This is a genomic window from Marinobacter sp. NFXS9, assembly GCF_040148665.1.
Lineage (GTDB): Bacteria > Pseudomonadota > Gammaproteobacteria > Pseudomonadales > Oleiphilaceae > Marinobacter_A > Marinobacter_A mangrovi.
In genome coordinates this window covers 338,541-395,489 of the sequence record NZ_JAGDDW010000003.1, presented here as the reverse complement: position 1 = coordinate 395,489, position 56,949 = coordinate 338,541, and the positions used below count along the sequence as shown (strand labels likewise).

Annotated in this window: 56 protein-coding genes (2 of these 56 running past the window's edge); 19 read left to right on the top strand and 37 right to left on the bottom strand. The window is 61.5% G+C overall.

The features are described 5' to 3' along the window. From J3364_RS07830 to J3364_RS07810, 5 genes are all read right to left on the bottom strand, one after another. Positions 1-381 carry the beginning of an MBL fold metallo-hydrolase gene (locus tag J3364_RS07830; RefSeq protein WP_349557808.1) on the bottom strand. 591 nt of this gene lie to the left of the window's left edge, so the window shows 381 of its 972 coding nt (coding positions 1-381); its start codon is at positions 379-381; its stop codon lies off the left edge, out of view. A gap of 115 nt (positions 382-496) precedes the next feature. Continuing rightward, positions 497-694: a hypothetical protein gene (locus tag J3364_RS07825; RefSeq protein ID WP_123632975.1), complete on the bottom strand. Its 198-nt coding sequence runs from the start codon at positions 692-694 to the stop codon at positions 497-499. Positions 695-719: 25 nt separating this feature from the next. Further along, positions 720-1,013, bottom strand: a complete 294-nt coding sequence (locus tag J3364_RS07820; RefSeq protein WP_349557807.1) for a hypothetical protein — start codon at positions 1,011-1,013, stop codon at positions 720-722. Between the two features lie 217 nt (positions 1,014-1,230). Then, positions 1,231-1,737: a DUF2244 domain-containing protein gene (locus J3364_RS07815; RefSeq protein ID WP_349557806.1), complete on the bottom strand. Its 507-nt coding sequence runs from the start codon at positions 1,735-1,737 to the stop codon at positions 1,231-1,233. Between the two features lie 135 nt (positions 1,738-1,872). Then, positions 1,873-2,328 carry an aminoacyl-tRNA deacylase gene (locus J3364_RS07810; protein WP_349557805.1) on the bottom strand — a complete coding sequence of 152 codons (456 nt, stop codon included), beginning with the start codon at positions 2,326-2,328 and terminating at the stop codon, positions 1,873-1,875. A gap of 258 nt (positions 2,329-2,586) precedes the next feature. On the opposite strand from J3364_RS07810, the gene J3364_RS07805 reads away from it, so the two are divergent. The 3 genes from J3364_RS07805 (at position 2,587) to J3364_RS07795 (ending at position 5,921) form a co-directional block, all read left to right on the top strand. Continuing rightward, positions 2,587-3,474 (top strand): chemotaxis protein, encoded by an 888-nt coding sequence (locus J3364_RS07805; RefSeq protein WP_349557804.1) that lies wholly within the window; start codon positions 2,587-2,589, stop codon positions 3,472-3,474. 133 nt (positions 3,475-3,607) lie between these two features. Further along, positions 3,608-4,672: a hypothetical protein gene (locus tag J3364_RS07800; protein WP_349557803.1), complete on the top strand. Its 1,065-nt coding sequence runs from the start codon at positions 3,608-3,610 to the stop codon at positions 4,670-4,672. Between the two features lie 184 nt (positions 4,673-4,856). Further along, entirely contained in the window at positions 4,857-5,921 is a 1,065-nt protein-coding gene (locus J3364_RS07795) for a hypothetical protein (RefSeq protein WP_349557801.1), read from the top strand. Positions 5,922-5,964: 43 nt separating this feature from the next. On the opposite strand, the gene J3364_RS07790 is transcribed toward J3364_RS07795, so the two are convergent. Both J3364_RS07790 and J3364_RS07785 read right to left on the bottom strand, forming a co-directional pair. Beyond that, on the bottom strand, positions 5,965-6,255 hold the full coding sequence (locus J3364_RS07790) for a DUF6482 family protein (protein ID WP_349557800.1): 291 nt from the start codon (positions 6,253-6,255) through the stop codon (positions 5,965-5,967). Positions 6,256-6,400: 145 nt separating this feature from the next. Further along, complete coding sequence (locus J3364_RS07785) at positions 6,401-7,018, bottom strand: LysE family translocator (protein WP_349557799.1); 618 nt, start codon at positions 7,016-7,018, stop codon at positions 6,401-6,403. A gap of 146 nt (positions 7,019-7,164) precedes the next feature. Here J3364_RS07785 and J3364_RS07780 point away from each other — a divergent pair, with 146 nt between their 5' ends. Continuing rightward, a complete protein-coding gene (locus J3364_RS07780; RefSeq protein WP_123632960.1) occupies positions 7,165-8,289 on the top strand; it encodes a patatin-like phospholipase family protein in 1,125 nt (374 codons plus the stop codon). Positions 8,290-8,292: 3 nt separating this feature from the next. On the opposite strand, the gene J3364_RS07775 is transcribed toward J3364_RS07780, so the two are convergent. Both J3364_RS07775 and J3364_RS07770 read right to left on the bottom strand, forming a co-directional pair. After that, positions 8,293-8,922: a LysE family translocator gene (locus J3364_RS07775; protein WP_349557797.1), complete on the bottom strand. Its 630-nt coding sequence runs from the start codon at positions 8,920-8,922 to the stop codon at positions 8,293-8,295. Positions 8,923-9,011: 89 nt separating this feature from the next. Then, the gene (locus J3364_RS07770) at positions 9,012-10,301 is read right to left on the bottom strand and encodes an MFS transporter (protein WP_349557796.1); all 1,290 of its coding nucleotides are present in this window, start codon (positions 10,299-10,301) and stop codon (positions 9,012-9,014) included. A gap of 116 nt (positions 10,302-10,417) precedes the next feature. Here J3364_RS07770 and J3364_RS07765 point away from each other — a divergent pair, with 116 nt between their 5' ends. Then, positions 10,418-10,900, top strand: coding sequence for a sll1863 family stress response protein (locus J3364_RS07765; protein ID WP_349557795.1), 483 nt, complete (start codon positions 10,418-10,420; stop codon positions 10,898-10,900). On the opposite strand, the gene J3364_RS07760 is transcribed toward J3364_RS07765, so the two are convergent. The 3 genes from J3364_RS07760 to J3364_RS07750 form a co-directional block, all read right to left on the bottom strand. Next, entirely contained in the window at positions 10,889-11,653 is a 765-nt protein-coding gene (locus J3364_RS07760) for a carbon-nitrogen hydrolase family protein (protein ID WP_349557794.1), read from the bottom strand. The genes J3364_RS07765 and J3364_RS07760 overlap by 12 nt on opposite strands. A gap of 78 nt (positions 11,654-11,731) precedes the next feature. Next, the gene (locus J3364_RS07755; protein ID WP_349557793.1) at positions 11,732-12,241 is read right to left on the bottom strand and encodes a GNAT family N-acetyltransferase; all 510 of its coding nucleotides are present in this window, start codon (positions 12,239-12,241) and stop codon (positions 11,732-11,734) included. Positions 12,242-12,285: 44 nt separating this feature from the next. Then, positions 12,286-12,651: a cupin domain-containing protein gene (locus tag J3364_RS07750; RefSeq protein ID WP_349557792.1), complete on the bottom strand. Its 366-nt coding sequence runs from the start codon at positions 12,649-12,651 to the stop codon at positions 12,286-12,288. 187 nt (positions 12,652-12,838) lie between these two features. Between J3364_RS07750 and J3364_RS07745 the strand changes: the two genes are divergently transcribed. After that, entirely contained in the window at positions 12,839-13,789 is a 951-nt protein-coding gene (locus tag J3364_RS07745; protein WP_349557791.1) for a 1-phosphofructokinase family hexose kinase, read from the top strand. Positions 13,790-13,943: 154 nt separating this feature from the next. Here J3364_RS07745 and J3364_RS07740 read toward each other — a convergent pair whose 3' ends face one another. From J3364_RS07740 to J3364_RS07725, 4 genes are all read right to left on the bottom strand, one after another. Next, positions 13,944-14,291 carry an avidin-fold protein gene (locus J3364_RS07740; protein WP_502882485.1) on the bottom strand — a complete coding sequence of 116 codons (348 nt, stop codon included), beginning with the start codon at positions 14,289-14,291 and terminating at the stop codon, positions 13,944-13,946. 47 nt (positions 14,292-14,338) lie between these two features. Then, positions 14,339-14,662: a hypothetical protein gene (locus J3364_RS07735; RefSeq protein ID WP_349557789.1), complete on the bottom strand. Its 324-nt coding sequence runs from the start codon at positions 14,660-14,662 to the stop codon at positions 14,339-14,341. 115 nt (positions 14,663-14,777) lie between these two features. Next, entirely contained in the window at positions 14,778-15,080 is a 303-nt protein-coding gene (locus tag J3364_RS07730) for a type II toxin-antitoxin system RelE/ParE family toxin (protein WP_123632950.1), read from the bottom strand. Further along, a complete protein-coding gene (locus J3364_RS07725) occupies positions 15,068-15,325 on the bottom strand; it encodes a type II toxin-antitoxin system Phd/YefM family antitoxin (protein WP_123632948.1) in 258 nt (85 codons plus the stop codon). The genes J3364_RS07730 and J3364_RS07725 overlap by 13 nt, the downstream gene beginning before the upstream one ends. Before the next feature lie 244 nt (positions 15,326-15,569). Here J3364_RS07725 and J3364_RS07720 point away from each other — a divergent pair, with 244 nt between their 5' ends. The 5 genes from J3364_RS07720 to J3364_RS07700 all read left to right on the top strand — a co-directional run bounded on the left by J3364_RS07720 (position 15,570) and on the right by J3364_RS07700 (position 26,795). After that, positions 15,570-16,346, top strand: coding sequence for a CLCA_X family protein (locus tag J3364_RS07720; RefSeq protein WP_349557788.1), 777 nt, complete (start codon positions 15,570-15,572; stop codon positions 16,344-16,346). A 351-nt stretch (positions 16,347-16,697) separates the two neighbouring features. Then, positions 16,698-20,024, top strand: coding sequence for an alkaline phosphatase family protein (locus tag J3364_RS07715; protein WP_349557787.1), 3,327 nt, complete (start codon positions 16,698-16,700; stop codon positions 20,022-20,024). Between the two features lie 117 nt (positions 20,025-20,141). Beyond that, on the top strand, positions 20,142-20,954 hold the full coding sequence (locus J3364_RS07710; protein ID WP_349557785.1) for a gamma-glutamylcyclotransferase family protein: 813 nt from the start codon (positions 20,142-20,144) through the stop codon (positions 20,952-20,954). A gap of 49 nt (positions 20,955-21,003) precedes the next feature. Further along, a complete protein-coding gene (locus J3364_RS07705; RefSeq protein ID WP_349557784.1) occupies positions 21,004-21,717 on the top strand; it encodes a hypothetical protein in 714 nt (237 codons plus the stop codon). Positions 21,718-21,749: 32 nt separating this feature from the next. Next, positions 21,750-26,795, top strand: a complete 5,046-nt coding sequence (locus J3364_RS07700; protein WP_349557783.1) for a diguanylate cyclase — start codon at positions 21,750-21,752, stop codon at positions 26,793-26,795. Between the two features lie 29 nt (positions 26,796-26,824). Here the strand turns inward: J3364_RS07700 and J3364_RS07695 are convergent, their stop codons facing one another. Next, the gene (locus J3364_RS07695) at positions 26,825-27,319 is read right to left on the bottom strand and encodes a MarR family winged helix-turn-helix transcriptional regulator (RefSeq protein ID WP_349557781.1); all 495 of its coding nucleotides are present in this window, start codon (positions 27,317-27,319) and stop codon (positions 26,825-26,827) included. A 261-nt stretch (positions 27,320-27,580) separates the two neighbouring features. On the opposite strand from J3364_RS07695, the gene J3364_RS07690 reads away from it, so the two are divergent. Genes J3364_RS07690 through J3364_RS07680 form a run of 3 tightly spaced genes read left to right on the top strand, consistent with a single transcriptional unit; the run spans position 27,581 to position 30,890 of the window. Continuing rightward, on the top strand, positions 27,581-29,146 hold the full coding sequence (locus tag J3364_RS07690) for a DHA2 family efflux MFS transporter permease subunit (RefSeq protein ID WP_349557780.1): 1,566 nt from the start codon (positions 27,581-27,583) through the stop codon (positions 29,144-29,146). 47 nt (positions 29,147-29,193) lie between these two features. Then, complete coding sequence (locus tag J3364_RS07685) at positions 29,194-30,399, top strand: HlyD family secretion protein (RefSeq protein WP_349557779.1); 1,206 nt, start codon at positions 29,194-29,196, stop codon at positions 30,397-30,399. Between the two features lie 56 nt (positions 30,400-30,455). Then, entirely contained in the window at positions 30,456-30,890 is a 435-nt protein-coding gene (locus J3364_RS07680; protein WP_123632933.1) for a universal stress protein, read from the top strand. Between the two features lie 35 nt (positions 30,891-30,925). Here the strand turns inward: J3364_RS07680 and J3364_RS07675 are convergent, their stop codons facing one another. Further along, entirely contained in the window at positions 30,926-32,137 is a 1,212-nt protein-coding gene (locus J3364_RS07675; RefSeq protein ID WP_349557778.1) for an MFS transporter, read from the bottom strand. A gap of 176 nt (positions 32,138-32,313) precedes the next feature. Next, on the bottom strand, positions 32,314-34,749 hold the full coding sequence (locus J3364_RS07670; RefSeq protein WP_349557776.1) for a response regulator: 2,436 nt from the start codon (positions 34,747-34,749) through the stop codon (positions 32,314-32,316). 276 nt (positions 34,750-35,025) lie between these two features. Here J3364_RS07670 and J3364_RS07665 point away from each other — a divergent pair, with 276 nt between their 5' ends. After that, positions 35,026-36,132, top strand: a complete 1,107-nt coding sequence (locus J3364_RS07665; protein ID WP_349557775.1) for a mandelate racemase/muconate lactonizing enzyme family protein — start codon at positions 35,026-35,028, stop codon at positions 36,130-36,132. Between the two features lie 6 nt (positions 36,133-36,138). Here the strand turns inward: J3364_RS07665 and J3364_RS07660 are convergent, their stop codons facing one another. Further along, on the bottom strand, positions 36,139-36,924 hold the full coding sequence (locus tag J3364_RS07660; protein ID WP_349557774.1) for a ZIP family metal transporter: 786 nt from the start codon (positions 36,922-36,924) through the stop codon (positions 36,139-36,141). 289 nt (positions 36,925-37,213) lie between these two features. Between J3364_RS07660 and J3364_RS07655 the strand changes: the two genes are divergently transcribed. Beyond that, complete coding sequence (locus J3364_RS07655; RefSeq protein ID WP_349557772.1) at positions 37,214-37,879, top strand: AbiTii domain-containing protein; 666 nt, start codon at positions 37,214-37,216, stop codon at positions 37,877-37,879. Positions 37,880-37,929: 50 nt separating this feature from the next. On the opposite strand, the gene J3364_RS07650 is transcribed toward J3364_RS07655, so the two are convergent. From J3364_RS07650 to J3364_RS07620, 7 genes are all read right to left on the bottom strand, one after another. Further along, the gene (locus tag J3364_RS07650) at positions 37,930-39,438 is read right to left on the bottom strand and encodes a LamG-like jellyroll fold domain-containing protein (RefSeq protein ID WP_349557771.1); all 1,509 of its coding nucleotides are present in this window, start codon (positions 39,436-39,438) and stop codon (positions 37,930-37,932) included. Positions 39,439-39,463: 25 nt separating this feature from the next. Further along, the gene (locus J3364_RS07645) at positions 39,464-40,252 is read right to left on the bottom strand and encodes an HAD-IIB family hydrolase (RefSeq protein ID WP_349557770.1); all 789 of its coding nucleotides are present in this window, start codon (positions 40,250-40,252) and stop codon (positions 39,464-39,466) included. A gap of 37 nt (positions 40,253-40,289) precedes the next feature. Beyond that, entirely contained in the window at positions 40,290-41,099 is an 810-nt protein-coding gene (locus tag J3364_RS07640; protein WP_349557769.1) for a carbohydrate ABC transporter permease, read from the bottom strand. Between the two features lie 10 nt (positions 41,100-41,109). Continuing rightward, complete coding sequence (locus tag J3364_RS07635) at positions 41,110-41,976, bottom strand: carbohydrate ABC transporter permease (RefSeq protein WP_349557768.1); 867 nt, start codon at positions 41,974-41,976, stop codon at positions 41,110-41,112. A 90-nt stretch (positions 41,977-42,066) separates the two neighbouring features. Continuing rightward, positions 42,067-43,347 (bottom strand): ABC transporter substrate-binding protein, encoded by a 1,281-nt coding sequence (locus tag J3364_RS07630; RefSeq protein WP_349557767.1) that lies wholly within the window; start codon positions 43,345-43,347, stop codon positions 42,067-42,069. Beyond that, entirely contained in the window at positions 43,323-44,378 is a 1,056-nt protein-coding gene (locus J3364_RS07625; protein WP_349557766.1) for an ABC transporter ATP-binding protein, read from the bottom strand. Before J3364_RS07625 ends, J3364_RS07630 begins: the two co-directional genes overlap by 25 nt. Further along, positions 44,375-45,154 carry a DeoR/GlpR family DNA-binding transcription regulator gene (locus J3364_RS07620; RefSeq protein WP_349557765.1) on the bottom strand — a complete coding sequence of 260 codons (780 nt, stop codon included), beginning with the start codon at positions 45,152-45,154 and terminating at the stop codon, positions 44,375-44,377. Before J3364_RS07620 ends, J3364_RS07625 begins: the two co-directional genes overlap by 4 nt. 201 nt (positions 45,155-45,355) lie before the next feature. Here J3364_RS07620 and J3364_RS07615 point away from each other — a divergent pair, with 201 nt between their 5' ends. Beyond that, positions 45,356-46,015 (top strand): DUF2238 domain-containing protein, encoded by a 660-nt coding sequence (locus J3364_RS07615; RefSeq protein WP_349557764.1) that lies wholly within the window; start codon positions 45,356-45,358, stop codon positions 46,013-46,015. Between the two features lie 6 nt (positions 46,016-46,021). On the opposite strand, the gene J3364_RS07610 is transcribed toward J3364_RS07615, so the two are convergent. The 3 genes from J3364_RS07610 to J3364_RS07600 all read right to left on the bottom strand — a co-directional run bounded on the left by J3364_RS07610 (position 46,022) and on the right by J3364_RS07600 (position 48,309). Beyond that, the gene (locus J3364_RS07610) at positions 46,022-46,840 is read right to left on the bottom strand and encodes an ATP-grasp domain-containing protein (protein WP_349557763.1); all 819 of its coding nucleotides are present in this window, start codon (positions 46,838-46,840) and stop codon (positions 46,022-46,024) included. Between the two features lie 83 nt (positions 46,841-46,923). Then, positions 46,924-47,334, bottom strand: a complete 411-nt coding sequence (locus J3364_RS07605; RefSeq protein WP_349557762.1) for a DUF2721 domain-containing protein — start codon at positions 47,332-47,334, stop codon at positions 46,924-46,926. A gap of 75 nt (positions 47,335-47,409) precedes the next feature. Further along, on the bottom strand, positions 47,410-48,309 hold the full coding sequence (locus tag J3364_RS07600; protein WP_349557760.1) for a metal-dependent hydrolase: 900 nt from the start codon (positions 48,307-48,309) through the stop codon (positions 47,410-47,412). Between the two features lie 138 nt (positions 48,310-48,447). Here J3364_RS07600 and J3364_RS07595 point away from each other — a divergent pair, with 138 nt between their 5' ends. Then, positions 48,448-48,912: an anthrone oxygenase family protein gene (locus tag J3364_RS07595; RefSeq protein WP_349557759.1), complete on the top strand. Its 465-nt coding sequence runs from the start codon at positions 48,448-48,450 to the stop codon at positions 48,910-48,912. A 117-nt stretch (positions 48,913-49,029) separates the two neighbouring features. Here the strand turns inward: J3364_RS07595 and J3364_RS07590 are convergent, their stop codons facing one another. The 5 genes from J3364_RS07590 to J3364_RS07570 form a co-directional block, all read right to left on the bottom strand. Beyond that, entirely contained in the window at positions 49,030-49,824 is a 795-nt protein-coding gene (locus J3364_RS07590; protein ID WP_349557758.1) for an SDR family NAD(P)-dependent oxidoreductase, read from the bottom strand. Positions 49,825-49,848: 24 nt separating this feature from the next. Next, the gene (locus tag J3364_RS07585) at positions 49,849-50,076 is read right to left on the bottom strand and encodes a hypothetical protein (RefSeq protein WP_349557757.1); all 228 of its coding nucleotides are present in this window, start codon (positions 50,074-50,076) and stop codon (positions 49,849-49,851) included. Positions 50,077-50,141: 65 nt separating this feature from the next. Then, on the bottom strand, positions 50,142-51,230 hold the full coding sequence (gene alr, locus J3364_RS07580; protein WP_349557756.1) for an alanine racemase: 1,089 nt from the start codon (positions 51,228-51,230) through the stop codon (positions 50,142-50,144). Positions 51,231-51,272: 42 nt separating this feature from the next. Further along, the gene (locus J3364_RS07575; RefSeq protein ID WP_349557755.1) at positions 51,273-52,532 is read right to left on the bottom strand and encodes a D-amino acid dehydrogenase; all 1,260 of its coding nucleotides are present in this window, start codon (positions 52,530-52,532) and stop codon (positions 51,273-51,275) included. Positions 52,533-52,772: 240 nt separating this feature from the next. After that, positions 52,773-53,129, bottom strand: coding sequence for a RidA family protein (locus J3364_RS07570; RefSeq protein WP_349557754.1), 357 nt, complete (start codon positions 53,127-53,129; stop codon positions 52,773-52,775). A gap of 186 nt (positions 53,130-53,315) precedes the next feature. Here J3364_RS07570 and J3364_RS07565 point away from each other — a divergent pair, with 186 nt between their 5' ends. After that, entirely contained in the window at positions 53,316-53,804 is a 489-nt protein-coding gene (locus tag J3364_RS07565) for an Lrp/AsnC ligand binding domain-containing protein (RefSeq protein ID WP_349557753.1), read from the top strand. A gap of 18 nt (positions 53,805-53,822) precedes the next feature. Here J3364_RS07565 and J3364_RS07560 read toward each other — a convergent pair whose 3' ends face one another. Continuing rightward, complete coding sequence (locus J3364_RS07560) at positions 53,823-54,866, bottom strand: MBL fold metallo-hydrolase (RefSeq protein ID WP_349557752.1); 1,044 nt, start codon at positions 54,864-54,866, stop codon at positions 53,823-53,825. 104 nt (positions 54,867-54,970) lie between these two features. After that, positions 54,971-56,949, bottom strand: the 3' portion of a protein-coding gene (locus J3364_RS07555) for a glycoside hydrolase family 15 protein (RefSeq protein WP_349557750.1). It continues 271 nt past the right edge of the window; only the last 1,979 of its 2,250 coding nucleotides appear in the window; its start codon lies off the right edge, out of view — the gene reads right to left on this strand; the stop codon is at positions 54,971-54,973.

Genomic DNA, 56,949 nt, shown 5'->3' with positions numbered 1-56,949 from the left:
ATCCGGCGTGTAACCCGCGGCTTCCAGGTTGCTTTCCAGTTTGCCCAGCGTCGGGCCGAACAGACTGCCGGCGCCGGTATCGATCAGAACCAACTTGTCGCCCGCGTTGATCAGGTAGCCGTTGACGGACGTTTCCAGCGGTGCGGACAGGAAATGTGCTTTCAGCACGTCGCGCACATGCGCTTCGTTGGTATTCAGCAGCAGCTTGTCGACCGGCAGTTGGACTGTGCCGTCAGACAGTGCGGTGATTTCGAAGTCGCCGAGCATCGTGCGGTAGTAGCCCGGCGCCTGGGTCTTCACCATGGGCGCGTCTGCCTGGACGGAGCCGGCGGCAAAAAGCGATGCGGCCAAGGCGATAGCGGTGTTCCGGTATCGGTTCATGCAATATCCCTCCAACATTTTTCTTTTACCAACGTTGCTGCTGGCTTCACATAAGTCCACGGCATCTACGTTGGATCGTGCAGGAATGGATCAGGGCTCGGCACCCGCCGGTTCTCTAGAGAACGGCAAAGCCGGGGTTGCGCTTGCGCAAGGCGGCAATCACAACGTCACGGGGGGTATCGCTGGCAAATGCGGTTGGCAGAACGTTACTACCAAACAGGCTGACAATCTCTTCCGTGTGCGGCCCGGTGTGCTTGGCCATCCAAAGTCCCTTGGCTGGCTTGATCTTGATCATCGATTGCGAAGTATCCAAAAGATCTCCTCTGGTTGATTGAACGTCAATGAACCTCATGATCGGAGGTTCGCAGATGCCCCATGGTCCAGATCGAGCTGGCAAACAGGACAACGATGCTGGTCGGTAGCAGCCACAGCTTGTGTTCATAAGGCAGCGGCTGACCGAGATGCTGTGCCAGACCCGGCATGATGTCCTGCAGGTTGAGCATGACGAGCACGGCAGCCGACAGGCAGGCTGTGGTGATACCCGTGGCTATCGCCAGATTGTCTGGATAGACGGGGCGGGAGGGGGAGGCTGGGAAATAGTCCTCCGCATCCGCGGCTTCGAAACGTTCCATGATTTCATCCTCTTCCGTGAGTTTTTGGTGTACACAAAAAATCAGGTACAGAATGCTCTTGAAACCCATGCGGTTCTGAGGCGTCGACCGCATTGTTTCTTGATATGGGGACGAACTGAGCAAATTCAACCGTTTCCCCACTCTGAAATGGTTGCGCTCTATTGGTACGCAACCCTATGGGAGCTGGATCACTGCATCGTTAGCATCGACACCCGTCTCAGAACCACACGCCCTGATCCGGCTGCCGCCGTTCGACGCAGAGCCCCTGGCCTTCCAGGATGTCCACCAGAAGTCGGGTGTCATCCATATTCAGGAAAGGCGCCAGTGCAATTTCCAGCTCCTGGTGCAACAGGAACAACCGGGGCGGCGTCCAGGGGTGCCGGGCCGCCACCAGGTGAATGCGGGTGGCACGACGAGGCAGGGTCCACTCCGTCTCCTTGTGGAAAATGCCTTTCTCCAGCCGCAACAGTTCCGGTGCGATCAACAACAGCTCCTGACGCCGACACTGGCGGGCGGTCAGGTAGAACCCGATGGCCAGGGCCGCCAGTTCCAGTCCGGCAAACGGCAGGATGACCCAGGCGCCGGCGAGCCACATGCCGGTGTTGATGCCGGCCATAATGATCAGCAACCCCAGCCAGACATGGATATTGCCACGCCAGCTCAGGGAACGGTTGGGCGTCAGCCGCAGCTGGTCGCCCTGGTCATTCACGAGGTGTTCCACCATGGCCATGGTCGGATGCGAGAGCTGTCAGGATTGAGTATAGATCATCCGTCAATGTGGCAAGTGGCTGCGGTGGTAGCGCATAGGGGATGGAAAGGAGGGCCGGTGCTGCAACCGGGCACCGGCCCGGACAGTGCATCAGAAGTGCAGGACCTGAGGCCGAACAAGCCGGTCGTAGTCCTGATAGCTCATATGCATGACCTCGTCATGGCTGCCGGCATTGAAGGCGATGTGATCGTCTTCCCGCAGGTGCTCACTGACAAAGACATCCATATCGTAGAGATTCCCGAAAGGCGGCATGGCGCCCAGTTCGCAATCCGGGAAGGCTTGGGTGATGTCGTCTTCGCTGGCCAGCTCCATGTCCAGGGTGCCCATGGCCTGTTTCAGCTGATCCAGGTGGACCTGGTCGGTGGACGGCAGAACCGTCATGAACAGGCGGCCACCGGATTTGATGACGACGGTCTTGGCGAATTCCCGGCCGCGGATGTGCGCCGATTGGGCCGTACGGGACGAACCGATGGTCGGTTCGTGCAACTGGGTGCGGTAGTGCACTGAATTGCTTTCAAGATAGTTGCGGAGTTTGTCACTGATCATGGCGTTAACCTCCTTCACCGAAGTGAACGTTCCATGATGCTCCCGATCGGGAGACCCGGTGTTCGGCGGAGGCCGTTCCGGGCAGTGCTATTTTACCACGGACGTTGATTCAGGAGACGACGAGACACAAACGGAAATTGAACCATTCGGCCGGGCGGTTTAAGTTCAACGGTATCCATTAACGATAGGTTGACCGGTTGCCGACGGCCCACGCCGTCCACAGCCGGGCTACGCGCTGACCAGGGATCGCTGAAGACGATGTCCAATCCAAGCCATCAAGCCCAGAAACTGTTGTTGTTCGGCCTTTCCGGCCAGAAATCGTTTGCCATCGGTACCCTGAAGATCCGGGAAATCATGCCGTTGCCGCAGCTCACCAAGCTGCCTCACAGTCATCCGTCGGTGATCGGCACCACCACGTTTCGCGGGTCCGCCGTCCCGGTCATCGATATGGGTGCGGCGGTGGGCTATCCACCCCTGACTCGCGAGGAGCTACAGCAGAGTTCCGTGATCGTGACCGATATCCAGCGCAAGGAAATGGGCTTCGTGGTGCGCAGCGTGCGCAAGATCATCGAAGCGGACTGGAAACAGGTGAAGACCCCGCCCACCGCCCTGGGCAAGCGGGCGTTCGTCACGGGGCTGCTGGACATCGAGGGCGAGGTCATCCAGTTGATGGATGTGGAGCTGCTGCTGTCGATGGTCTATCCCAGCGCGGTGGAAGCGGATGAGGTCGTGTTGACCGACGTCCAGCGGGAAACCCTGAAGTCCCTCAACATCCTGCTGGTGGACGATTCCCAGGTGGCGCGCAAACAGCTGTCCGATGTGCTCGACAGCAAGGACATTCCCTATTTCGTGACCACCAACGGCAACGAGGCGCTGCAGATCCTCCTCAACGCCGGTACTGAAGGGCGGCCCATCGACATCTTGGTGAGCGACATCGAGATGCCCGGGCTGGACGGCTACGAACTGGCATTCCAGGTCCGTGACAACGGTTCCCTCAGGCAGCCCTACATTATTCTCCACACGTCGCTGAACAGCGAAATGAGCGTCAGCTACGCCAACCAGGTGGGCGCCAACGAGGCCCTGACCAAGTTCGATGCCGAAGAGCTGCTGCAGGCAATGCTGCGGGGTGCTGAACAGAGTCAGTGAATGTGACGGCCGTCACAGGCAATTCGACAACTGGGGCCGCAAATTGAAAAGTAACGGTTTGTAAGCCAATCCGTGGGTGTGTACGTTTTAACCAATAACAACAAGACAACGAGACACATCAACGGAGTGGTCAATGCACTGGCGTGGCCCGCTTTTTATCCTGGCTTGTGTCGGCACTGCGGCCGGCATTGGTTATGCCTTGTCACAGGTCCCCGATGACGGTGGCTCGAGGAGTCCTGCGGCCGTAACTGCGCCGTCGAAAGCCACGCCCCGGACGCAGGCCATTAGCCAGGCGGCGCCGGCGCAACCCTCAACGCCCAAGCCTCCCAAGGACGACGGCCCCATCCGCTTCATGCTGGCGCAGGTGGCCGATCAGTACGAGGCGGCATCGCGCTATCCCGCCTATTCCGTACCCATCTCGCCCGATCAGGCTAAAGCCTATGCCGGCAATCAATACACGGCGGTCACCCTGCCGTTGGCCGACGACGGACGCTTCACCGTTAACCTGGAAAAGTACCGCTTCACCCGGGGTGAGACGATCCTGGTGGTCGCCAGCCTGGAAGGGCCGATGGTGGTCGGCCAGCGAGTCGAAGCCAGTCTGGAACCGACGGGGGAGCAATCGGGCGCCCAGGCCAGCACCACGCTGACCCGAACCCCGGAAGGGATCTACCAGGGCGAGTTGGACAGCGATCGCGAGCCCGGCGAATACCGGCTGATCGTGTCCGCCCGGGTGGACGGTCAGACCGTGCGCCACGTCTCGACCCTCTCGATCGAACCCCATCTGGGCGATTTCAGTGGCGTGGGCACGACCCGCATCGAGAACAACAACCTGGTGATCCCGGTCGAGTTCGAGCCGGACGACGCCGGCTTCTATGCCCTGAGCGCCAATCTCTACGTCAATGGCCAGCCGGTAGCGCACCTGAGCCACGAGCAGCGCCTGGATGGTTCCAAAGCCGATATTGAGCTGCGGGCACACGGCTCCGTGATGGCCGGCCGCAGCGGCAAGCTCCAGCTCAGGGGCCTGCAGATCCGACGCTTGCCCGCGCGGCCGGGTGACCGGACCGATTACGCCTTCGGTCCCGAGGACGGCTTCGACGTCGACGCTTCGGGACTCGATCAGCTGGAAGACATTCCCGCAAGGGATCCCGAATCAGAGCAACGGGCCGCAATATTGAGAAAGATGGCAACCGGAGCCTGATCGACCGTCGAGTCCGCCCTGAGGTCGCACCGCCTGAAGGTGCAGTGGCGCAGGAACCCGCCGGACGAGGCCGGGCACAACCCGGCCCTGAATACCTTCCCGTGTCAGAGGCCGTCATGCCTGAAGGCGGTTCGGGAAGGCGCAGTGAGGAAAAACAACAACATCGACTCACACGGAGCACATCATGAAGAAAACAACAATAGCGGTCGCCCTGATGGCCGCGACCTGTTCGACAGGTGCGCTGGCGCAGCTGGCCGGACACAACGTCATTCTGGTTCACGGCTTCCAGCAGGAAGACCTGGCGTCGCCACCGGCGGACATGGATGCGGTCAAAGCCAACGGCGAGGACTACTGGCGCACCTTCTGGCTGTCCCGGTCCGAAGCCCGGATCGACTGGGCCAGTGACGGCCGCGTCGAAGGCAAGATCGCCCAGCAGGCCTACCAGCAGGTGAAGGCGATTGCCCAGGAAGGGCTGTGCAGCGATTACTGCATCGTCGTCTCCCATTCCACCGGCGACCTGGTGACCCGTTACCTGTTGGATAACCAGGCCCGCTGGCTCGCAGCGGACGGCCTGCCGCCGCTGAAAATCCTGGCTTCGCTGGACTTCTCCGGCGCCGGTGGCGGCACGGACCTGGCGGATCTCGCCGTAAGCGTGGCCTACAACGACAGCTGGTATCTGGCGCCGGTCAAGGCGGCGGTGAAGCTGTTTACCGGCATTGATCCGCAGCCCGGCAAGCTGGGTGTGGTGAACGACCTGCAAACCAACGCGGCGCGCAATCTGGCCGTCAGCCCCAACAGCATTCCCAGGCTGCGATTCGTGGCGGGCGGTGCCTCCTACGGCGGCGTCACCAAACCGTTTATCGACGGCACCGACGATGGAGTGGTGCCGACCCATTCGTCCTGCGGTTCGGCGTCGTCCAATGCCATCGACTCCTGCGTCTCGAACCTGAGCCTGGCGGGTAAAGTCTCCAGTCAGGATGCGCCGTCGAGTCTCTATTACAACCACTACCCGATCCTGATGAACGAGGGCGTCACTCACAGTGGCGTACTGGGTAGCGAAGTGGGGAACATCTCGGTGCCCGTGGTGAATAACACGGCGCTCAACGGCCTGCAGGTGGACTTCGCCAGCCGCACCTACAACAAGCGCGCGTGGTGGCAGCTGTGGGGCAGTGGAGACCGGTACATTGAGGTGCCGGGCTCTGACAGTACCGACATGTCCACACTCGTCTACACCACCCTCAACGACTGACCGCCCGGGCCCCGGCCATCCGTCGGGGCCCATCCCTCACCGTCTAAAACCGTACCCGCATTTCCGTCACCGAATCGCTGGTCATGCCGACCATTTCGTCAGTTCCAGAAGGCGGGATGATCTCGATCTGATGGATGTGGAAGTGGTGGAATGCGTCCCGGGCGTCACACGTGCTGGTGAAGAGCACCGGTCGTTGCTCCCGATTGACGAGAATGAAGGCGTCATCGCCAATATAAAAGCGCGCCATGTAGTAGCGCCCTTCCATGGAAACGAGTTCGAGCAGGTCGATGTGGGTTTCCGGTCTGAGACGGGCCTCGGTCATGGTGATGTTCATTGCCGTTCTCCAGTGAGGATCACGAAAATGGATACGATCGCACGGGTATTGGGGATTCTTTTTTTGTCGATCCTTGCAGCAGCATAGGCGGGATCGGTCGTCAAAGGAAAGGTGTGTGAGGTAATCAGAATCTTCCGGGGCGATGTCAGTGGCGCAGGATGCCCAGGACCAGCCGACCGGCCAGCCCCACCAGGATGGCGCCGAACAGACGTTCGAACCAGACGGTGTGGCGCTGCAACCGGGACAGCCAGCGCGGGTTGGAAAACATCCAGGCGACGATCAGGTACCAGCCACCGTCGATCACCAGGGCGGTGGCGGCGTAACCGAGTTTGGCCACGAAGGACGTGTCCACGCCCACCACCTGACTGAACAGGGCGATAAAGAACACCGCAATCTTGGGGTTCAGGAACACCACCAGAAAGCCATCCCGCGCGGCACTGGAGGTGGTTGGAACCTCCGGCAGGTTGCCATTCTCCCGACGTTTCGAGGTAAGGCCCTTCATCCCCAACCAGGCCAAGTAGAGTGCGCCACCCCACTGCAGCAGCCCGAACGCCACCGGCGACGCCTTGATCACCGCTGCCAGGCCGATGATGCTCAGCAGCGCATACAACCCCACACCCAGACCGTGCAGCAGAGCCGCGGCCACACCATTGCGACGGCCACCGGCCAGGGTCTGCTTGAGCACCACCGCCAGAGAGGGCCCCGGCGACATGGCGCCCAGAACACAGATGGTGACAACCGTTAGCCAGGTGGCGAGCGTCATGGTGAATTCCCGGAATCAATAGGATGAGCAGAGGCGCTCCAGTTTAGCGTCGAAGGTGGCCTGAGTCATCCGGTCGGCGGAACCGCGAAGAGCTTCGGCTATCCTATGGGAACGGTTAACCGATTCAGGCGGAACAGGAGTAGGCGATGCAGACGGGCGTGGTCCTCACCGGTGGCGGCGCGAGGGCGGCCTATCAGGTCGGCGTGCTGAAGGCGATATCCGAGATGTATCCGGACTGGGCGCACCCATTCCGGGTCATTACCGGCACGTCGGCCGGCGCTATCAATGCGGTGGCCATTGCCAGCGGTGGCGGCGTGTTCCGGCATAACATCGCGCGTCTGGAAGGCATCTGGTCCGAGTTGACGATCGACCAGATCTATAAGAGCCACAGCTACGACATCCTGCGCAACGTCAGCGACGTCGCCCGTCGGCTGATCACGGACAGCACCGGTGAAAAACCCATGTCATTGCTCAACAACAGCCCGCTGCGTGCGCTGTTGGAAAAGGAAGTGGATTTCGGCGCCCTGAAAACGGCGATCGACGAGGATCGACTCAGTGCGGTGGGCATCAACGCCTGCGGCTATACGACCGGGCAGAACGTGTGTTTTTTCCAGGCGGGCAAGGACAAGGCCAATTGGACCACAGGGCAGCGGGCCGGAGCGCGGACCAATCTGACGCTGGACCACATCATGGCGTCATCGGCGATTCCTACCGTGTTTCGCCCCGTGAAGATCAACCGCGAGTATTTCGGCGACGGCGTCACCCGGCAGATGGCTCACATCAGCCCGGCGTTGCGACTGGGGGCCGAGCGGGTGATTGTGGTGGGTGTCAGCGCCAATCACGTGTGTTTCCCCGGTCGCCCCAAGCAGCCACCGATGCCGGGATTCAGCCAGGTGCTGGCCCACGTTTTCAACGGGATGTTTCTGGATACCCTGGACTACGACATCGACCGCCTGCGGCTGATCAACCAACTGCTGGAACTGGTGCCGAAGAAAAAACTGGAAGAGTCCGGACTGGACCTGCGCCCGGTGCATTTGCTGGAAATCTCCCCCAGCGAGGACATTGGCGAAATCGCCACCCGTCACCTGGACAACATGCCGCTGGTGTTGCGGAAATTGGCGGGCGCGAGCAGCGAGGCGTACACGCCCGGCTCCAGTCTGGCGAGTTACCTGATGTTCGATCACCGCTTCTGCCGGGAACTGATTAGCCTGGGCTACAAGGACGCACAGACCCAGGCCAGACAGATCGAACAATTCTTTCGGGAGGCATGACGATCAGCCCAGTGCCAGCCAGGCGGCCACGCCCATCATCAGGGTGCCCGCCACGCGATTAACCGTGCGGACGCCGCCACCGCGACGCAGCGCCTGGCTCAGCTTGCGACCGCCGTGGGCGTAGATCTGAAGGCAGATGAATTCCAGACCCAGGATAATCAGGATCAGCGTCGTCAGCTGCGGTGCCATGGGCAACTTGCTGTCGATAAACGGGGGCAGCAGGGCAATAAAGAACGCCCAGCCCTTGGGATTGGCAATCGCCGTCACGAAACCCTGCGTCGCCAGTTGCCAGGGGGAAGCCGCCGGGGCCGGCTCATCCTGATCCCCGAGCGCCAGCTTGCCGCGGGAACGCCACATCTGGATGCCCAGCCAGGCCAGGTAGACGCCCCCCGCGTACTTGAACAGGGCAAACGCGGTCGGGTACTCGAGCATAAATGTCGCCACACCCACCGCAGCCGCCGTCGCCACCAGACCCACGCCCAGCAGCTCGCCCACCATCATCCACATCGCACGGCGCACGCCGATGGTAATCCCCAATGACAGGGACAACGTCATGCACATTCCCGGCGTCAGCGACACCAGGAAGAAGGTGGGAATGAAGGCGGACAGCAGATGCAGGTTCAGTGAAGCCACGGTACACGTCTCACGGTATTCGTACGGAACCGATCATCATAGAACTGCCTCTACGCGCTGAACACCCATGGCGTGGTCCGTATATACACCTAACGCGAGACGGCTTCCACTTCGGCCGGCTCCTCTTTCATCTCAGCCGGATGCTCCTCGAAATCCGGATTTCGCGGATCCAGGTCGGCCATCGCGATGGCCACCTCAGGCGTGGTCATGTAGTAATCTTCCTGCTCCTCAACACTCGGATGCTTGCGGCGTCCGGGGCCGACCACCATGAACAGCATCAGCAGGCCCAGGATGGTGGCGTTGCTGACAAACAGCCCCGCCGGGCCCATCAGTTCCATCGCTGCGGCGCTGACTACCGGGCCGATGCAGCTGCCGATCCCGTAGCTGAGGAGCAGGGCGGTGCTGGCGGCGGTGATCTGATGGCTGTCCATCAGGTCGTTGCTGATGGCCACGGCGATCGGGTAGAGCGTCGCACTGATGCCCATGTACAGTCCCACGAAAAGCACCAGCACCCAGGCGCTCATGCCGCCAATAAACGCCGCTGCCAGACTGCAGCCGGCGGCGATCAGCGCCGTCACCACCATCACGCGATAGCGGTCGAACCGGTCGCACAAACGGCCCACCGGCCACGCCATGACCATCGCGGCGATGATGGCCGAGGCCATGAAGTTGGAGACCTGGCCCACATCCAGTCCAATGCGATTGGCATACACTGGCCCCATGGCATAGAAGGCGCTGATCAACAGCCCGGCCACCAGTGAGCCCAGGGTGCCGACCGGCGATTTGCCATACAGGCGGCGCAACGACATGCGTTCGCCCTGGACGATGGTGGGGGATTCCCGGCGTGTCAGCGACAGTGGCACCACCGCAAGCGCCACCAGGATGGCCGCCAGGGAAAACGGAATGTACCCGGCCGGGTCCCCCAGGCGGATCAGCACCTGACCGCCAGCCGTTGATAGGAAAAACACGATCTGGTAGATCGCGAACAGACTGGCCCGGTTCTGGTTGTCCGCCTTACTGCTGAACCAGCTCTCCATGACGATCATCAGACCGGCCATCACAAAGCCACCGACGGCGCGCAATCCACCCCACAGGCCGGCCTGCACCGCCATCGGATAGATCAGGATGGACGCCGCCAGGATGGCCGCGAACACGGCAAACGCACGGATGTGCCCAACCCGCTCGATGATGCGCCCGGCGAAGAGCGTCCCGGCGACAAAGCCGAACGAGTAAAACACCAGGATCCAGCCGATGACGCCCGGGCTGACGCCCTCGATACTCAGTCGCAGGCCCAGTAGAGTCATCAGGAAGGCATTGCCGCCGATCAGCAGGATGATGCTGAAAATGAGCGAAGACAGCGTCTTTGCAGTTCGGGTCATGAGCGTCCCCCGGCCAGATTCGATGAGTGTCCTCTTTCAATGATTCCAGTATGGTAAAGACTTAACGCCCTGCCACAGCAATCCGCAATAACTGGTATATCGACACGGAGACATTAATGACGATCGCACGCACGACTTCCAAAACGACCCGTTTGCGGCACCTGATGCTGGTTGCCTTATTGGGCTTCGTACCCGTGGCAGCAAGCGCCGATGAGGCCCAGCAGCCACCCACCATGGAAGAGCTGAAACACGACACCGAGAACCTGATCGACAAGCTGGGCAACTACTCTGCCGAGCAACGGGACGAAGCTGCCGCATCGATCAAGGAATCGCTGGACGAGCTCGATCAGCGCATCGACGTGCTGGAAAAGCGCCTGGACGAGAACTGGGACGACATGAGTGAAGCCAGCCGCGAGAAAACCCAGCAAAGCCTGGACGCCCTACGCGCCCAGCGTGAAAAGGTCGGGGACTGGTACGAGCGCCTCAAGGGCAGTTCAGCCAACGCATGGGAGGATGTGAAAGACGGCTTCACCCGAGCCTATGACAATCTCTCCGATGCCTGGAAGGACACCGAGGAGTCGATGTCATCAGGAAATTAATCTGGCGCCTGATGACAACGCCACAACCTCAGACCGCCAATGGCCATCGATCTGCTGCGAAATCACCAGAGCTTTGGCGCTCTCGCTGGCAACGGCAAGGCAGCCGCCGTGGTCCCAGGCAGCGCTTTTGCCAACTGGCTTCCAGTTGCCCGTTGGTTGGTTATGGTTAGCCATGGTTACGAGCATCTTGTGCTCCCTGGCATAGCTGGAGAGTTTTTCGGTATCCGCCACGTAGCCATCGCCGCCGATTAAAGCGCCGGCAACATAGACTGAGGCACCTTTGTCGGCGCACGCACGGGCATGCAACGGTGAGTTGGTGTCAGCACAAATCGCTAACGCGACGCTCTGGTTTTGAATGTCCAGTAGTTTGAGTGCATTTCCAGGCCTGAAATAGAATTCCTCGCCGGGATGAAGGTGCATCTTTGCATAGCTGTCTGTTTTTCCATTGGGGTAAAAGATGATGGCTCCAATTTCAGGCCGATCGTCGGTTTTCAGAGGGGCGCCGATAACCACGCAGAGACGGTGCTGGATGGCCAGATCACGAAACGGCTGCAGTCTTGCATCACCTACCGTTATTGCCAATCTGTCGGCCAGCTGGGGCTCGTAACCGGTGAGGGAAAGCTCCGGGAAAACGATCATGGAGACGGCGTGGGCACTGGCGCACTCAACGGCTTCGATATGGGTCTGAATATTCTGCTCAATGTGCCCTTTGGCGGACGGGATCTGGGCGACGGCAATCTTGAATTCCTGCACGGTGCTATCCTTGTGCTGATACTTGGAAGACCGCATTAGCTGTCATCAAGGGCCAAGGCGGCATTCTGGCTCGAGTTTTTAGCTGACGGGATAAAGACAGCGACGCTCCTCAACCGTGGCGCCGCCGATATCAATCCATTTCCGGGACTCCGAATGAACGTCAAAGCCGGCGTGCTCATAGAAGCGTATCGCCCTCGCGTTTTTAGCCAGCACCCACAAACTGATTGACTCGTATCCTTCGGCCGCGATGTCCTGTCGTGCTTGCAGCCAAAGCCGGCGACCCACGCCACCGGACCATGACGTCGCTTGCACGTAGATGGCCCAGATTTCTGCCCGGCTGGCAGGAGCATCCGCATCACGCGCGGGACCGAAGACGATAAAACCCGAAACCTTCCCGGCAATGCAGGCCACCAATAATTGGGCTTGCTGTTGTTCGACAACATGGCGCCACATGGTTTCACGTTTTGGCACGGACAGTGAGGCAAGATAGCGCTCTGGCAGGATGCCCCGGTAGGCATGCCGCCATACCTGGACCTGCAGCTCAGCGATGGTTGGACAATCGTCGAGAGTGGCGGCCTGTATTTCCATGTCCGTTTTATCCTGATGTTTCCCTGCGGGTATTCAAGCCGTGGCTAAATCCAGACATCATTGTCAGCCTGCAACTCGCCCCCCGTTTCACCGGTGTTCACCACACCTCTGGGTTCGATCAGCAACACGTGGCACTCGTTCTCCGCAAACGGCTTGTGTTCCGTTCCTTTCGGAACCACGAACATCTCCCCCTCGGAAAGGTGAACCGTCCGGTCCCGCATCTCGATGCCCATTGAGCCATGGATCACCAGGAATACCTCATCGGTCTCTTGGTGGTCGTGCCAAACGAATTCTCCCTGGAACTTGGCGACTTTGAACTGGTAATCGTTCATTTCCGAAATGACCCGGGGAGACCAGTGCTCTGCGAATTTGCTGAATTTTTCGGCCAGGTTGATGACGTTATCGGTCATGACGGGTCTCCGGTTGCAGAGGGGGCGAGCCGTGGAGAGCCGGCCCGTGTGAATCAAGGCCATGATCGCATAATGACGCGACCCGCGGTTACCCCGTTTTGCTGGTGGCCGACCATCAGTGGTTTTAAAATGTTGTTATCCGCCTATTGATCCGCGTTGGCAGACTGCCGTCACCCGGGAGCGCCTCATGGTCGACGCAAGCAAGCAAAGGCCCGTGGCCGTACTGAGCCTGAATCCCGCGGTGGACATCACCTACGAGATTCCCCGGCTGATAGCGGATCAGAAGGTGCATGCGTCCAACAGCCGTTACGATCCCGGAGGTAACGGCGTCAACGTGGGACGGGCCCTGAAGCGTCTCGGTGTGCAGGCCTGCACCTTCTGTGCGGTCGCCGGTGAGATCGGCCGGTTCCTGCGCCACCAGCTCGATACGCAACTGGATCAGGCCTGCTATCTTGAGGTTGAGGGCGAAACCCGGATCAACGGTACCATCATCGAAAGCCTCACCGGAGCCCAGTTTGAAGTCAGCGGTGTGGGTCCGGCGGTGTCGGCGGCGCAATGGACGCATCTGCTCGAACAGTTCGTCACCCACTGCGGAAAGGGGCTGGGCGTGATCACCGGGTCATTGCAGCGCAGCCTGCCGGACGATCTGTATGCCGATGCGGTACGCCGGGTGCAAGCCGGTGGTGGGCGCGCCATCGTCGATTGCCATGATGAGCAACTGAGGCACGCCATCGGCGCCCAGCCTTTCCTGATCAAGCCCAACCGTTTCGAACTGGAAACCCTGGTGGGTCAACCATTGAAGGACCTGAACGCCATCGTTCGGGAAGCACACCGGTTACAGGAGCAGGGAGTGAGCCGGGTTTGTGTGTCCATGGGCGCGGATGGCGCTGTGCTGGTAACGCCGTCAGAAGTCCTGAAAGGGGAGGCCCCTGCCGTCCCGGTGGTCTCCACGGTAGGTGCCGGAGATTCGATGGTGGCTGGTCTGGTGGCGATGCTGGCTCAGGACGCATCGGATGAGGACGCGCTACGCGAAGGCATTGCCTGCAGCGTCGCGACGGTGATGCAGCCGGGAACGGAGTTGTGCGATCGGGCAACGGTCGAATGGCTGCGTGGAGAGATACGGCTGACATCACTCTGACAGTAAGAAAGGGCGATAATCGCCAGCGCGATCAGTTTCTGGTAACGGGCTCCACCGGAAACCATGGGGTTATCCCCTCAATGCCGCTGCGGCGGATCCGCCACCACGCCTCTTCACCCTTGGGGGAAAAAGGTTGCACCTGAATTTGCAGTTCTCAGGCATGGCCGGTGATCTCCTCAACTTCGGAATACCCAGATGTCCGATCTCCGGTAAGCCACTGCCAATGTTCTTTAAGCACGAGACAATCGGCAGTGTCCTGGCTTGGCGTTGAGAAGCATTGGCCGGCCATCAGTTCGCCGTCGACATTTTCATGGTGGTAAACAAACTCCAGGTTACCGTCGGCACAGACCTTTCCCTGTAGGTGCCCGCTGACTATGTCGCCGCCGCTATACGTTGCCCAAACCCGGTCTTCACTTTGCCGATAATGAAACGTGGTTTGACCTCCGACTTCACCATTGTCGGAATTCGTCCTGCCTCGAAAAATGCGATGGTCGTAATTCACATCCATTCCTTGCGCCCGAGCTGTTGGAAGCATTTCTAATGCGTCGTTTACGGGAGTAACGCGAAAGCCACCATGAATTTGATGGCGACACTCGCAGCGATACCGAGAACGATGATGGCGTAAAACGCGAGCAGGTTGTCGTGGTAACGATCAATGAGCCAGAAGAATATGAACCCGGTGACAAGGTCGTAGATGAGTGTGATGGCAAGGCCCATTCCGACGATCGCTGTGAAATGGTGGATTAAGGCCACGACCAAACCAACGACCAGGAATGAGCCTGCATAGATGGCTGTTGTTTGCCCTGGCCGTCCAGTGTTCATGACGTGCCGAATACAGAAAATCAAAATGGCTAACTTCAGGATTAAACCCACACATCCTCTCCTTGGATTGACTGCTGATTAAACCGGTACCATCCCAGTGGCGTCCGGTTCCGAATTCACAACTGATCGAAGCCGAGATACATGCTCCCGCGTGATGGGCCCCTGGTTAGCTATTGCCAAGCATATACGCGCGAAGCTGCCGCTCCTCTCGCATGACATAGAGAATCAGAACGCGATTCCCATCCTCACGATAAAAAATACGACAGGGTGGAACCACTAACTCCCGGTATACTGAATTAGGGAGCTCTGGAGGAATCCGTCCGGATTGGGGGAAATCTTCCAAACGCTCGGTCTTATCGAAAACGTCCTTGACCAGATGGCCTGCGGCAGCAGGCTTATCCAGAGCAATGTATTCGGCGATTGAGTCCAACTCTTGAAGGGCTGGTTCCGTCCAGACTACTTCAGCCATTTACTCATTTTCTCCCTGGCTTCGCTTTGGCTGTACGTTCGTCCCTCAAGTACAGCACGCTCTCCCCGTGAGAGCCCCTCAAGCAACTCAAGTCGACGCTGCATGAACTCGTAATCCTGAACATCGACAAGGTAGGCGGATGGCTGACCATGTTCCGTGATCAGTATCGGCTCCTTGGTCAAATGCAGGTCGGCCAGAATCTTCGTTGCCTGGCGCTTTAAATTGGTAACAAGCTCAACTTTCATGGGTTCACCCTGAACCAGAATTATAGTGATACTATAGTATCACTATTAAGCTCCAGGCGGATATTGCGAGCCTGCATCCTAACCCGACCAAGATCGCCTCTTGGGCCGTCATGATTCGTTTTTTTCATTTTTAAACAGACTCTTAGCGTCCAGTCGGTTGCTCTGTCATGCCATCGTTTGACTTCTTCCTTTCGTGATTTCAATATAGCTGTATATTTAAACAGTATTCACGAAGTCCCTGTCTATGCCCCGAACCTTCTACCGCCGCGGCCCGGATCATCGTTCCGGCTCTGCCGTGTCTTTCCTCGATGTGCGTCGTCGCTTCCAGTTCCGCTCGGTGGAGATCGGGCGGTGGGTGACGGAGCCGGAGAAGGCGCGTAGCGCCGGGCTGTTCTATGACGCGCTCTGTGATCTGATGACGATTCTGGGTGGGACGGAGTCGCTGATTTCCCTGCGGGGGACGCTGGGGCTGCAGTACGGCATCGGCGGACAGCGGGGCGTGTCGGCCCACTACACGCCGGCAACGCGGAGCTTTTCGTTGGCCAAGAATGCCGGGCCCGGGAGCATTGCCCATGAGTGGTTCCACGCGTTCGATCACTACATCTGCGACAAGCTTTATGTCGGCAGTCCGCCGGGGGCGTTTGCATCCAAACGATGGCTGGGCAAGGAGAAGGGCGATGAGCATCCCCTGAACCAGCGCCTTCAGGCTTGCTTTGCGGCGGTGATGCTGGACGAGAGCGGGGAGGCGCCCAGCGATCTGTTCCGGCAGTCGGTGAAGGCGGACAAGGCGGCGGGCACGCTGTATTTCAGCCTGCCGGAAGAGCTGTGTGCCCGCGCGTTCGAGGCCTTTGTGCAGGACGCCGACTGCAAGAATGCGTTTCTGGTCCGCGGTACGCGTGAAACGGACGAGGCGAAAATGGGCCAGTATCCGCGAGATGAAGAGCGGGCACGTATGAACCGCGCGTTTGCGACCTACTTTGCCACATTGGGGAAGGCGTTGCAGCGCGCTGAAGCGTCTTGATCGTTACGGGCTTAAAACAGAATCCCATTGAATCCCGACGCCTCATACTGGCGGCCTATGGCAACGCCTTCTACGCTTTATCCAGTTCCGCTCTGCGGCGGACCAGCCGGCGTGTTGTTTTATGTCGCGCCAGATTATGACCTGTGTGAACAGCCAGCCCATGCGAGCCAACCCCAGACCGGGGGCATCCAGCCCATACCGGGAGCCGGGCTTTTACTTGTGAGGGCCCGATACTAACGGCAAGGCTTCAGGCCGCAGACTGGATAGTGGGAGCCCCCAGGCCCCATCAGCCGCGACGTGCCGTCGTGTATCGCAATCTGAGTAGACAGTATCGCAATCGAGGAGTCGGTTTTGCTGAATCAAGAAACGGAAGTCAGGCGTACCAGTGTCGATATCGGGTTGGGTTACGACCATGAGATCGAAGGTCTGTTTCAGTTCGGTGATGACGGCCCCTCACTGGAAGATGCGATCACCTTTGTTTTCAGCCAGACCCTGCAACGCGACGGCTATTTCGGTTCCTGGGCCCAGGCGTACCGCAACGGGAACGGCGAATACCGGCTGAAGATGACCAGTCCCTGCGATGACATGACCCCCTACGAAACGCTGGTGCCGACCTACATTGCGGCAGGCCGGGAGGCACAGGCCAGCTACTACGGGAATATTCCCTGTTCGGCACGTGAAGGCTGGGAATTTCTGCTGCCGTTCGGGCTGGCCATGGCGAACGTGAAGTCGGTCCAGCTGCTGCACTTTCCACCACTGGAGACGTTTACCTACCGCGATTACCTGTATTCCCCCACCAACCGACGTTGGGAATGTCTGCTGGCGCAAAACGGGTTTAACGGTGCCCATAACCACCAGGTCGAACGCATTGTGGATGTGGCGCCGGTCGCCGCTCCCGGCGGCGCAGGCGCGGAACTGGAGGACTACAACGAAGACTTTATTCCCTACGCCAAGGCGCAGTTGCGTAACTTCCTGCGCCCACTGAGCGAGACGGACAAGGCGTGGACACAGCCCGTGGTCGCCTATGGTGAGCCCGTCCACAGCTGGCTGACGCAGGCGTTTCATCTCGAGCAGACGCCTGCCGTGCTGGACATTGTCGAGCTGTCGATTCTGACGACGGAGGAGGGCCAGCCCGCGGCGAAAACCTGGGTACTGTGCGCCAATCACCCCAGCGAGTACCTCTACGATACGGACCTGCCGCTCAGTGACGCCTTCAAGCCCAATGGCGACTATCCGCCCCCGATCACCGTTATGTGCCAGGATTTGATCGCCGCTGGCTGGCAGGCCCACATGGCCGAACACCCCGATCACGATCCGCACCGGGTGTTGGCCGGCTTCGCAGAAAGGTGGGGTTGGGATGCGAGCGCCGGTACGGTCAAAAAGGACAAGGCCGATGCCATCCTGGCGATCATGAAAGAGCAGAACCAGGCGTTCGGATACGACAACAACAGCTTCACCCCGACCGAGGCGCAGTCCAGGGCCACGGCGTTCGTCCTGCAGCGCCAGGCCGATGCGGATCGCTACGCCGCCTACGCCTTCGAACCCGGCGCCGATCAACCCTTCAGTCACATCGCCATGGCCGATCATGCCCGCTTCCCGGCCCGCGACCGGCTGACGCAGGTTGGGGGCTATCTGCTGGCCTGGACGCCCCCATCAGCGGATGACGACGCCATCCATTACCGCCTGCTGAAGTACGACCGGGACAGCGGCAACCCGCTGGCGGAAAAAACGCTGGCCTATGGTACCTGGGACCGTGAAAAGTTCTTCGGCGACTACCGCCCGAATTTCGGCGCCTCGTTTGAACAGATCGAACTGATTGGGTTGCCGGGTTACGTGCTGAGCATCATCCCCGCGGCCGGGCGGCGGACCTACCAACTTTGGCACTTTGACCCCCAGGCGGAATACGACTGCCTGTCCGCGGGGGAGTTCAAGAGCGGCGGTTTCCGCGACATCGCGGCGGATCGGGAGCTCTATCCCATCGGCAACACCATGCTGGATCGCAAGGGAGCCGACTACCGGGTCTGGAGCTTCGACCCGCAGTCCAACCCGCCTCTGGCGTTGCCCACGGTGCAGGCTGGCACCTGGACGGCGATTGACGATCGCGATGCCATGGCCGTTGTTGGGGAAAACGTGGTCACCTGGAAGCCCGACGACCTGGCCGCCGGATGTCGCATCTGGCGCTTTGATGCCCGCCGCGAGAACCCATTAGGGAACGAGCCGGTCAATACCGCTGCCTTGCCGCCTGGCTTTGACGGCCAGTCGACCCTGTTCGGCGCGTTGCCCAGCCAGCCGGTCGATGCCGTCCGGCAGAAAACCCCCGGCACCATCGAGTTCATGCGCCAGGAGATAGAACACGTCGTTTACTACATGCTGGAGAGCCGTTCCTTCGACAACGTGCTGGGCTGGCTGTATGAGCGTAGCCGAAAGGATGGCTTGAACTGGGTCGGCCCCGACGCCGAAGGCTTCCGCGGGCTGGATATGTCCATGAGCAACCCGATGCCGAACGGGGAGCCGGCGTTTGTCAGTCAGTACCAGAACGGCGAACTGAGCGACCAGTTTGTGCTCGGCGGTCCGGCCCAGGACCCCTGGCACGATAACAGCGACGGGCTGATGCAGATGTTCCATGGCTACGAGGGCTACTCGAAGCGTGAGACGCCGACCATGGACGGATTTGCCTGGAACCAGGACAGCGCCGCGGTGTTGTCCAGCTTCACGCCGCATCAACTCTCGGTGCTCAATGGCCTGGCCAAGGCGTTTGCCGTGAGCGACGACTGGTTCAGTTCCATTCCCGGCGGTACCGACGTCAACCGAGGGTTCTCGGTCAGCGGTTCCGCCTACAACCGCCTGGGTTCCTGGGAAGGGGGTAAAGCCTATGAGGACTGGCCCGACGAGGCACACCGCCAGTCGCTCTGGAAAACCCTGTGGAGCCACGGCCACCAGGATTGGAAGATCTACTACAGCATTCTCTGGGACCAGGCGGTCTTCACCTATCAACTCTACCTCAAGGGCCAGATTCCCGAGGTGGATGCCGCCTGGGCCAAAGCGGTCCTGGAGGCAAAAGGTGGAAGCAATCTGCCCAGCTCGCGCTGGATCGCACCGCTCCAACAGTTCTTCGATGACGTGAAGGACGACAACCTGCCTCGCTTCAGCTACCTGGAGCCGGCCTGGGTTGGGGAGGAATGCACCTCCTATCACCCGGGATCGTCATCGAGCGGGATTGACTCGGTGGTTCCCGGAGAGCGGGCGCTCAACCAGATCTATGAGGCCCTGCGCAGTCGTCCGGAGGTGTGGTCGAAAACCCTGCTGGTCGTGACCTTCGACAAGAACGGTGGCTTGTTCGATCACCTGGCGCCGCCCTATGCCCATAAGCCGTGGCCCAACGACCGGGCGGACGGCTTTGAATTCGACCTGATGGGCCCGCGGGTGCCGGCGATCTTCGCGTCTCCCTGGATTCAGTCGCAGACGGTTCTGCGCAGCCCGAACGGGGAGGGCTTCGACTCGACGTCCTTCGCCGCGACCCTGCTCAACTGGTTCGGCATTGCGCCGCAAACCTGGGGCCTGGGTGATCGCATCCGGAACGCACCAACCTTCGAATCGGTGTTCACCCGGAGCCAGCCCAGGGAAACAGCGCCCACACTCTCGGTGCCATTTGACAAGAATTTTCCCAGGAATGCGTGAACCGTCGTGTTCCCGGACCTATTGTGTATGGATAACAGTCAATCGTGAGGGTAATCTTTGCACTTTCAAACGATCCCGATGATGGCTTTGATCGCAAACGGATAGTCGCCCGTTTTTATGTTTCATTACTTTGGCTTCGGTTCCAACATGAGCAGGCTCTCGCTGAAGGCCAAAGGCGTGGAGCCGCTGTCATCGAGACGGGCCGAATTGTCCGGCTGGCGTTTGCGCTTCAACGTACGGCACTTTTTTCGCCACGAGGGTGGTGTCGGCAATATCGAGCGAACCGGCCATCCGGGCGATCGCGTGCTTGGCGTGCTTCATGAATGTCCGGATGACGCGTTGGACCTGCTGGATGCGGCCGAGGCTTGTGGTTATGGCTACGACCGGATCGAGGTGGCCGTCAAGCCTCAGCAGCCGGCAGACGACAGCGGCCGTGCGGTGGCGGCGCTGACGTATGTGGGAACCCCGGAGTTTATCGACGACCGCTGCCGGCCCAGTCGCCGCTACCTGAATATCGTGCTGGACGGCGCCCGCCAGGCGGAGTTGGACGACGCGTACATCCGGGCGCTGGCCCGTCAGCCGACTCATGTGGTGGATGACTATCCCGAATTCACGCCACCGCCGGGCTCGTATCCGACCTTTACCCGGGATACGCTGGCCGCACGGCCGCTCTACACGGCGCTGTATGGTGCGGTGTTCGATATGACCGAAGCCCGGCCCCAGCATGAGTTTCTGAAGGGCTTTTTCGGGGGGCGGGACATGACGCTGTTCCACCTCAAACGGCTGGACAGCAGCCGGGCTGAAGAAACGATGGAAGACATTCGCAATGGCCATCTGAATCCGGTCCAGAGGCAATACCTCAATGCCTATCTGAACGAATACGCTCGAGAGTATCGCTACGTCGGTCGCTATGACTATCGACAGGACTGAACCGCTATCAACCCGATCGAACGACGATCAACTAGACCGAGGAATCTGCATGTCGTCTTTCCCGAGTGCCTTGGCTCACAGCGCTATCCAAGCGGCTTTTACCGACGTGTTTGTCGTTAGCGGTGCCATGGAAACCGTACTGATGGACCTGGACTGGCAGTTCAGCCGCAACATGACCATCGTCCGGGATGGTGAGCGCCTGATCCTGATCAACACCGTGCGACTGGATGACGCCGGTCTTGCCGAACTCGATCAGCTGGGCCAGGTCACCGATGTCATTCGCCTCGGTGCATTGCATGGGCGGGACGATGCCTTCTATGTGGATCGCTACAACGCCCGCTACTGGGTGATGCCGGGCCTGGAGACGAATAACGACGACGCCACGCAGACCCTGAGTGAGTCCGCGCCGATGCCGATCAGCGATGCCTCCTTGTTCCGGTTCGAAACCTCCAACGTTCCCGAGGGCATCATCCACCTGGACCGCGACGGCGGGATCCTGATTGCCTGCGATGCCCTGCAAAACTGGTTGGGGCCGGATGAGCACTTCTGCGATGCGTCCCGCGAGCGGATGGAAGGCATGGGCTTTTTCACACCGGCTAACGTCGGCCCGGTCTGGATGCAGGCCGCCGAACCGGAAGCCCGGGATTTCCAGCGCCTGCAGACGCTCAGTTTCCGACACGCCCTGTGTGGCCACGGCGAACCGCTGTTTGACACGGCCCGGGAATCGTTCAGCGCGACGTTCGACCGTCTGTTTCCGGGTTGAGCCAGCCCCTCATCGAGAGCGAGACGTCCCCGATGCTGAGCCATCTGCAACTGCCCGGATATCGAACCCTCTCATGCCTGTGGCGCCACTCGGGGAGAGTCGCCTTTGGCGCGCAGCGGTTGTCGGACGGGGTGGACGTCACCATCGAGACGCTGGACACCGACTACCCGGACCGAAAGCAGGTGGCCGCGCTTCACTATGAAGCCCGCATCGCCACCCGGTTGGCCGGGGTGGGCGGTGTGCGCAACATCAACGAGGTGCTGCCCTATGGCAGCGGCAACCTGGCGCTCGTTTCGGATCCCTACGATCGCTCCTTGGCCTCGATACTGGCTCGGCGTGACGACCGGCGCCTGCCTGTGGGTGAGGTGCTCGAAATCGCCCAGAAGCTGGCCCGTATCCTGGGCGATATCCACGGGCAGGATATGGTGCATAAGGCGCTGTCTCCCAACAACGTCCTGGTCGATACGCGTCGCGACGTGCTCGCACTCATCGGCTTTGGCGTCGCCTCGGAGCTGGGGCAGGAGCAGCAGACCACCGATCTGTTCAGCCAGCTGGAGGGGCTGTTGCCCTACATGTCACCGGAGCAGACCGGGCGCATGAACCGGAGCCTGGATTACCGCTCCGATTACTATTCCCTTGGGGTCCTGCTGTTCGAGTTGCTGACTGGCGAGACGCCCTTTACCGCCGATAACACCCTGGAATGGGTGCATGGCCATATCAGCCGTCTGCCGCCATCCCCCATAGAGTTACGGCCGGACCTACCCGAGCCGTTGGCCGCCATCATCCTGAAGCTGCTATCCAAATCACCGGAAGAGCGCTACCAGAGTAGCCATGGTCTGTTGCACGACCTCTCTCGCTGCGTCACTGCGATCCGCCAGGGCGAATCGCCCGCGACCTTTACCCTGGGAGAACAGGACCATCGGCAGAAATTCCTGGTTCACCAGGCCCTGTATGGCCGGGATCAGGAGCTGCATGCGCTGCTGGATCTGTTCGAGCAGGTGGTGAACGGTCATACCCGTTTCTGCCTGGTTCATGGCTATTCGGGTGTTGGTAAGTCTGCCCTGGTGAATGAACTCGATCGCTACCAGATTCGAGAACGGGGCTTTCTGGTGCAAAGCAAGTTTGATCAGTTCCAGCACGGCGAAGCCTACTCGGCCCTGGCCGCCACCTTTCGGGCCCTGGTTCAGCAGGTGTTGCTGGAGCCGGAGGAAAAACTGGCCGAGTGGCGCGCACGGCTGGTTGAGGCGCTCGGACCGAACGGTGCCCTGGTGATCGACCTGGTTCCCGAGCTGACGCTGATCATTGGCGAACAGCCGCCGGTAGTCAAATTGCCACCGGCGAAAAGCCGCAACCGGTTGCAGCTGGTGTTGAGTGCGTTTCTGCGTGTATTTGCCGGGCGCGGGCATCCGGTCGTGCTGTTTCTCGACGATCTGCAGTGGAGCGATACACCCACGCTTGAGCTGCTGCGCCGGATCGTCACCGCCAAGGATCAGAGCCACCTGCTTCTGATCGGGGCCTATCGCAGCAACGAAGTGGGGCCAGGGCATCCGTTGCGAGGGCTGCTGGACGAGCTGGACAGCCACCAGCGCATCCATCAGATCCCGGTCGGTCCGCTGGACAAGTCCTCGGTGGAGCAGTTGGTGGCGGCGACCCTGCGGTGCGACGTCAGCGCCAGTCAGGACCTGAGCGACATGCTCTATCACCGGGCGTTGGGCAACCCCTTCTTCACCAACGAGTTGTTGCGCGAGCTGCACGCCCAGGGCGCGATCTGGGCGGATCTGGCCAGCGGGCAGTGGCATTGGCAACTCGACCGGGCCAGTTGGGCGGATGCCAGCCAGGATGTGGTCGAGTTCATGCTGGACAGCCTGCGTCAGCTGCCCGCCGAGACCCAGCAGGCGCTGCAACTGGCGGCCTGCATCGGCAACACATTTGCTCTCGAGACACTCGCTACCATCTACGAGCATTCGGTGGCAGACACCGCCCGGGCGCTGCTGCCCGCCTTGAGGCAGTACACGATCGTGCCCCTGCACGGCGATTACCGGCTTGCCAGCCAGGCGGATGAAGGGCTGTCGATCAACCCCAGCTACCGTTTCCAGCACGACCGGGTCCAGCAGGCCGCCTACCAACTCGTCGAGCCGCAAGATCTCCCCGGCAAGCACCTGATGATCGGTCGCCTGATGTTGCGCCATGGAGGAGGGCGGGCCGCCGACGATCAACTGATCGATATCGTCAACCACCTCAACCAGGGGCGAACGCTGATCGATGCGGACGATGAGCGCCTGCGGCTGGCGGCATTCAATCTCCGAGCGGGTCGTCGTGCCCGCGAGGCTTCGGCCTACGAATCCGCGCTGGGCTATCTCAAAGTGGCGGCTGACTTGTTGCCGGACGACGCCTGGACGCGCCACCCGTCACTGATGGGCCCGCTGGCCACCGAGATGCAGTTGTGTCTCTACCTGACCGGGCGTACCGACGACGCTGATCACTGGCTGGCCATCCTGCTGGATCACGCGCAATCCGATCTGGAGCGCGCCGATGTACTGGCCACGCGGACCCGACAGAACGCCACACTGGGCCGGATGAGTGCGTCGATACAGGCCGCCATTGAGGGGCTGGCGCTGCTGGGTGTTGATTTCACTGAGCATCCCGGCCAGGCCGACATCGACCGGGAGCGCCAGCTCGTGGATCACTACCTGGCCGGCCGGGCTATTGCCGACCTGGTCGACGCACCGACTATCGATGATCCGGCCACCCTGACGGCCATGCGCCTGTTGATGGAAATTTTCGCCGCCGCGTTCCTGTCCGGCAGCACGCTGTTCAGTTACCTGGTGCTCAAAGCGGTGAACCTGGCGCTGCACCGGGGTAACTGTCCGGAATCCGCATTCGCCTACGCCGCCTACGGCATGCTGCTGTGTGGCGAACAGGACGAACCGGCCCTTGGCTACCAATACGGCAAGGTGGGTTTGGCGATCAACGAGAAGCTGGACGACCTCAGTCTGAGGGCGCGGGTCATCTACGTGTACGCCATGTTCGTCCACCACTGGAGTAATCACTGGGCCACCCTCACGCCCTGGTTTCGCAAGGGGATTGAGGCCGGCTATCAGTCCGGTGACCTGCTGTACCTCGCCTACAGTGCCCAGGATTGTGTGATCTGGGATCCGGGCATGGATCTGGAGACCGCCCGGCAGCTGCATGAGGACAACCTCGAGATCGTCCGTGAGTGCGCCTATCAGGATTCTCTGGACTCCGGCACGCTGTTCCTGCAGCTGCAGCGCAACTTTCTCGGTGACACCGAGGCGCCGTCCAGCCTGAGCAGTGAGGACTTCGACGAGCAGCAGTGTCTGGACGCCATGAGCGAGCGCCGGTTCCTGACGGGCATTGCCAACCACACTATCTACAGCGCCGAGATCAACCTGCTGTATGGCGATTACGAACGGGCGCTGAGCTTCGTGGAAAAACAGGACGCGCTGATCAAATCCTCGATGTCGCTGCCGCAGCTGGTGCGGTTTTACATCGTGGCCAACCTGACGCTTTCCACGCGGTATCCGGAAATGGATCGGGCGAATCAGCAGGCCACCCGGGAACGGCTCGAGCGCGATCTGGCCCGCATGACCCGCTGGGCGGATAACTGCGAAGCCAATTTCCGTCATTTGCAATGGCTGATGACGGCTGAACTCGCCCGCCTGGACGGTGAAAACGACGCTGCACTCGCCTATTACGACGCGGCCATCGATGCCGCCCGCAATGGAGGGTTCCTGCGCGACGAGGCCGCGGCCTACGAGCGGGCCGCCCGACATCTTCTGGCGCAGGGCAAAGGCCGGGCGGCGGAAGGCTACCTGCGGGGCGCCTACGGTCTATACAACCGCTGGGGTGCCCTGCGCAAGGTGGCGCATCTGGAGGCGGAATTCCCGGTATTGGGCGAACTGGGACAGGCTCCGGTCAAGGCTCTGGGAAGCGACCTGTCCGACCTGGACCTGGCGTCAGTCATGCGGGCCTCCCGGGAGATTTCCGGCGAGATGGTGCTGGACCAGCTTCTCCAGAAAACCCTCGCCATCCTGCTGCAGAATGCCGGCGGTCAGTGGGGCTGCCTGATTGTGCGTGCCGAGGGGCAATGGGTCATCGAGGCAGCCATTTTGCCGGAGCAGCGTCCGTTGCCCCCCAACATCCCGCCCGCTTTCCTGTTGAGTGATCCTCACGGCGTTGATATCCCGGTGCCCATGAGTCTGATCAGTCAGGTGTTCCAGCGCGATGAGGCTATGGTCTTGCACAATGCGTCCGTTGAGGGTTCGTTCGTGAACGACCCTTACATGCTCAAGCTGCAACCCCGTTCCGTGCTGTGTGTGCCGATCAAGCGGGAACGTTTCGAAGCGGCGGTTTACATGGAGAACAATCTGGCCGACGGCGTTTTCACCGAGGCCCGGGTGGAACTGATTCAACTACTGGCCGCCCAGGCTTCTGTGGCGATTGAAAACGCCAGGCTTTACGCCCAGGTCCAGGATTATTCCCATCGCCTGGAGGAAAAGGTGGCGGAACGCACCGCCGAGTTGGAGCTGCTCAATGAGGAGTTGCAGCGGCTGGCGGATCGGGACGGTCTGACCGGCGTCGCCAATCGGCGCTCCGGCGATGCGTATCTGCGGGATACCTGGCTAAGACAGCGGCGCAAACCGCAGCCGATGTCCGTCATCATGCTGGATGTGGATTACTTCAAACCCTTCAATGACGCATACGGCCATCAGCGAGGGGACGATTGTCTGATCCAGGTGGCGGCGGCGCTGACCGGGGAATTGCGGCGGTCGAGTGACATGGTCGTGCGCTACGGGGGCGAGGAGTTCATGCTGATCCTGCCGGAAACGGACCGTGACGGCGCCACGCAGGTGGCTGAAAACGCCCGTCTGGCCGTTGAGGCGCTGGGTATCGAGCACAGCCAATCGCCGTCTGGCGACCGGGTGACGGTCAGCGTGGGCAGCGCGACCACGGTTCCCCGGGAAAACGGCAGCGTCGAAGCGTTGGTGTATGCGGCGGACCAGGCGCTCTACAAGGCCAAGCAGAAGGGCCGCAACCGCATCAGCATCGCCTCCTGAGCCGATCCGTCCGGGGGCGACGCAGGGCACTAAAGTTTATTTTCGTCCAGCATCCGGCACAGCCCTTCGTTGAGATTCCCAAGGGCCCGCACCAGCGCCTGCTGTTTTTCATCCGACCAGTCGGCCACCATAGCATCGACTTTTTCCTCCCGCATGCGGCGCATCCGGTTCGCTTCCTCATGACCCAGCGCGGTCGCACACACCATACCGCCACGCCGGTCGCCGGGGTTGGGTTGCTTGCAGACCAGCCCGCGTGTCGTCATCACCGAGACCTGCCGGGTCACCGTTGACGCGTCCAGGCGCAGGCGTTCGGCCAGGCGGCTGACGTTCTGCGGACCGTCGCTCATCAGCAGGAGCAGCATCAGGTAGTGAGCCCGTTCCAGCGGATACTGCTGGTCGCGCTTGGTGGCTTCGAGCCAGCGAACCAGGAAGGCGAGCTCCTGTTCCAGGGTGGCCGGCGTGCTGGGAATGGCCGGCGCGCCGGTGCGTTGTGGGGTGTCTGTTCGGTCAGTCCCGCTCGACATGGCCGCTGTCCTTCGGTGGCTGTGGGTCCGGTCGGTGATTATCCGGGCCTGTACCGAACAATCAAATGACAAATCTCGGTGCATGATACACAAGTGTGATTTAGTCATCCATTGCTTTGAAAAGAGCGGCTATAGGTAAGGCAGCTCCTTAAATAACGGGTCTCAGTTGTCCATGGATGACCAGAGGCATCCTTCGGTTCATTTACGGTTTGGCAATAATTTGTATAATACACAATCTTTGCCATTCATTGCCGGGGGCCCATGTCACAGCTTGAACAACTTTCCGAGCGCTATGGGGCCAGCTACCGATGGCTGGTGACCCTGACTGTCCTGTTGGGGCTGGTCGCGCTGGGGATGTCGATCACCATCGTTAATGTGGCGACGCCTTACATCAAAGGCGCCTTCGGTATGAGCTCGGATCAGGTGCAGTGGCTGTCCACCGGCTTTCTGGCGGCCACCACGGTATCGTTGCTGATTGCGCCCTGGACGAGCCGTGCCTTCGGGCAGCGGGCGACCTATATGGGCGTGCTGCTGATCTTTATCGGGGCGTCTTTCCTGGGCGGTATGGCCACCAGCATGGAGGCCATCATCGCCGCGCGGATCATCCAGGGGGCCATGACGGGCCTGGTGCGGCCGGTGGCGCTGGAGGCCTTGTTCTCGGTGTACCCGCCGGAGCAGCGGGGCATGGCGACCGCCATGTACGGCATGAGTCTGGGCCTGCCGCTGACGCTGGCCACGGTGGTCGGCGGCTGGCTGGTGGACGTCTACAACTGGCGCTACGTGTTCTTTATCGTCTCGCCGGTCTGCGTGGCCGCGATCGTGATGGGCTACTTCTTCCTGCCCGGGCGGGAAGAGACCGGGCCGCGGCCGCCGTTTGACTGGTTTGGCGCCGGCTCCCTGTTCGTCGCGATATTCACCCTGCTGACCGCACTGTCCAACGGCCAGCGCTGGGGCTGGCATAGCGAAGCCGTGGTCGGGCTGCTGGTGTTCTCGATGGCGCTGGGGGCGCTGTTTGTCTGGTGGGAGCGCCGCACCGACAAGCCACTGCTGGACCTGGCGATCTTTGGCCACAAAGGTTTCGTGATGGGCGCGCTGGCCCTGTTCCTGTTCGGGGGCGTGTTCTACGCCATCATGTACCTGTTGCCGCAGTTCGTGCAGGTGATCCTGCATTACGACCCGATCAAGGTGGGCGAGCTGTACCTGCCGTCGACCCTGGTCATGGCCATCCTCGTACCGATGGTGGGCAGGCTGAGCGATCGCTGGAAACCCCATTACCTGACCCTGCCGGGGCTGTTTTTCGCGACCTGGGCGGTGGTGCGTATGGCGCAGGCGGATTGGCATACCTCCTTCGAGTCGCTGGCGATTTCCATGGCGCTGCTGAGCGTAGGCATGGCGGCCTTCCCGCCGCCGACGCTGTCCCGGGGCATCGCGTCGTTGCCGCCGCATCTGATTGGTTTCGGGTCCGGGGCCATCAACTTTGCGCTGCAACTTGGCGGCGCCTTTGGCACAGCCGCGCTGGTCACCCTGCTCGATCAACGCACGCTGTTCCATTCGGACCACCTGACGGTCGGATTGAACGCCGGCAACAGTGTCGCCCTGCAAACCTATTCGCAGCTTCAGCACGCCTACGATCAGGTGGGGACGCCGGACGCCTACCAGTCTTCGGCCGCCGCGGGCTTCCTGGCGAAAATGGATGCGGTCTGGGCCCAGATCTATGCCTACCAGGACGGGTTCCTGATGATTGTCGTGGCGTTGGTGATCGTGGCGGTGCCGTCCATCCTGCTCAGCCGCTGGTCCGGCTGGTCGGGCAAGACGCAGTCGTCCTGATCGCGCGCCCAACGTTTTCTTTTCACTCTATTCGGACTTTCAAGACTATGGCAGAGACAAGCACTTCAGCAGACGACCGGAACGAAACGCCAGCGGCAAAGACCGCAGGGCGCGGCGGTCCCGGTCGCTGGATCAAACTGGGCATTGCGTTGCTGGTCGTCATTGGCCTGGTAGTCTGGATCGGGAAATGGTTCTACCACCAGCACACCCACGTCAGCGGTGACGATGCTCGGGTGATGACCCACCAGATTACCGTCAGCAGCCGGTTGGATGGCCGGGTCACGGATTTCTCCCTGATCGTGGGTGACAAGTTGGCCCAGGACGATGTGGTGGCGCGTTTGTACGATCGTCCTGACCAACTGCTGCTGGACAAACTGGAAGCCAAGGTGCGTCAGGTGCAGGCCCAGGTGGATCTGGAAGAGCAGCAGATCGATCTGTCGACCCATCAGCTTAGCGGCGGCATCAAGGAAACCGAAGGCCAGCTGGACACGGACCTGGCAGCGGCCGACGCGGCCAAGGCGGCGATGGAAAAGGCCAAGCGGACCTACGAGCGCTCCAACCGGCTCTACAAAACCGGCACGGTATCGGTCCAGAAGAAAGACGAGGATTACTACACCTACGAGGCTGCGAAAGCGGAATACCAACGGGCTCAGCGCCAGGTCGCTGTTGATCGCAGCTCGCTGAGCAACGCCCGCAACGGCATGATGTCCGGCACCGCCATGACGCTGCAGAATCCGGAACTGCTCAAGGCCCAATTGAATGTCACCCGCCAGTCGTTGGCCGAAGCCAGGGCGGAGCTGGGTCACCAGCAGTTGCAGGTGGATGATCGGGTGGTGAACAGTCCGATCGACGGCATTGTCGACAAGACCTTCGTGGAGCAGGGCGAATACGTGTCGGCCGGCCAGCCGCTGCTGATGATGCACGCGCCGGACAACGTCTGGGTGGAAGCCAACATCAAGGAAACCAAGGTGCGCGACCTGCACCCCGGCCAGCCGGTCGAGATCGCTGTGGACGCCTACCCGGATCTGCACTTCCAAGGGCATGTCCAGGTCATCGGTCACGCGGCCACCAGTCAGTTTGCGTTGCTGCCCAACCCCAACCCGTCCGGCAACTTCACCAAGATTACCCAGCGCATCCCGGTGCGTATTGCCATCGACAAGGGACCGCTCACGCAGCTCAGCCCGGGCATGATGGTGGTGGTTGATATCGACATCAGCGGCAACGGTTCAGCAGCGCAAACCGCAAGCCGCTAGACTGGTATCAAAGACCCGGGAAACGGGCGATCAACCACAGGCGAAGGAGTGAGGGGATGTACCAGCGTATTGTCCTGGCATTTGACGGTTCGGTGGAAGGACGTGCGGCGCTGGCCGAGGGTATGGCCCTGGCCGCGTTGTGCGACGCGAAGGTTCATTTGTTGTCGGTGCTGGAGCTGACCGGCTCCGCCGGATTCGGCGAGGGGATTCACCCGATCGACGACTTCGACGACGATCAGCTCGGCTACCTGCGCAAACTGGTGGATGAAGGCCTGGAACAGTTGCGTGCCTCGGATGTCCACGACCCGGAAGGGCACGTGGCATTCGGCGATCCGGTAGAGCACATCGCCGGCCTGGCCAAAGAAATCAAGGCGGACCTGGTTGTGGTCGGCCACCGTCACCAGGGGCTGTTGGCGCGCTGGTGGCAGGGTTCACTCAGCCGGGCGCTGCTGGATGAAGTGGACTGCAGTATTCTGGTGGCGATGAACTGAAGACCCTCGGCCCGGACTGGCGAGGAGGCAGGCCGCTAGTCTGACTTCTGCAGCTCGCCCGTTTCCTGAACCCGCGGCTCGGTGAGCCAGAACAGCACGCCGGTGGCGCCCAGTGCCATACCCAATGCACAGGCGCCGGTCCAACCGGCGAATTGGAACAGATAAGCGGCGCCCGCCGAACCGGCGGCTCCGCCAAGGAAGTAACAGGTCATGTAGGCCGTCGTGATGCGGCTGCGGGCTTCCGGGCGAATCTGGTAGATGGCGCTCTGGTTGAGGATCTGGTTCCCCTGGACCCCCAGGTCGAGCACGATGATGCCGATGATGATCGCCGTCAGACTCTCCGGCATCACCGCCATCAGCACAAACGACAGCCCCATCAGCGCCTGGAACAGGCCGGTGCCGATCCGGGAGTAGCCTTTGTCGTGAAGACTGCCCGCCAGATTGGCGCACAGCGCTCCCGCCACGCCCAGCAAACCGAACAGCCCGATGACCGAATCGGGATAGTGATACGGCGCCTGTGCCAGCAGGAACGGAATCGTCGTCCAGAACGCGCTGAAAGACGCAAAGCCCAGCGCGCCGTAGATAATGCGCCGGCGCAACAGGGCTTCCTCCTGCATCAGTGTGATAACCGACAGCAGCAGCCGGCCGTAGGGCATCTTCGACTGGGGCGGCTCTTCCGGCAGCAGGCGGCGCAATGCCAGGGCCTGCAGCAACATAATGCCCGCGCCGATCCAGTAAACCGTGCGCCAACCCAGCAGGTCGGCGATGCCGCCGGACACCACACGGGCCAACAGAATGCCCAGCAGCAAACCGGTCATGACCCGGCCCACGACGCGCCCGCGCTCGGCATCGCTGGCCATGTGGGCGGCGAACGGCACCAGAATCTGGGCCACCACAGCGGTGATCCCGGTGATCAGGGCCGCCAGGATGAACAGGCCGCTGGTGGGCGCCAGAGCCATGCCGATCAGCGACAACACCGTCACGCCGGTAATCACCGTAATCAGTCGACGCCGTTCCAACAGGTCGCCCAGCGGGACCAGCAGCATCAGCCCGGCGGCGTAACCGAGTTGGGTCATGGTGATGATGATGCCGGCGGTACCGCGGCTGATGTCGAAATCCCGGGCCAGGGTGTCCAGCAACGGCTGCGCGTAATAGATGTTGGCGACGGCCAGGCCACAGGCCACGGCCATGACGAAGGTCAGCAGATCATTGGGACGCAGGTTCGGAACGGCCGGATTCTCGGACATGTCGGTCAGTCTTCCCTGGCAGAAGCAGTGGATGATTTGGGAAACAGGATTGCAGCGGGCAGGCGCCAGCTGTGGGATTGCCGCCACGGCAGGCGGCCGCCCAGTATACCGCAATTACGGTCTGGGCGGGCGGACCGCTCACTATGCCGGGATCATGGAATAAGGGGCGGGTGAACTCAGGTGGCCGCGGAGTACTGCATGGTCAGCCCCGGCTTCTGGATAAAGTAGCCCTGGAAATAGCGGATGCCGCGCTCCCAGAAGCGGGACAGAACCCGCGCGTCCTCGACACCTGTCACGATGATGGGCACCGTCGTCCCCAGGAAGCTTCGCAGCTCATCGATAAAGGTATCCAGTTCCGCCGTCTGCTCGCTGTGCCGGCCCAGTTCGGAGGTGAGCTTCACGAAATCCACCGGCCCCACGTCACGCAGCATCTGGATGATGTTGCTGCCCGGCGTTACGTGCTCGATGATCACGCCACAGCCCATTTCCTGGAGCGTCCGGAACAGCTTGCGGGCGCGCGGCACGTCCTTGATCACGATGGGGACGGAAAAGGCAAAGTAGATCCGGCGCTGGCCCTTGATGCGTGAGCCCCGAATGACGTTGGTGATGAACGGCTGCATCCGCTCCACGTCTTCCAGCGGCGAGGACAGCTTGACGATCACCGCCTGGGATGCAGACGCCTTGCCCTCGAGTTGCACCAGGCTGGAAATGGCGTTCTGGATCACCCAGCGGTCCAGTTCGTAGAAGTTGCTGCGGTTGCCTGACGGTAACCAGGGCAGGAACTGATGCGGCATGTAGACCACCTGATCGTCGTCCACCAGCCGGACCAGGGCTTCGGACAGGGTTTCCTCGTTGTCCATGTTCATCACCGGCTGGAAATGCAGGGTGAAGGCCCGGGCGTCGATCAGGTTACGGATCTGGTCCGTCAGCCCGTTGTGGCCGGGGGCGGCCTCCTCGCGATGCCATTCCAGCCCGCCGCTTCCCGCCTTGAGAGCGCGGGCGCAGGCGGATTCGACATTGGCCAGCACGTGATCCAGGTCCCGGGCATGGTCCAGGTGCATCACGCCCATGGAAAGCGTCACCGGTTTGCCACCCTGGCCGGGAGACCAACGCTGACGGTTCAGTTCGGTATGGAACTGCTCGAGGGCGCTGTCCGCGGCCTGGCCTTCCGGTACATCGAACAGCAGCAGGAAATAGCCTCCGCCCAGGTTGCAGCCCCGGCCGTGGATCCGCGAGTGGCCGGCCACATAGGATTCCAGCCGGCCGTTGAGGTTGAGCATCGCCCGCATGCCATGGCGGGCCTTGAGGTATTCCTCGTTGTCGATGGCCAATTGGATCAGGTAATACGGGTGTGCCGCGCCCTCGGCATCCAGCGTGGCCATGCGCTGTTCCAGCCGGTTGATGAAGTAGTCCTGGTTTTGCAGGCCGCTGGGGGCATGGCGCTGGCTGAGCAGGTCGATGCGGGCGCCGATCAGTTGGGCGCGAACGATCTGGGACTGCAGACCGTGCAGGAAGTCCTCGTCGTCCAGCGGCTTCTGAAAATAGGCGTTGCCGACGATGCTGTCCTGGCCGTGTCGGGCCTGAAGATCCTCTGACGCCGAGACGAAAATCAGTGGAATGGTCATGTAGCGCGGATCCTGGCGCAGGATGCGGGCCAGTTCGAAACCGTTGCAGCCGGGCATCTGGTAGTCCAGCACGATGACGTCCGGCTCGAACTGCTCGATCCGTTCCAGCAGGCGCACCGACTGGGACAGGACGTCCACTTCGTAACCGCGGTTGGTGAGCAGGTCCTGATAGTAGCCCAGCAGATCTTTGTCGTCGTCGACCCAGAGCACGCGGGGCCGGACGTGACAGGTCGCCTCGTGAATCTGGTCGATGCGCCGGGCCAGGAAGTTCATGTCCAGTGGCTTGGTCAGGAACACGTCGGCGCCGGCCTGCAGGGCGCGCATGCGGGCCACCATATCCGTGCGTGCCGACATGATGGCAACCGGCACCTTCGAGCCCACGTGGCCCCGCAGGCGCTCCAGCCAGGCCAGGCCTTCCAGTGGCCCTTGCGGAAAGCCAACGTCCAGCAGGATCATCTGGTAGACGCGCTCTCTGGCGTGTTCGGAGTAGGCTTCGGGATCGGCAAAGGTGTGTACGGTGTAGCCGAGATCGGTGAGCCCCCGGTCCAGCTGCGCCGCCTGTTCTGCATCATCCTCGATGACCGCAATATGAAACGCTCCGCGGTCGCCCGGACGGTTGGTCGCGGTGGCGGCCGGTTCGGCCGCGTCCTCGCTGGCTACCGCCTCGTCAACGGCCTGCTCCAGACGGGCCAGGGCGTCGGTAATGTGCTGGCGTTCCAGGGCGTTGGCTTCCAGGTGAAGCTGGACATCCACCAGCCGCTTCTCCAGCGCGCCGGCGGTCAGGGTGATGGCCGGAAAGCGGAACGTGGTGCCGCTGCCGGTCAGCTTGTGGACGGCATGCACCATGTAATTCAGCACTTTGGAATCCCAACTGACGTGGCGCAGTCGATCCCAGGCCGTCCGAATCTGGCGGATCCGTTGCGGTAACCCCTGGATGTACTGTTGTCTGAGCTGAAGGAATTTCTGGTCGGCGTTGCTATCAGCCATCGAGCCTGTTTCCTGCCTTACGGTGTTCTGATCGGGTCGGAGGCGTTGAACGAACTGCGAACGCGTTCACAGTCAGACCATACTAGAAAACGTCCGTGAATGAGCGAATCTTTCACAGAGTTAATTCGGCGCGGTTAAGAAGTGGCCCATCGCCTCCCGGTACTACGCATAAGATCGTCCCCCAGATGCATCGGCATTGGCGGAGGTCATGACAGCGGTCATTCGCAGGCGTAACGTGGAGACCTGTGCACTAGGTTTTCACGGGGAGTTCCTGCTATGCGAATCGAGCGCGTGACCCTGCACACGGCCGAGCTGCAATACGCCGGCGATGCCTATGCCTTCGCCGGCGGCCGCTCCTACCAGCAGTTCACCAGTTCTGTGGTCACACTGGCCACGGTCGAGGGCATCGAGGGCTATGGTGAGGTATGCCCCTGTGGCCCCAGTTATATGCCGGCCTTTGCCAAGGGACTGCCGGCGTGCCTGGATCAACTGGTGCCGGCGGTGCTGGGCCAGGATCCGCGCCAGACCGTAGCCATCGATGACGTCATGGAGCAGGCCCTGTGCGGTCACGCCTACGCCAAGGCGGCTATCGATCTGGCGTGCTGGGATCTGTTGGGTAAGGCCGCCGGGCTGCCGGTCTATACGCTGCTGGGCGGGTTGCTCAACGACTCCATGCCGCTGCACCGGATCGTCCCATTGGCGGATCCGGAAACCATGGCGCAGACCCTCGACACCTTCCGGGCGGAAGGCTATCGCCATTTCCAGATCAAACTGGGTCATGCCATGCCCGAGGACCGCGCCCTGCTGCGGCGTCTGGCGACGTCAATCCAGCCGGAGGAAACCTGGGTCGGTGATGTCAACGGAGCCTGGCGGCGCGATGAGGCGCTGCGTTTCTCACGGGCCCTCGCGGAACTCGACATCTACCTGGAACAACCCTGCGCCGATTACGACGCGTGCCGATCCGTGCGGCGGCATGGGGCACACCCGGTCAAACTGGACGAGAGTCTGAACACCCTGGCTGACGTACGCCGGGCCATGGAAGACGACGCCATGGATGCGATGGCGCTCAAGGTCAGCAAGTTTGGCGGTCTGACCCGCTCCCGGGTCATCCGTGACCTGTGCGTCGACGCCGGCATTCCCATGACCATCGAGGACGCCTGGGGCAGCGGTATCGCCACCGCCGCCTACGCCCACCTGGCGGCCAGTACACCCACCCGCTGCCTGCTCAACACCACCGATCTGCATCGCTACAACACCACCCAACTCGCCCACGGGGCGCCGGATGTCCAGCAGGGTCGCATGACGTTGAGTGAGCGGCCGGGGCTGGGCGTTGAACCGGACTTGGGCCGGCTGGGCGAACCTGTGCGGCAGTGGTCGGTGTAATTGGCGTCAGCCGAGCGTCGCGTCGAGGAACATCATCACCGCGAAACCGCCCAGCAGGGAAAAGGTCGCCAGCGTGCGGTAATCATTGCGGTGGGTTTCCGGGATGATCTCGTCACTGATGATGAACAGCATGGCGCCGGCGGCGAAGCCCAGCGTCCAGGGCATAATCGGTTCGGCCAGCCAGACCATGCCGGCGCCGAAAACGCCGCCGATGGGCTCCACCAGACCGGTCAGCACGGCCAGGCCGAAGGCCTGTAACCGGGAATGCTGGATGGTCAGTAACGACACCGCCACGGCCAGGCCTTCCGGGATGTTCTGCAAGCCGATACCGACTGCCAGCACAATACCGTTGCTGAGATTGCCGCCGCCGAAACCGACGCCCACCGCCATGCCTTCGGGGAAGTTGTGCAGGGTAATGGCAATGATGAACAGCCAGATGCGCTTGATCCTGGCCCCTTCCGGCCCTTCGCGACCCAACGCAAAGTGTTCGTGGGGCAGTCGCTGGTGAATCTGGTAAAGCAGCAGGGCGCCCATCAGGATGCCGGCGATCACCAGCAGGGCAGCGATCCAGGTATGACCGGTGAGCTTTTCGCCGTATTCCAGGCCCGGTAGGAGCAGGGAAAAGAAAGAAGCGGCCAGCATCACGCCGGCGGCGGCACTGAGCAGGCTGTCCTTCAGCCGGTCGGACAGGCGTCGCACCAGAAACACACCGGCTGCGCCCAATGCGGTGCCGTTGCCGGCCAGAAAACTGGCGATGGATCCCTGCCAGACGATGCTCAGGTCCGTAAACATGTGACTCCCAGGATTTGTGGAACAGCGTTACTGCTTGGGTACGACGGAGTATGGCATTTCGGGTCGCCCACCGGCGCCTATCGCCTCGATAGGACCCGTGAGGCAGACGGTTGATCTTCCGCTTAAGACCGGCAATTACCTCCCGTTACGTCCTGCAACCAATTCGTCACAGATTTTGTTCAAACAGTTGCCTATTTTTTGAACATGCTCCGCCCAACATTCCTCCGGCGAGGCTCCCCAAGGACAATAAAACAGAACCGCGCCCCGCAGGTTCTCAGGAGGCTATGGAATGGAAACACCGGTTGATGACCTGGACCAACGGCTCCAGGATGCCAGCGACCCGCTCACCGACATCATGCCCGCCGCGATCACCCTGGCGATGATGTGCCGTCACCGAACCATGGCCAACTGGCTGCGGACGGAATTCGACGGTTACCACGTCGGGAATCAGTTGCCGCCCTACCGGATCGGGTTGCCCGGCCACATCGTGGCCCGCTCACCCCAGTATGGCTGGATTCCGGCACCGATCGACGACGACCAGAAAGAGACCCTGGGCCAGCAGGACCTGCACGACGGCGTGAAGTCGCTGGAAAAAATCTGCCTGGCCTGCAAGAGGGGCAGTGGTCACCGCATCGCCTACGATCCCGAGGTGCTGGCCGATCTGCAAAGCCGCATCAATCTGAGCGCTGAACTGGCGATCACCGTCTCCCGAGACACGTACTCTGACCTGCTGCGAGTGATCCGTTCGACGATCTATCTCTGGACCCAGTCCCTGATGGAAGCCGGCCTGGGCGGCGCCCACAATTCCCTGTCCAAAGAGGAGCGCGAACAGGTTGCCCACCTGGACGATCCCACTCTGTATTGGCGTCGCGCGATGACCGAAGTGGACAGCCTGCCGGTGCCTGGAGTGCGGAACGTGGGTTTTCTGGAACGATTGTTTGGTGGGGCCGGGTAGCTCGTAGCGATTGCCGGCCCCGAATGAATACCGGAGCCGGCAAAGATGGATCAGTGGTTCCACCAATCCTGGACGGACAGCATCTGCACATTGATGTTTGCGTGGAAACGCGTGTCCGAAGAACCTTGCGGATCGGCCGCGAGTACAACGGGGGAATTATTCTGAGTCACTCCACTAGTGAAGCTGCCACCCGCAGCGATCTGTGCGCTGTTGATATACATCCTAACGCCTCCATTGCCGTCATAAGCACCAGTCACATAGTAACTGCGGTCAGTACTGAGTTGGCTGGCGTCATAGGTGACATAACGGTAGGCGCCGTCCACATGTACACCGTAGCGAAGCTCAGTGCCGGCGGAGCCTGACGGGTTATGAAGCTCCATAGCAAAGCTGGCGCTGTCTGACTTGTTGACGATCGCCCATGTTGCTCCATCCGGAATGGAAAGATTGTTGAACTGGACGAGTACATTGACCAGGTAGCCGTTAGCGCTGCTCTGGTCCGCATCGTAAAACGACAAGTGTTCGAGGTTGGCGTTGTCAAAGCTCGCAATGGTGCCAAAAAAAGCGGCCCCGGTATTCTTGGCAGCCAGGCTGGGTGAGGTGGTGCTGCCTAAAGCAATGGCATGGGGTGTGGAGCCATGTCGAAAATAAGTCAGGCTTCCGGCGCTTGACGGAGTATCAGCCGTATTGAGGTACAGGAGCTGATTGTTGTCCTGTACCACCTGCCTCGCATCACTCAGGCCGTAATCGGTCGTCAGCTCGTCCACTTCATCGCGGAACAGGGTTAGGCCCACTTCGCCCATGCTGGCGGGAATCGTCCAAAGGCCGACACCAAGCCCCAGCGATTTAGCGTATTCAATGTGGGCTCCGAGATCGGGTGTTTTGTAATTGAATTCAACCAGGTCAAAACCGTCGGCTTGGGCCTGCGCGACCTGACCCTGGAGCCCGTTCAGATTGCTGGTCGAACCGTAGAGTTCGCTCAGAAGAAGGTAGTCGGACAGACCGGGATAGTTGCTTTCAAGATACTGCCGCGCGTATAGCAGATTACCGTGACCGGCCGGGAAGCTGCGAAGGAACACAGGGCGTCCCTCGGCGAGGTAGCCTTGGACACGTAGGCTTTCAATGATGCCCGCCACGTAATCGGTATTCAGACTTGTTTCCTTGAGTTCGAGGAACAGTGGCTGGTTGGCGTTGCGGAGGGCGGGATTGCTCAGGACATCATCAAGCACCGCATTGTAGGTGTGATCAGCGCTCGGGTTGTGTGAGACCTTCACCGATTGGTCATCCTCGTCATAGACGAGGTCCAATTCCAACAGGTCCGCATTAGATGCAATCGCGTTGGATAACTTCTGAAGAGTAGCGCTGAGATTCTGGCTGGCGGAGTTGTAGCTTTCGGTGTAAGCATTGTGGGCTGAAACAGCTATGGCATGGTTCAGCGGCGTTTGGGGCAATGTCTGATCGAAGCCGGATTGAGAGTCGACATCATCCCAGAAGCCGGCGTGCGCGCTACTGCCGGAAGCGATAGCGAGAGTGGCCAGACAACAATGTGCAAGGTGACGCATAAAACCTCCATGAACGGGAATGTGGTTAAAGCTCCAGAATCCTGCGAGCGAGCTCAGCGAAACCGTGTCCTCCTTTTGCCTGGGTGATGTACTTCGGGTGCGCAGCCATCAGGGGCAGGAAATCCCGGATGTTGGCTACGCCGACGGTGTGGGGGAAACGCTCGAACATGGGCTCGTCGTTGGGGGAGTCGCCGATGAACAGGCTGTCGTCTTCGGTAAGCCCTTGCCGGGCCAGCCACGCCAGGGCGCCGGTCGCCTTGCTGTGATCACCAATCCACGCATTGATGTGGATGGAGCTCTGGCGGGCGGAGATGCCTTTCGCGCGGAGCCACGCAGTGGCTTCCTGGGAGGTTTCCCGGCTGACGCGGGCTACTTGCCCGATGTCGAACGCCACTTCAGTGAGGCGGAAGGCGTGGTCCTGGGTGTGGTGGATCGCTGGGTAGCGGGCCCGCAATTCTTTCCCCAGATTCTCCAGCCGCTGTCGGTCCCGTTTGACTGCCGATTCCGGTTTGAGCCACTGCCGTTGCACCGTGTCATCGGTGGTCCGATAGAGGAAAAACGCCCCGTTTTCTCCAACGATGGCCGGTATGGGCCAGGTCTTCATCAGGCAGTCGCACCAGCCGGCACTGGCGCCGGTCACCGGAACCACGGCGATGTTGGCGTCCGCCAGGGCGTAGAGCGCCTGCATAGCTTCCAGTGGCACCCGGCCCTGCCAGGTGAGCGTGTCGTCCACGTCGGTGAGCAGGACCCGGGGCTGGCAGGGCAGGTTGTGGGGCAGCGGTTGCGGCAGGCGCACGGAGAGACCGGCGTTCATGGGCGAATTCCTTGTCATGAGATCGGGCGAGGACGGATTACTTGAGGCCCGCGCGAATGAAGGATTGGACGAACTGCCGTTGGAACAGCAGGAACAGGATCAGCAATGGCCCGACGGTGATCAGCGTGCCAGCGGAAATCACCGCCCAGTCCACACCGGATTCCGGGGCGCCGAAAATCGACATGCCGACGGTCAGAGGCCGGCTGTTTTCGGTGTTGGTCACCACCAGTGGCCACAGGAAGTTGTTCCAGTGGTAGCTGATCGACACCAGTGAGAAGGCCAGATACGTCGGTTTACCGAGCGGCACGAAGACCTTCCATATGATGCCCAACTCGCTGCAGCCTTCCAGGCGCGCCATGTCCTCGAAGGCCTGCGGGACCGTCTTGAAGGTCTGGCGCAGTAGGAAGATGGCAAAGGCGCTGGCGAGGTAGGGCAGGCCGACGCCCAGGTAGGTATCGACCACGCCGAGTGCAGCGACCGTCTGGTAGTTCTCGACGATCAGCACTTCCGGCACCACCATGAGCTGCAGCAGGATCAACGCGAACACGGTGCCGCGGCCGCGGAACTCGAAGCGGGCCAGGGCATAGGCCGCCAGGGTGCAAAGCACCAACTGGCTGGCAAGGATCAGCAGAGTAATCAGAACGGTGTTCAGCATGTAGCGCAGGAACGGCGCCTGGTGCCAGGCACTGCGGAAATTCTCCAGGGTCAGCGGGGCCAGCCAGTCGAAGTGGGTGGTGTACTGCGAGCCGTGGAATGCGGACCAGACCGCGTAGATCAATGGGAACAGCCAGGCGATGCCGACGACCCAGGCTATCAGGCCGGACAAGGTACTGAAGGTTTTTTGCATGGTCCGGCTCCTAGCGGTAGTGAATACGCTTTTCGAAAACGCCAAACTGCACCAGCGCCAGGGCCATCAGGATGAGCAGCAATAGGACCGTAAGCGCGGCCGCGTAAGCGGTATCGAAAAAACTGAAGGCGTTTTCGAAGATGTAGTAGAGCAGCAGGTTGGTGCTGTTGTTGGGGCCGCCCTTGGTCAGGATGAACAGGTGGTCCACCAGTTTGAACGCGTTGAGGATCGCGTTGACCAGCACGAACAGTGTGGTCGGCATCAGGAGCGGGAAGGTAACCCGGCGGAAGGTGTACCAGCGTCCGGCGTTCTCCACCGCCGAGGCCTTGTAGTATTCCGGACTGATGGTTTGCAGTGCGGCCAGATAGAAAATCATGAAGAAGCCGGCTTCTTTCCAGACGGTCATGGCCATCAGGCTGTAGAGGCTGATGGCCGGATCCCCCAGCCAGTTCAGTCCGGGGTGGCCGAAGTACGCCAGGATGTCGTTGAACAGGCCGATCTGGGGGCTATAGAAAAACAGCCAGATGTTGGCCACCGAGATCATCGGCAGGATGGTGGGCGTGAAATAGGCCAGTCGCAGGACACCCACCGACCGGGCTTTCCGGTTCACCCACAGGGCCATAGTCAGCGCCAGTACCATCGACACGGGCACCGTGATGGCGGCGTACAGGAAACTGTTGGACAGGACCTGGAGCAGCACCGGATCGTTCAGCATGTAGCGGTAGTTGTCGAGCGTGAGGCCATCGGCTGGCTGAATGCCGATGTAGGCAACGCTCCGCCACAGCGTGGCAATCGCCGGATAGTGGGTGAAGGCCACCAGCAGAACCAGCGCCGGTAACAGAAGGAGCCAGGCGTAAAGAGTTTTGGTGTTTTGCATGCGGTTAGGCTGTGTTGGTGGCGGTTTGCACAAAGTGAGCCTCTCTCCCCACGAGGGAGAGAGGTCCGGAGACAGGGCGATGAGGGTCCCCTAGCGATACCGCCGCAGCACATGATCCGCCTGCATCTGCGCCGAATTCAGCGCGTCCTCTGCAGACGCCTGACCGCTCAGCGTAGCCTGGATGGCATCGTCCAGGAATTTGCGCACGCGGCCGGACTGATGGGTGGACAACTCCGCCGTGGCGTACTTGAGCTGGTTGCGGGCCACCAGGGCCGGCGGGAATGTTTTGGTGTATTGCTCCAGCTCCGGCGTCTTGTAGGCCGCCGGGCTCACGCCCATGTAACCGGTGGCGATGCTCCACTGGGCGGCGCGCTCCGGCGAAGTCATGAATTCCACCAGCTTGAGGGCGGCTTCACGCTGCTCGGGCGTGGATTTCTTGAACAGGTAGAAGTTGCCGCCGCCGGTTGGCGAGCCCGGCTCTTCGTGGGCAGGCAGCATGGCCACGCCGAAGTCGAAGTCGGCGTTGTTTTTCACCGCGGTCAGGTTGCCGGTGGAGTGCCACATGATAGCGGTCTTCTGGTCCAGGAAGTTCTGGCGCAGGGTGCCCCATTCAATGGTGCCGGTGGGCATGATGTGGTGCTCGGCGCCCAGGGAGCGCCAGTAGTCGAGCGCCTCAATCACGGCCGGCTTGTTGAAGTAGGTCTCGGTGCCGGCCTGGTTCATCAGCACTTCGCCGTTCTGCTTGGCCAGGGCGCCAAACATCCAGTAGGGGTAGCCGGTGGACGGGATCATGGCGCCCCACTGGATGACGTTGCCACTGGCGTCCTTTTTCGTCAGGGCTTCGCCGTCCTTGACCAGCTCGTCCCAGGTCTTGGGGGGTTGTTCGGGGTCCAGGCCGGCCGCGCGGAACAGGTCCTTGTTGTAGTACATCACGATGGTGGAGCGCTGGAACGGCACGCCCCAGGTCTTGCCATCGACCTTGCCGTTTTCCATCAGGGCGGGGTAGAAGCTCTTCAGCCAGGCGCGATCCTTGTCGGTCTTGACCACGTCGTCGAACGGCACGATGGCGTCCAGGTCGCGCAGTTCGTGCACGTCGATGGAAAACATCACGGACAGCTGGGCCGGTTCACCGCTTTTCAGCGCCGCCAGGGATTTCACCCGGGCGTCGTTGTAGTTGCCGGCATAGATGGCGTTGACGTCGATGTCCGGGTTGGCGTCTTCAAAGTCGGCAATCATACCGTCCACGACTTTGGTCAGCGGGCCGCCCACGGAGACCGGGTAGTACATGGTCAGTTCTGTTTGCGCGCTGGCAGTGGACACCAGCCCGGCACTGAGCAGTGCCGCAGTCAGGCCGTTCTTGAGGTTGAACATGGTCGAGTCACTCCGTGTGGGTCGTTGGGGATGGTTGTGTTGCCTTGCGTTACGTCCAGGCGCTGGCCTGTTTCCGGGCAAAACCGGTGTTCGTTTTCGGGGGACCAGTCGATGTTGACGGTGGTGTCGCGCAGGGATTCCGCACGGCCGGTTAGAGTCAGTCGCAGACGGGCGCCGTCATCGTCGACGGTGATGATCGATTCGGCGCCGTGGTAATCGATGTCGATAACGTCTGCCGGTCGTCCGCCATCGGCAACCAGGCGGACATGCTCCGGTCGCACGCCGGTAATGACGCCATTGCGCGGAAACAGGTTCATCGGCGGCTGGCCTATGAAGCCGGCGGTGAAACGGGTGGCCGGGTGGTTGTAGAGGGCGTCCGGGCTATCGTTCTGCTCCACACGACCTTGGTTGAGCAGCAGGATGCGGTCGGCCATGCTCATGGCCTCAACCTGGTCGTGGGTGACGTAGATGACCGTCAATCCCAGCGTTTGCTGCAGTGCGCGGATCTCCGTGCGCATCTCGTTGCGCAGTTTGGCGTCGAGGTTGGAGAGCGGTTCGTCCATCAGGCACAGCGGTGCCTTGGAGACGATGGTGCGGGCGAGGGCGACACGCTGGCACTGTCCGCCGGACAGTTGGCCGGGCTTTTTGTCCACATGCTCATGCAGATCCACCAACTTGAGGGCATGCTCCAGACGAGCCTGGCGTTCGCGCTTGTCCACGCCGCGAGCCTTGAGGCCGAATACGATGTTCTCCCGCACGTTCAGGTGCGGCAGCAGCGCATAGGACTGGAAGACCATCGACAGGTTGCGCTTGCCCGGTGGGCGCCGGGTGATGTCCTCGCCCTTGAGGCGGATCTCGCCGCTGCTGGGCGACTCCAGACCGGCGATCATGTTGAGGGTGGTGGATTTGCCGCAGCCGCTGGGGCCGAGCAGAGCCACGAACTCGCCTTCCTCGATGGTCAGGTCCAGGCTGTCGACGGCCACCTTGTCGCCCCAGCGCTTGCCGAGCTGGCGAATCTCCAGAAAGCTCATGCGCGTCCCCCGGCGGTGTCCGCCTCAATCACCTCTACGCCCATGTCGCTGCAGAGCGGGCGCAGGCCTTCTGGGAGGCGATCGGTGAAGAACCGGTCGATGGAGCGCAGGTGCCCGCTCTTGACCGGTGCGCTGCGCATGAACTTGTGGTGATCCGCCACCAGCAAGCGGGACTCGCAGTTCTCCAGGATGGTCTGGGTCAGGTGGGCTTCCTCCGGCGAGAAGTCCAGTAGGGCGCCCTGTTCGGAGATGCCGCCCACGCCGCAGATGCCGTAGTTGACCTGGAAACGTCGGAAATAGGTGGTGGCGTCTTCGCCCACCACATCCTGGTCGGCGTTACGGACCCGGCCGCTCACGCAATACGTGTGGATGTTCGGGTTCTGGCACAACGCGATGGCGGCGTTGAGGTTGTTGGTGATAACCGTCAGGCCGGGGTGATTCACCAGCTTGCGGGCGATCTGCTGGGGCGTGGTGCCAATGCCAAGAAAAATGCTGACGCCTTCGGGCAGGAAGTCGGCGATCAGCTGGCCGATCTTTTCCTTGGCGACCAGGTTGATCACCTGCCGGTTGTCGAAGGACAGATTCTTGTTCTGGACCGGCAGCGTCACGCCGCCGTAGACCCGCTTTACCAACCCGTGTTCACTGAGTTCGTTCAGGTCCTTGCGAATGGTCTGCACCGAGACATGGAGCTGCTCGGTCAGCTCGGCACTTTCCAGTACGCCGCCCTTATCCCGCAGCAGGGTGAGGATGGTGTTCTGTCTATCGGATAGCGACATAGCGGTTTCAATCGTTTAATGGCCTGTTTCGATCGAAACGTTAAAGGCGCTTTGTTGCGGTGTTGTGGCGTTCGAATGTCAGTTTTATTGCATTTTCGCGTCAGATCGCGCGTTTTGATGTAGGTGTAGTTTCGAAGGAAGGGGTGAGCCGGCCCGTTGAGCGGGCATGGCAGTTCAGAACGATCATGCTAGATTAACGGCATGCGATTCCGGATCACTCACAGACGTATCACCTTTGCTCTGCAGCTCGTACTTGCGGCCGAGGCGGCCTTTGCCCTTTGGGAGATGCACTGGCTGACGGCGGGCTTCACGCTTCTGATCATCGGCATCACGTTTTTCCCCGCGTTGCTGGAGCGACGGTTCCGGATCTTCGTGCCGCCCCAGCTCCAGCTTTTGGCCATCCTGTTCGTGTTTGCCTCGCTGTTCCTCGGGGAAGTGCGGGGGTACTACATGCGCTACTGGTGGTGGGATGTGGCACTGCACACCAGCTCCGGCTTCCTGCTGGGCATTGTCGGTTTCCTGCTGGTGCACATCCTCAATGAGATCGAACGGATCGACATGCACCTCAAGCCGGGCTTCGTGGCGTTTTTCGCGTTCATGTTTGCGGTGGGCTGCGGCGCGATCTGGGAAATCTTCGAATTCAGCATGGACCAGTTCTTCGACACCAACATGCAGAAGGCCATGTTGGGCGATCCGTCCGGCCTGACGGACACCATGTGGGATCTGATTGTCGATACGATCGGCGCGTTGGTGATTGCCGTGCTGGGCTGGCATTTCCTCAAGCACGGCCGACGGGAGTCGTTCCTGGAGCGCTGGATCAACGCCTTTATCGAACGTAACCCGCGCTTCTTCGGGAACTGATCGGTTTCAAACGGCCTTCGGCAACGGCGGTACCGGATCCAGCGGCGTGTCCGGGTCCTTGGGGGTATCGCATTCGCGCAGGTAGCCGAGGATAGCCTCCTGCAGTGCGGTACCCCGGTTCAGGCCCTGGTTGCCAAACAGGCGGTTGAATTCCAGCACGTAGGGGTGGTTGCCCACCATCGCAATATCGAAGCCGGCATGGTCGACGCCCAGATCCCTTGCCAGTGAACGCGCCAGGTCGACGGCGGCGGTCGGTACGTCGGCCGTGTCGATGCGCCCCCCGCGAGCCACGTTGTTGTAGAAACCCTGCGCCGCCTGATGTCGCCAGTAGGCCGTGACCACCTTGTCTCCCACGATGACCACGCGGATGTCCCGATCGATGGGCAGGTATTCCTGCGCGTAGAGGACCGTCGCCACCTCACAATAACGCTGCCAGTCGGCGCGGTTTTCGATCAGCCACACCCCTTCGCCCATGCTGGCCTTGGGCGCTTTGGCGACAAAAGGCAGGGGCATCGAATCCCAGATCAGATCCCGTTCCTGGGGGCCATTGGGCTCGATCATCGTCCACGGGGTGTGCGCCGGCGCTACGGTCTGGAAGGCGCGGGTCATCTCGACCTTGTCATGGCCGATGCGGTAACTGGCTTCACTGGGAAACACGCGACAGCCCAGCCCATACACCAGGGCATTGAGTTGCCAGTATTCCGGGAACAGGACCCAGTCGGCCTCGCGCAGGGCGTCCTTGTGTTTCAGGAAATGCTCCGGCTTGATCACCGTCGTGTCGGGAAAGCCCAGAGTGCGGAAAACATCGAATGAGAGACAGCGCATTGCCGTGAAGCCGGAAGCCAGAATTGGGCGCATTTTAACCAGAATGCGCCAAAAGGGAAGCGCGTTTTTATCCGTATTTCGGCTCAGGAAGGGGTGGACGTGGAGCGGTGTCGCGCCTCGAAATCCTCCAGTTCCACATTGATGGCGTTCGTGGAAATGATGATCTCGTACAGCGAGTACAACAGGGAGAGTGACAGCAGCACCAGGCTGATGCCGAAGCAGACCACGCCCAGCAGGTGGGCGCCCATGAAGAGCGCGAACATGGAGATGGTGCACAGTAAGAAGCTGAGCACGCCGCAGGCCTGCATGCGTTTGGTCAATGTGATGCGCTTGCGCAATCCACCGATCTGGCGCGCCAGGATTTCATATTCCCGCTCGGTCTCCATCTGCTTCAGTTGGCGAATCAGCTGCGCCAACACGAGAAACCGGTTGGTGTAGGCCAGAAGCAGCAGGGAAATGGCGGGAAACAACAGTGCAGGCGTCGTCAGTGACAAGGCGGGCTCCTTGTTTGGGTGAAAAGGGATGGCCCGCTCATAGTGTAAGAATTTCCCGGTCCCGTCGAGAGGGGCTCAGGCTGCCTGTTTCAACGGGTACTGCGCCAACACCGCCAGCGCCTGCTGGGTATCGCCTTCCGACTCAGGATGAAACCCCGGACGCACCCAGCGCAATGTGCCCTGAACCAGGGTGCTGAAGGTGGGCACCCGCCGGCTCTGGTGGCCGACCTTCTCGACTTCCCAGAGCACGCGCAGGAGAGAGGCCCGCCCCAGACGCGCATTCCGATCCTCGGCATCCTGGCGGGCGAGGCCACGATAGCCATCCACCAGGAAATGCACGAACAGGGGAAACACAATCGCCATCAGCGCCTGGCGACTGACGTAGAAGCCCAGTTGGGTCTCGCACAAGTGAGCGTAGAGATCGTAGGCCACACTGCGATGTTCGACTTCCTCGGCCAGATGCCAGCGGAAGAGTGCCGTCACATCAGGGTCGCCATCGTCCCAACCGTCCGTGTTGAGGCTCCAGTCACCCAGCAGGCCGGTAAAATGCTCGATGGCAGCGACCAACCCAACGCGCAGTATCAGCCAGCGCTTTTCCAGGGAGGGGCGCTTCAGGCGCGTCACTCCCAGCGGTGTGTCGCCAAGCAACCGGTTGAAAAGCCAGTGGACCCGCTTCAATATCAGATCCACGTCGTATCCATTGTCGGCCAGCACTGCCTGACCGGCATCGTGAGCACGCGCGTGGGAGGCTTCCTGGCGGATAAAGCCCTGAACCTCCTCGCGCAGCCGGTCGTCGGTGACCAGGGGCAGGGCCTTGTTGAAGACCCGGCAGAACCAGAGTTCGCCGGCAGGCAGCAGGAGATGGACGCCGTTGATCATCTGTGACGAGAAAGGATCGTCCGGGAGCCAGTGGACCGGACTGTCCCGCAGATCAAAGGTAACCTGTCGAGCTTTGAGCGTGTGTGGCGCGTTCATGGTGCATCTCCTGCAGACGTCATTGACGGGGTCTAATCTACGCCGGAGCTTTGGCAAGATCGTACGCGCCGCAGGACAGACTATTGGGAGATTGGGACGACTCCACGTCCCGATGGGATGAATCAGGGAGGAGCTATTGTGTCGTTCGTTATGGGGCTGACGGTAGTGACGGCGATGGGCTGCGGCCTGATTGCCGGCCTGTTTTTCGCGTTTTCCGTCGCCGTGATGGATGCCCTGGGCCAGTTGGCCCCATCCGACGGCGTGGCGGCGATGCAGCGGATCAATCGAGTGATCGTGAATCCGCTGTTCCTGGGAGTGTTTTTCGGGACCGGCGCCCTCTGTCTGGCGCTGATGATGATCGCTGTACCCTGGCGGGGCGACACAGTGTGGCTGGTGCTCGGGGGGGTGCTGTACCTGGTGGGCAGCCTGGGCATTACCCTGATTTGCAACGTGCCGTTGAACAATCGCCTGGCGCGGGTTCCGGCCGACTCCCTGGAAGCCGATATCGTCTGGGCCGACTACCGCGCCCGCTGGACCCGGTGGAACCACGTGCGCACCGTGTCGTCGCTGCTGGCGTCGGCGTCGCTGGTGTTGGGGGTCTAGTGTCCCGCCGGTTAACGAAGCAACCAGGCGGGACACTCGTGTCCCATTGGTTAACGAATTAACCCGATGGGACCCGGCCACTTTCCGCCCCGCAGGGCAGAAAGTAGCCGGGTTTCATCAGGCGATCGAGTCCACGACGCCACCATCCACCCGCAAGGCCGCGCCCGTGGTGGCAGACGACAAGGGCGAGGCCACATACACCACCAGGTTGGCCACTTCATCCACCTCTGCCGGGCGCTGGATGATGGAGCTGGGGCGCTCGGCCTTGACGAAGTCGATGGCGGTTTCCTGGACACTCTTGCCGGACTTCTCGGCTGCCTCCTTGAGCATGCCTTCCACGCCTTCGGACATCGTGGGCCCCGGCAGTACCGAGTTGACGGTGACACCGGAGCCCGCCATGCGCTTGGCCAGACCGCGGGACACCGACAGGTTGGCGGTCTTGGTGAAACCGTAGTGGATCATGTCCGCCGGAATGTTCAGCGCCGATTCCGAAGACAGGAAAATCACCCGGCCCCAGCCTTTCTTCTCCATACCCGGCAGGTAGGCCCGTGACAGGCGCACGCCGGACATTACGTTGACGTCGAAAAACCGCTGCCACTCGTCGTCGGGCGTGTCGAAGAAATCCTGCGGGCCGAAAATGCCCACGTTGTTGATCAGAATGTCGGCGGTCGGCTCGGCCTCTACCAGCGCCTGGCAGCCCTCGGCGGTGCCCAGGTCGGCCGCCACCCCACGGACTTCGGCGCCGGGCGCGCTTTCCTGAACCTTCGCCACGGCGGCATCCACCGCCGGCTGTTTGCGACCGTTGACCACAACCGTGGCCCCACTGCCTGCCAGGCCCTTGGCGATGGCCAGACCGATGCCCTGCGTGGAACCGGTGACAATGGCAACTTTGCCCAGAAGATCGATGTTCATAGCAGACTCCTTTCAGGTTGGTGTTCAGGTTTCAGGGGTGAATCCATCACTCGGACAGGCCGAGTCGAATGAAAGTTCGGGGCTCGTCCGGCGGCTCTCCAGTCGCAGGCTGAACAGGGCCGTCGCCACCGCAGTCAACGGAATGATCGCCGCGACAGTGGCAAAGGCGGTCACGCCCATCAGGCCCACGAAGAGTACGGTCAGCCATGGGCTATGGATGGCGTAAGTCATCCCACTCAGGGTATCGGCCATCGTCAGGCTGGTAAACACGGCCTGGATGGCCGACGCATTGCGATCCGGGCCGCCTGGAATCGCCGTCAGCCGCCCCGGTACACCCGCGGCACCCGCTGGGTGACGCCGGTGAACAGGTGATAGGCAATGGTGTCGCAGCAGGCTGCCACTTCGTTGGCGCTCAGGTGTTTGCCCCAGAGCTCTACGTCACTGCCGGTGCCGGTCTCCGGCAGATCGGTCAGATCGACGGTCAGCATGTCCATGGACACCCGGCCGGCTAGTGTGGTGCGCTTTCCATCGATCAGGACCGGCGTGCCTTCGATCGCCTGGCGCGGATAGCCGTCGGCGTAGCCCATTGCCACCGTGCCAATACGGCAGCGTCGGGTGGCCACGAAACGCGCGCCATAACCGACCTGTTCGCCCGGTTCGACCCAACGGGTGGCAATGACCCGGCTTTTCAGCGTCATTGCGGCCTGGAGCTGGCGGCTGTGGCCGTTGTCCTGCTCCAGGGGCGATGCGCCATAGAGCATGATGCCCGGCCGCTGCCAGGTCCGCCGGGCCGGTTCGTGATCCAGCAGTCCGGCGGAGTTGGCCACGCTGGTTTCCACCCCTGGTGCTCTCAATGCCGCCGGCAATCGCTTGATCTGACTGGCCACAGAAATCCCCCGGGAGGCCACCAGATCGGCGTTCGCCAGGTGGCTCATCACCACGACGCGCCCGATCTGGGGCAGCGACTGCAGGCGCTGATAGGCGGCGACGGCCTGGTCGGGTGTGAATCCCAGACGGTGCATCCCGGTATCCACCTTCAGCCAGACCATCAGCTGCGTCGTCACTGAGGCGAGCTCAATCTGGTCCAGTTGTTCCGCGCTGTGGACGGCGGTCCAGAACCCCTCACGGGCGATGACGTCCAGTTCGCCGGCTTCGAAGAAGCCTTCCAGCAACAGGATCGGGTGTCGGATACCGGCCTGCCGGAGTGCCAGGGCTTCCTCAATGGAGGCCACGGCAAACGCTTCGGTCTGATCCGCCAGGCTGTGGGCGACCCGGGTGGCGCCGTGACCATAGGCGTCGGCTTTGACGACGGCCAGCGTGTTGCTGTCCGGCGCCAGTGAAGCGGCCAGGCGGAAGTTGGCGCGGATGCTGTCCAGGTCGATCTCGGCAACGGCCGGTCGGGCCATGGGATTACCTCAATGGTTCGATGAGTGTTGGATGCGACGGCCTTAAGACAGGTAACGCTGGATGGACAGGCCATCCGTGGCGATATCCGGAGTCCGTCCGTTCACGATGTCGGCGACCAGCCGGGCCGACCCCTGCGACATGGTCCAGCCCAGGGTGCCGTGGCCGGTGTTCATGTACAGGTTGCGCAGGGGCGTCTCGCCGATGACCGGCACGCTGTCCGGCGTCATCGGGCGCAGGCCACACCAGAAACGGGCGTTGTCCAGATCGCCGGCTCCCGGGAACAGGTCGTTCACGACGAAGGCGGTCGGCTTACGGCGTTTTTCCTGGAGGCTGAGATCGAAGTCCGCAATCTCGGCAGTTCCGCCCACCCGGATGCGGTCATCGAAGCGGGTGACGGCCACCTTGAACGCTTCGTCCATCACGGTGGATTGTGGGGCACGATCGGCGTCCAGAATCGGCAACGTCAGGGAATAGCCCTTGATGGGGTAGATCGGCAGGCGGAAGCCCAGTGGGTTCAGCAACAGCGGGGAATAGCTCCCCAGCGCCATCACGAAGGCATCGGCCTGGATCGTTCCGTGGGAGGTGCGAACGCCGCTGATGCGATCACCGTCCGTTTCCAGGGCCTCGATGGTGGTGTGGAACCGGAACTCAATACCGGCCTCAGCGCAGTGCCGGGCCAGCCCCTTGGTGAATTTGTTGCAGTCGCCCGTGCCGTCCTGCGGAAAGCGCAGTCCGCCCACGAAATTGTCGGGTACGTTGGCCAGGGCGGGTTCATGGCGAATGCAGCCGGCATGATCGATCACCTCGTGTTCCACGCCGCAGGCCCGCAACGACGCCAGATCGGCGCCGATGGAATCCATTTTCTGCTGATCGCGGAACAACTCGATCGTGCCGCGGTTGCGGTGATCGAAGTCCAGCGGGACCTGTTGAGTCAGCTCGGCCAGGCAGGTCCGGCTGTACTCGGAAATGCGCAGCATCCGCTGTTTATTGACCTGGTAGGCCTGCTCGTTGCATTGGCCCAGCATGCGGAACAGCCAGCCGGCGGTACGCGGATTGAGGGAGCTCTTGCTGACCAGGATGGGCGCCATGTCCTGCATCATCCACTTCATCGCCTTGAACGGCACACCGGGCGCGGCCCAGGGGCTGGTGTAGCCGAAGGACAGCATGCCGGCATTGCCGAAGCTGGTTTCGTCCGCCACCGTCTCACGCCGCTCGACGACCGTTACCTCATGCCCGGATTGGGCCAGGTACCAGGCCGTCGATACGCCCGCTACGCCGCCTCCCAGAACCGCAATTTTCATCGCCCATGCACTCCCATCGTTGTCCTGACAGCAATCTGGCTGCCGTGTCTTTAACGGAATTCTAATGGAAGTGTTGGATGAAAAAGCTTCAAATAAAGTGATTTTGCAGTGTTATAAACTGCAGAAGATGGTTATATCAGTGGATAGCGCTTGTGAAGTGAGAAAGAAGGGCAAGACAGACGCACAGAGGGCAGGCAAGTCGCCTACCCGCAGGCAGGCGACGGGTGCTGGATAGGGGGCTTAGCTGTTCTCGGCAGCAACGACCGACATTTCCACCAGAATCGGCGGCCGCGCCATATGCGCCTCGACGCAGGCGCGGGCGGGTTTGGGCAGGTCGGCAAACCAGGCGTCCCAAACCTCATTCATGGCAGCAAAGTCGGCCATGTCGCGGATGTAGATGGTGACGGACAGCATCCGGTCGACGCCGCTGTTGGCCTCTTCGAGCAGGTCCCGGATCTTGCCCAGACAGCGTTCCGTCTGCTCGCGGATGTCCCAGGCCTCGTCACCGGCGGTCTGGCCGCACAGGTAGACGACACCCTGGTGCTTGACGATGCGGCTCATCCGGTCGGTGGAGTGGATGCGTTCGATATCGGACATGGTGGGCTCCTCTCAATCATTGGGGATAGGGTTGGCCCTATTCTAGTACAGGGTAGGGCATGAAAAGGCCGGATAAACCGGCCTGGTCCAGTGAAATCATCTGCCATCGGGTATGATGGCAGGCGGAAGCTTTGAGTAATTGCCTTTGCCCCGGGCCAATGCCTACCCTCTGTATGGAGTGAACCTGTGCCGACGGATAAGAAAAAACGCACCCTCGATCGTCTGGATCGTCGCATTCTGGCTGCCTTGCAGGACGATGGCCGCCTGAGCTACGTCGACCTGGCCGAGCGGGTCGGACTGAGCTCAACGCCCTGCATCGAGCGGGTTCGCCGGCTCGAAAAGGACGGTTATATCGAAGGCTATTACGCCCGACTCAATCCAGACCTGCTGGGATTCTCGATGCTGGTGTTCGTGGAGATCTCGTTGTCCTACCAGTCCCGGGACGCCTTCGAGAAATTCAACGAAGCGGTGGAAAAACTGCCGTTCATGCTGGAATGTCACCTGGTGTCCGGCGATGCCGACTACCTGATCAAGGCCCGGATCAGCGATATGTCCGAGTACCGGGCCTTGCTTGGCGAGATGCTGCTGGTCTTGCCGGGGGTGAAGAACTCCAAGAGCTACATCGTCATGGAAGAGGTGCAGGAGTCGATGCGCCTGCCGATCGATATTGCCTAACGGCTATGGCACCCGCGATCACGCCGCGCCGTCGGCCAGCGAATCGGTCTCGCGGTCCGACTGGTCGGCAACTGAAAAGGTGCGCATCTCGCCGTGGTGCATCACCCGGAACTCGGAGGGTTCCAGATGGGCACCCTCCAGCGCCTGCTGCAGGCGGCGAGGCGGTTCGTCCATGGGCTCATCAGTCAGCACGAACGTGCCCCAGTGCATGGCGATGGACTGTCGGGCGCCGATGTCCTTGTGGATATGCACTGCCTCTTCCGGCGACACATGGACCGGCGACATGAACCAGCGCGGCTCATAGGCACCGATCGGCAGCAGCGCCAGGTCGATCGGCGCGAACAGATCGCCGATCTGGCGGAAGACACCGCCGTACCCGGTGTCGCCACCGAAATACAGCCGGTAACCGGCTATCTCGATCAGCCAGCTGCCCCACAGCGTGGCGTTGCCATCCCGTGGCCCTCGACCGCTGAAGTGCTGGGTGGGGAGAAAGAAAACCTCGTCGCCCTCCGACAGCACCCGGGACGCCCACCAGCCCAGCTCCACCAGGTTCTGGATGCCGCGTTTTTCAAACCAGGGGCGCAAACCGGTCGGAATGCAGAAGCACAGGGCATCGCCGAAGCGGCGGTGCAGCTGGCGCACAGTGTTTTCGTCCAGGTGGTCGTAATGGTTGTGGGAAATGAGTACGCGATGGATGGTGGGCAGGGCGGCCACATCCAGCGGCGGTGGTGTGTAGCGCTTGGGGCCGACAAAGGTGAACGGACTGGCGCGCTCGGACAAAACCGGATCGGTCAGCACATTGAGCCCGCCATACTGGAACAGGAACGAGGCGTGCCCCAGCCAGGTCAGTTGGGGGGCTTCCGGCGGCTGGTTAAGGCGGTGGGCGTCCGGATGCATTACGTTGTAACGCCTGCCCTTGGGAAATCGGCGGCCGGGGCCCAGTTGCCAGCGCAGGAAGTCGCCCAGACCATGGCTCACCGTGGGTTCGATATTACGGAAACGATGACCTGTCGGGCCGTGTTGGGCGGCCAGAGCGGCCAGTTTCTCACGATCAATGGGCATGGTCCTGGTTCCTGAGTGCGTCCGGCATGGTTCTGCGAGCTTGCGTGACCTGGCCGGGCAATGCAACGGGCCGGCTTGCCCCCGGTTCAATCGGGCTGGCCCGCTCAGGCGGGTTGCCCTTGGCGGTCCAGGTGAACCGAACCCGCCCCGGCCGGAACCAGCACCGGATGATGTTGGGGCATCTCCACCGCCATTTCCGGTGTCTCGTCGTGCCAGTCTGCGGTCCAGCTGACCCGTGGCCTGCCGTCCCCCGGCTCGATCCGGATGGTGATTGTGCCAAAACGCGTGGGTGCCGGACCAAACCGGATGGGCTGCGACTGCTCGAGCCAGCGCGACGGGATGCCGGCGCACAGGATCAGCCGATCGCCTTCTTCCCGCACGAAGCAGTTGCGGACCATCAACACCCATTCGGCCGAGGCCCAGACGTGATGGCCATCCCCCATGCAACCACCGCCGGTGCCGGGGTGGATGGCTTCGGGCCACTGTCCGGTGGGGGAGGCCAGGTCGGCGACGGTGTCCATCAGATCCAGGTAACGGGGATCACCGGCCCTCAGCAGCACCTGTGCCACATGCAGGGTGAGATAGGCGTTCAGCCCGGAGTGAATCATGTCCTGGTAAAAGGCGCCGTTGACGAAGCAACGCTCCAGCAGGAATTCCACACAATCCAGCAGGCGGGGATCATCCGGCTCGCAAAGCTGGGTCGGATAGCCCAGTGCCAGCGAGCCGATGGCCCCCGCATCTAGGCGGCGATAGGGCGAAGCTGGCATGCCCAGGCGACCCAGCCGGTTCTGGCAACGTACCAGGCTGCGGTCCACCGCGCGCGTGAAATCGTCAGCGCCCTGACGGAAAGAGTGGCTGTCCTCCGCGGCGCGCTCGGCAGTCAGCTCGGCCGCCGCTTTCAGCCCGGCAATGCCCCAGAAATCATCCCAGAAGTAAAAGTCGTTGGGCCCCAGGTGTTCGGCACTGAAACCGGCGGGCAACAGGCCGGCATGGGGCGCGTCGAGGTTGTCGTCCAGACGTTTGCGGATGATCCAGTGGGCGCCGCGGCGGATCGGGTCCAGCCAGTGGGCGTCGGGCTTCTGGCCGGTCAGGTCGAAATACTGCTTGAGGATCCACAGCACCTCGCCGTTGGCGTCCCACTCGCCTTCCTGGGAGCGGAAATAGCCCCGTGGCGTCTGGCGTTCCGGGAAGCGGGCCAGAGCCCGTTCCGCGCGCCGGGTCAGGCCCAGGTTGAGCAAGGCATTGATGATGAACGCGGCATCCCGGAACCAGAAGCGCTTGTAGGTGAAGGGACCGGGGTAGACGTCGTCCGGCGAATGCAGGATCAGCGACGCTACAGCGGCGTCATAGAGGAACTGGTAGCGGGGTTCCGGGCACTCCAGCCGGGCGTGATCTTCCCGTTCCTCACGCCAGGCGTGAGGGGAGGGCAGGCGGGCGGTCTGATCGGTCAGTGGGACGCTGGCCGTCACTTCGGTGGTTTCGCCTGCCTTGACCGGAAACAGGGCGGCGGCGGTCACCATGCCCACGTCGCACACGCCGCGGGTCTGGTCATCCCGGTCCTCCAGGTGGATATGCACGTCCCCCTGCCGGTAATCGGACACGTGGTGCGTGTCGGCCGGCTTGCTGAACGTGACGTGGCGCTTGCCGTCGACGATCCAGGCATTGCGGTCGTCTGAGAGCTGTACCTTGTGGATGAAGCTGATCCCCTCGGGATTGTAAGGGCGCAGGGACAGGACCAGGCTGGTATCGCAGTCGGCATGGGCCCGCAGGCGCAACTTGCACACCGGTACGCCGTTCTCGACGGTCACCCAGGCGTGGCTGGTCAGGCGCAGGCCGTTCAGGGCGCTGTCGGTGGTCACGCTGACGCCGTCGTCCAGGGATTGCCACTGTTTGCAGTCCTTCAGGCGGGACGGCAACAGGCAGCGACCGTCTTTCGCCAGCAGCCAGCCGTCCAGGGACCAGCTGTCGAAAAAAGGCGTCAGCAGGCCGCGGGGATCGACGACTGGCAGCTCGTCGCAGTCCGGATGGCCGATAGCGGTCCAGTTGCGATGCGTCAGGTTGATGTGGGTGATGGAAAAAGCGC

Coding starts and splice junctions, on each gene's coding strand:
- J3364_RS07820 (WP_349557807.1), bottom strand. CDS start 1,013: ATGGAACGTTTCGAAGCCGCGGATGCGGAGGACTATTTCCCAGCCTCC.
- J3364_RS07815 (WP_349557806.1), bottom strand. CDS start 1,737: ATGGTGGAACACCTCGTGAATGACCAGGGCGACCAGCTGCGGCTGACG.
- J3364_RS07810 (WP_349557805.1), bottom strand. CDS start 2,328: ATGATCAGTGACAAACTCCGCAACTATCTTGAAAGCAATTCAGTGCAC.
- J3364_RS07805 (WP_349557804.1), top strand. CDS start 2,587: ATGTCCAATCCAAGCCATCAAGCCCAGAAACTGTTGTTGTTCGGCCTT.
- J3364_RS07800 (WP_349557803.1), top strand. CDS start 3,608: ATGCACTGGCGTGGCCCGCTTTTTATCCTGGCTTGTGTCGGCACTGCG.
- J3364_RS07795 (WP_349557801.1), top strand. CDS start 4,857: ATGAAGAAAACAACAATAGCGGTCGCCCTGATGGCCGCGACCTGTTCG.
- J3364_RS07790 (WP_349557800.1), bottom strand. CDS start 6,255: ATGAACATCACCATGACCGAGGCCCGTCTCAGACCGGAAACCCACATC.
- J3364_RS07785 (WP_349557799.1), bottom strand. CDS start 7,018: ATGACGCTCGCCACCTGGCTAACGGTTGTCACCATCTGTGTTCTGGGC.
- J3364_RS07780 (WP_123632960.1), top strand. CDS start 7,165: ATGCAGACGGGCGTGGTCCTCACCGGTGGCGGCGCGAGGGCGGCCTAT.
- J3364_RS07770 (WP_349557796.1), bottom strand. CDS start 10,301: ATGACCCGAACTGCAAAGACGCTGTCTTCGCTCATTTTCAGCATCATC.
- J3364_RS07765 (WP_349557795.1), top strand. CDS start 10,418: ATGACGATCGCACGCACGACTTCCAAAACGACCCGTTTGCGGCACCTG.
- J3364_RS07755 (WP_349557793.1), bottom strand. CDS start 12,241: ATGGAAATACAGGCCGCCACTCTCGACGATTGTCCAACCATCGCTGAG.
- J3364_RS07750 (WP_349557792.1), bottom strand. CDS start 12,651: ATGACCGATAACGTCATCAACCTGGCCGAAAAATTCAGCAAATTCGCA.
- J3364_RS07745 (WP_349557791.1), top strand. CDS start 12,839: ATGGTCGACGCAAGCAAGCAAAGGCCCGTGGCCGTACTGAGCCTGAAT.
- J3364_RS07730 (WP_123632950.1), bottom strand. CDS start 15,080: ATGGCTGAAGTAGTCTGGACGGAACCAGCCCTTCAAGAGTTGGACTCA.
- J3364_RS07725 (WP_123632948.1), bottom strand. CDS start 15,325: ATGAAAGTTGAGCTTGTTACCAATTTAAAGCGCCAGGCAACGAAGATT.
- J3364_RS07720 (WP_349557788.1), top strand. CDS start 15,570: ATGCCCCGAACCTTCTACCGCCGCGGCCCGGATCATCGTTCCGGCTCT.
- J3364_RS07710 (WP_349557785.1), top strand. CDS start 20,142: ATGTTTCATTACTTTGGCTTCGGTTCCAACATGAGCAGGCTCTCGCTG.
- J3364_RS07705 (WP_349557784.1), top strand. CDS start 21,004: ATGTCGTCTTTCCCGAGTGCCTTGGCTCACAGCGCTATCCAAGCGGCT.
- J3364_RS07700 (WP_349557783.1), top strand. CDS start 21,750: ATGCTGAGCCATCTGCAACTGCCCGGATATCGAACCCTCTCATGCCTG.
- J3364_RS07695 (WP_349557781.1), bottom strand. CDS start 27,319: ATGTCGAGCGGGACTGACCGAACAGACACCCCACAACGCACCGGCGCG.
- J3364_RS07690 (WP_349557780.1), top strand. CDS start 27,581: ATGTCACAGCTTGAACAACTTTCCGAGCGCTATGGGGCCAGCTACCGA.
- J3364_RS07685 (WP_349557779.1), top strand. CDS start 29,194: ATGGCAGAGACAAGCACTTCAGCAGACGACCGGAACGAAACGCCAGCG.
- J3364_RS07680 (WP_123632933.1), top strand. CDS start 30,456: ATGTACCAGCGTATTGTCCTGGCATTTGACGGTTCGGTGGAAGGACGT.
- J3364_RS07675 (WP_349557778.1), bottom strand. CDS start 32,137: ATGTCCGAGAATCCGGCCGTTCCGAACCTGCGTCCCAATGATCTGCTG.
- J3364_RS07670 (WP_349557776.1), bottom strand. CDS start 34,749: ATGGCTGATAGCAACGCCGACCAGAAATTCCTTCAGCTCAGACAACAG.
- J3364_RS07665 (WP_349557775.1), top strand. CDS start 35,026: ATGCGAATCGAGCGCGTGACCCTGCACACGGCCGAGCTGCAATACGCC.
- J3364_RS07660 (WP_349557774.1), bottom strand. CDS start 36,924: ATGTTTACGGACCTGAGCATCGTCTGGCAGGGATCCATCGCCAGTTTT.
- J3364_RS07655 (WP_349557772.1), top strand. CDS start 37,214: ATGGAAACACCGGTTGATGACCTGGACCAACGGCTCCAGGATGCCAGC.
- J3364_RS07650 (WP_349557771.1), bottom strand. CDS start 39,438: ATGCGTCACCTTGCACATTGTTGTCTGGCCACTCTCGCTATCGCTTCC.
- J3364_RS07645 (WP_349557770.1), bottom strand. CDS start 40,252: ATGAACGCCGGTCTCTCCGTGCGCCTGCCGCAACCGCTGCCCCACAAC.
- J3364_RS07640 (WP_349557769.1), bottom strand. CDS start 41,099: ATGCAAAAAACCTTCAGTACCTTGTCCGGCCTGATAGCCTGGGTCGTC.
- J3364_RS07635 (WP_349557768.1), bottom strand. CDS start 41,976: ATGCAAAACACCAAAACTCTTTACGCCTGGCTCCTTCTGTTACCGGCG.
- J3364_RS07630 (WP_349557767.1), bottom strand. CDS start 43,347: ATGTTCAACCTCAAGAACGGCCTGACTGCGGCACTGCTCAGTGCCGGG.
- J3364_RS07625 (WP_349557766.1), bottom strand. CDS start 44,378: ATGAGCTTTCTGGAGATTCGCCAGCTCGGCAAGCGCTGGGGCGACAAG.
- J3364_RS07620 (WP_349557765.1), bottom strand. CDS start 45,154: ATGTCGCTATCCGATAGACAGAACACCATCCTCACCCTGCTGCGGGAT.
- J3364_RS07615 (WP_349557764.1), top strand. CDS start 45,356: ATGCGATTCCGGATCACTCACAGACGTATCACCTTTGCTCTGCAGCTC.
- J3364_RS07610 (WP_349557763.1), bottom strand. CDS start 46,840: ATGCGCTGTCTCTCATTCGATGTTTTCCGCACTCTGGGCTTTCCCGAC.
- J3364_RS07600 (WP_349557760.1), bottom strand. CDS start 48,309: ATGAACGCGCCACACACGCTCAAAGCTCGACAGGTTACCTTTGATCTG.
- J3364_RS07590 (WP_349557758.1), bottom strand. CDS start 49,824: ATGAACATCGATCTTCTGGGCAAAGTTGCCATTGTCACCGGTTCCACG.
- J3364_RS07585 (WP_349557757.1), bottom strand. CDS start 50,076: ATGGCCGATACCCTGAGTGGGATGACTTACGCCATCCATAGCCCATGG.
- alr (WP_349557756.1), bottom strand. CDS start 51,230: ATGGCCCGACCGGCCGTTGCCGAGATCGACCTGGACAGCATCCGCGCC.
- J3364_RS07575 (WP_349557755.1), bottom strand. CDS start 52,532: ATGAAAATTGCGGTTCTGGGAGGCGGCGTAGCGGGCGTATCGACGGCC.
- J3364_RS07570 (WP_349557754.1), bottom strand. CDS start 53,129: ATGTCCGATATCGAACGCATCCACTCCACCGACCGGATGAGCCGCATC.
- J3364_RS07560 (WP_349557752.1), bottom strand. CDS start 54,866: ATGCCCATTGATCGTGAGAAACTGGCCGCTCTGGCCGCCCAACACGGC.